Annotated in this window: 75 protein-coding genes and 1 tRNA gene; 66 read left to right on the forward strand and 10 right to left on the reverse strand. The window is 46.1% G+C overall.

Annotated features, from left to right (window positions below; genetic code table 11):
- Nucleotides 1–206: 206 nt before the first annotated feature.
- Entirely contained in the window at nt 207–617 is a 411-nt protein-coding gene (locus K9N75_RS05800) for a hypothetical protein (protein ID WP_224452320.1), read from the forward strand.
- A gap of 604 nt (nt 618–1,221) precedes the next feature.
- Complete coding sequence (locus K9N75_RS05805) at nt 1,222–1,413, forward strand: hypothetical protein (protein ID WP_224452321.1); 192 nt, start codon at nt 1,222–1,224, stop codon at nt 1,411–1,413.
- A gap of 41 nt (nt 1,414–1,454) precedes the next feature.
- On the opposite strand, the gene K9N75_RS05810 is transcribed toward K9N75_RS05805, so the two are convergent.
- The 4 genes from K9N75_RS05810 to K9N75_RS05825 all read right to left on the reverse strand — a co-directional run bounded on the left by K9N75_RS05810 (nt 1,455) and on the right by K9N75_RS05825 (nt 3,627).
- Complete coding sequence (locus tag K9N75_RS05810) at nt 1,455–1,844, reverse strand: protein-export chaperone SecB (protein ID WP_061553967.1); 390 nt, start codon at nt 1,842–1,844, stop codon at nt 1,455–1,457.
- 2 nt (nt 1,845–1,846) lie between these two features.
- A complete protein-coding gene (locus K9N75_RS05815) occupies nt 1,847–2,533 on the reverse strand; it encodes a helix-turn-helix domain-containing protein (RefSeq protein WP_224452322.1) in 687 nt (228 codons plus the stop codon).
- The gene (locus K9N75_RS05820) at nt 2,530–2,835 is read right to left on the reverse strand and encodes a type II toxin-antitoxin system HigB family toxin (protein ID WP_224452323.1); all 306 of its coding nucleotides are present in this window, start codon (nt 2,833–2,835) and stop codon (nt 2,530–2,532) included. The genes K9N75_RS05815 and K9N75_RS05820 overlap by 4 nt, the downstream gene beginning before the upstream one ends.
- Before the next feature lie 126 nt (nt 2,836–2,961).
- A complete protein-coding gene (locus K9N75_RS05825; protein ID WP_224452324.1) occupies nt 2,962–3,627 on the reverse strand; it encodes a LexA family protein in 666 nt (221 codons plus the stop codon).
- Between the two features lie 116 nt (nt 3,628–3,743).
- On the opposite strand from K9N75_RS05825, the gene K9N75_RS05830 reads away from it, so the two are divergent.
- From K9N75_RS05830 to K9N75_RS06055, 46 genes are all read left to right on the forward strand, one after another.
- A complete protein-coding gene (locus K9N75_RS05830) occupies nt 3,744–3,962 on the forward strand; it encodes a helix-turn-helix transcriptional regulator (RefSeq protein ID WP_224452325.1) in 219 nt (72 codons plus the stop codon).
- Nucleotides 3,963–4,092: 130 nt separating this feature from the next.
- Nucleotides 4,093–4,386 (forward strand): CII family transcriptional regulator, encoded by a 294-nt coding sequence (locus K9N75_RS05835; RefSeq protein WP_072307697.1) that lies wholly within the window; start codon nt 4,093–4,095, stop codon nt 4,384–4,386.
- A gap of 28 nt (nt 4,387–4,414) precedes the next feature.
- Nucleotides 4,415–4,576: a hypothetical protein gene (locus K9N75_RS05840; protein WP_187989795.1), complete on the forward strand. Its 162-nt coding sequence runs from the start codon at nt 4,415–4,417 to the stop codon at nt 4,574–4,576.
- The gene (locus K9N75_RS05845; protein ID WP_224452326.1) at nt 4,560–5,465 is read left to right on the forward strand and encodes a replication protein; all 906 of its coding nucleotides are present in this window, start codon (nt 4,560–4,562) and stop codon (nt 5,463–5,465) included. Before K9N75_RS05840 ends, K9N75_RS05845 begins: the two co-directional genes overlap by 17 nt.
- Entirely contained in the window at nt 5,465–6,802 is a 1,338-nt protein-coding gene (locus K9N75_RS05850) for a replicative DNA helicase (protein ID WP_224452327.1), read from the forward strand. The genes K9N75_RS05845 and K9N75_RS05850 overlap by 1 nt, the downstream gene beginning before the upstream one ends.
- 2 nt (nt 6,803–6,804) lie before the next feature.
- On the forward strand, nt 6,805–7,065 hold the full coding sequence (locus tag K9N75_RS05855; protein WP_224452328.1) for a phiTE_015 family protein: 261 nt from the start codon (nt 6,805–6,807) through the stop codon (nt 7,063–7,065).
- On the forward strand, nt 7,058–7,342 hold the full coding sequence (locus K9N75_RS05860) for a hypothetical protein (RefSeq protein ID WP_224452329.1): 285 nt from the start codon (nt 7,058–7,060) through the stop codon (nt 7,340–7,342). The genes K9N75_RS05855 and K9N75_RS05860 overlap by 8 nt, the downstream gene beginning before the upstream one ends.
- Entirely contained in the window at nt 7,342–7,596 is a 255-nt protein-coding gene (locus K9N75_RS05865) for a DUF4752 family protein (RefSeq protein WP_224452330.1), read from the forward strand. Before K9N75_RS05860 ends, K9N75_RS05865 begins: the two co-directional genes overlap by 1 nt.
- 3 nt (nt 7,597–7,599) lie before the next feature.
- Nucleotides 7,600–8,049, forward strand: coding sequence for a DUF1367 family protein (locus K9N75_RS05870; RefSeq protein ID WP_008813107.1), 450 nt, complete (start codon nt 7,600–7,602; stop codon nt 8,047–8,049).
- Nucleotides 8,050–8,068: 19 nt separating this feature from the next.
- Nucleotides 8,069–8,284: a hypothetical protein gene (locus K9N75_RS05875; protein ID WP_224452331.1), complete on the forward strand. Its 216-nt coding sequence runs from the start codon at nt 8,069–8,071 to the stop codon at nt 8,282–8,284.
- Nucleotides 8,281–8,511 (forward strand): hypothetical protein, encoded by a 231-nt coding sequence (locus K9N75_RS05880; RefSeq protein WP_224452332.1) that lies wholly within the window; start codon nt 8,281–8,283, stop codon nt 8,509–8,511. Before K9N75_RS05875 ends, K9N75_RS05880 begins: the two co-directional genes overlap by 4 nt.
- On the forward strand, nt 8,508–8,675 hold the full coding sequence (locus K9N75_RS05885; RefSeq protein ID WP_224452333.1) for a NinE family protein: 168 nt from the start codon (nt 8,508–8,510) through the stop codon (nt 8,673–8,675). Before K9N75_RS05880 ends, K9N75_RS05885 begins: the two co-directional genes overlap by 4 nt.
- Nucleotides 8,668–8,958, forward strand: coding sequence for a DUF1364 domain-containing protein (locus tag K9N75_RS05890; protein WP_025796672.1), 291 nt, complete (start codon nt 8,668–8,670; stop codon nt 8,956–8,958). The genes K9N75_RS05885 and K9N75_RS05890 overlap by 8 nt, the downstream gene beginning before the upstream one ends.
- Complete coding sequence (locus tag K9N75_RS05895; RefSeq protein ID WP_224452334.1) at nt 8,955–9,317, forward strand: RusA family crossover junction endodeoxyribonuclease; 363 nt, start codon at nt 8,955–8,957, stop codon at nt 9,315–9,317. The genes K9N75_RS05890 and K9N75_RS05895 overlap by 4 nt, the downstream gene beginning before the upstream one ends.
- A complete protein-coding gene (locus tag K9N75_RS05900; RefSeq protein ID WP_131020075.1) occupies nt 9,314–9,517 on the forward strand; it encodes a protein ninH in 204 nt (67 codons plus the stop codon). Before K9N75_RS05895 ends, K9N75_RS05900 begins: the two co-directional genes overlap by 4 nt.
- Nucleotides 9,514–10,284: an antitermination protein gene (locus K9N75_RS05905; protein ID WP_224452335.1), complete on the forward strand. Its 771-nt coding sequence runs from the start codon at nt 9,514–9,516 to the stop codon at nt 10,282–10,284. Before K9N75_RS05900 ends, K9N75_RS05905 begins: the two co-directional genes overlap by 4 nt.
- A gap of 397 nt (nt 10,285–10,681) precedes the next feature.
- Nucleotides 10,682–10,897, forward strand: coding sequence for a class II holin family protein (locus tag K9N75_RS05910; protein WP_004094663.1), 216 nt, complete (start codon nt 10,682–10,684; stop codon nt 10,895–10,897).
- Nucleotides 10,897–11,385, forward strand: coding sequence for a lysozyme (locus K9N75_RS05915; protein WP_224452336.1), 489 nt, complete (start codon nt 10,897–10,899; stop codon nt 11,383–11,385). The genes K9N75_RS05910 and K9N75_RS05915 overlap by 1 nt, the downstream gene beginning before the upstream one ends.
- Nucleotides 11,382–11,747 carry a DUF2570 family protein gene (locus K9N75_RS05920; protein WP_224452337.1) on the forward strand — a complete coding sequence of 122 codons (366 nt, stop codon included), beginning with the start codon at nt 11,382–11,384 and terminating at the stop codon, nt 11,745–11,747. The genes K9N75_RS05915 and K9N75_RS05920 overlap by 4 nt, the downstream gene beginning before the upstream one ends.
- Nucleotides 11,638–11,958 (forward strand): Rz1-like lysis system protein LysC, encoded by a 321-nt coding sequence (gene lysC / locus K9N75_RS22870; RefSeq protein ID WP_224452590.1) that lies wholly within the window; start codon nt 11,638–11,640, stop codon nt 11,956–11,958. Before K9N75_RS05920 ends, lysC begins: the two co-directional genes overlap by 110 nt.
- 320 nt (nt 11,959–12,278) lie before the next feature.
- Complete coding sequence (locus tag K9N75_RS05930; RefSeq protein ID WP_130994445.1) at nt 12,279–12,980, forward strand: phage antirepressor KilAC domain-containing protein; 702 nt, start codon at nt 12,279–12,281, stop codon at nt 12,978–12,980.
- A 14-nt stretch (nt 12,981–12,994) separates the two neighbouring features.
- Nucleotides 12,995–13,399 (forward strand): hypothetical protein, encoded by a 405-nt coding sequence (locus tag K9N75_RS05935; protein ID WP_130994444.1) that lies wholly within the window; start codon nt 12,995–12,997, stop codon nt 13,397–13,399.
- Nucleotides 13,400–13,779: 380 nt separating this feature from the next.
- Entirely contained in the window at nt 13,780–13,974 is a 195-nt protein-coding gene (locus K9N75_RS05940; RefSeq protein ID WP_224452338.1) for a hypothetical protein, read from the forward strand.
- A gap of 2 nt (nt 13,975–13,976) precedes the next feature.
- A complete protein-coding gene (locus tag K9N75_RS05945) occupies nt 13,977–14,513 on the forward strand; it encodes a terminase small subunit (protein WP_004090844.1) in 537 nt (178 codons plus the stop codon).
- On the forward strand, nt 14,497–15,816 hold the full coding sequence (locus tag K9N75_RS05950) for a PBSX family phage terminase large subunit (protein WP_004090845.1): 1,320 nt from the start codon (nt 14,497–14,499) through the stop codon (nt 15,814–15,816). Before K9N75_RS05945 ends, K9N75_RS05950 begins: the two co-directional genes overlap by 17 nt.
- 27 nt (nt 15,817–15,843) lie before the next feature.
- Complete coding sequence (locus K9N75_RS05955; protein WP_224452339.1) at nt 15,844–17,196, forward strand: anti-CBASS protein Acb1 family protein; 1,353 nt, start codon at nt 15,844–15,846, stop codon at nt 17,194–17,196.
- Nucleotides 17,159–18,088, forward strand: a complete 930-nt coding sequence (locus K9N75_RS05960; RefSeq protein ID WP_224452340.1) for a phage minor head protein — start codon at nt 17,159–17,161, stop codon at nt 18,086–18,088. Before K9N75_RS05955 ends, K9N75_RS05960 begins: the two co-directional genes overlap by 38 nt.
- Complete coding sequence (locus K9N75_RS05965) at nt 18,072–19,340, forward strand: hypothetical protein (RefSeq protein ID WP_224452341.1); 1,269 nt, start codon at nt 18,072–18,074, stop codon at nt 19,338–19,340. The genes K9N75_RS05960 and K9N75_RS05965 overlap by 17 nt, the downstream gene beginning before the upstream one ends.
- Nucleotides 19,341–19,352: 12 nt before the next feature.
- Nucleotides 19,353–19,808 carry a gp53 minor capsid family protein gene (locus K9N75_RS05970; protein ID WP_224452342.1) on the forward strand — a complete coding sequence of 152 codons (456 nt, stop codon included), beginning with the start codon at nt 19,353–19,355 and terminating at the stop codon, nt 19,806–19,808.
- Between the two features lie 15 nt (nt 19,809–19,823).
- Nucleotides 19,824–20,900, forward strand: coding sequence for a major capsid protein (locus K9N75_RS05975; RefSeq protein WP_224452343.1), 1,077 nt, complete (start codon nt 19,824–19,826; stop codon nt 20,898–20,900).
- 9 nt (nt 20,901–20,909) lie between these two features.
- Nucleotides 20,910–21,095 (forward strand): glycoprotein, encoded by a 186-nt coding sequence (locus tag K9N75_RS05980; protein WP_224452344.1) that lies wholly within the window; start codon nt 20,910–20,912, stop codon nt 21,093–21,095.
- A gap of 62 nt (nt 21,096–21,157) precedes the next feature.
- Complete coding sequence (locus K9N75_RS05985) at nt 21,158–21,556, forward strand: DUF7370 family protein (protein WP_130994435.1); 399 nt, start codon at nt 21,158–21,160, stop codon at nt 21,554–21,556.
- Complete coding sequence (locus K9N75_RS05990; RefSeq protein WP_130994434.1) at nt 21,556–21,831, forward strand: hypothetical protein; 276 nt, start codon at nt 21,556–21,558, stop codon at nt 21,829–21,831. Before K9N75_RS05985 ends, K9N75_RS05990 begins: the two co-directional genes overlap by 1 nt.
- The gene (locus K9N75_RS05995) at nt 21,831–21,998 is read left to right on the forward strand and encodes a hypothetical protein (protein WP_224452345.1); all 168 of its coding nucleotides are present in this window, start codon (nt 21,831–21,833) and stop codon (nt 21,996–21,998) included. Before K9N75_RS05990 ends, K9N75_RS05995 begins: the two co-directional genes overlap by 1 nt.
- 159 nt (nt 21,999–22,157) lie before the next feature.
- Nucleotides 22,158–22,397, forward strand: a complete 240-nt coding sequence (locus K9N75_RS06000; protein WP_224452346.1) for a hypothetical protein — start codon at nt 22,158–22,160, stop codon at nt 22,395–22,397.
- Between the two features lie 3 nt (nt 22,398–22,400).
- Nucleotides 22,401–22,745 carry a hypothetical protein gene (locus K9N75_RS06005; protein ID WP_224452347.1) on the forward strand — a complete coding sequence of 115 codons (345 nt, stop codon included), beginning with the start codon at nt 22,401–22,403 and terminating at the stop codon, nt 22,743–22,745.
- 1 nt (nt 22,746) lies between these two features.
- On the forward strand, nt 22,747–23,115 hold the full coding sequence (locus K9N75_RS06010) for an HK97 gp10 family phage protein (protein ID WP_224452348.1): 369 nt from the start codon (nt 22,747–22,749) through the stop codon (nt 23,113–23,115).
- Nucleotides 23,112–23,492, forward strand: a complete 381-nt coding sequence (locus tag K9N75_RS06015) for a phage tail termination protein (protein ID WP_224452349.1) — start codon at nt 23,112–23,114, stop codon at nt 23,490–23,492. Before K9N75_RS06010 ends, K9N75_RS06015 begins: the two co-directional genes overlap by 4 nt.
- 68 nt (nt 23,493–23,560) lie before the next feature.
- Nucleotides 23,561–24,313 carry an Ig-like domain-containing protein gene (locus tag K9N75_RS06020; protein ID WP_061553716.1) on the forward strand — a complete coding sequence of 251 codons (753 nt, stop codon included), beginning with the start codon at nt 23,561–23,563 and terminating at the stop codon, nt 24,311–24,313.
- 55 nt (nt 24,314–24,368) lie between these two features.
- Nucleotides 24,369–25,076, forward strand: coding sequence for a DUF6246 family protein (locus K9N75_RS06025; RefSeq protein ID WP_224452350.1), 708 nt, complete (start codon nt 24,369–24,371; stop codon nt 25,074–25,076).
- Between the two features lie 45 nt (nt 25,077–25,121).
- Nucleotides 25,122–28,502, forward strand: coding sequence for a tape measure protein (locus tag K9N75_RS06030; protein ID WP_224452351.1), 3,381 nt, complete (start codon nt 25,122–25,124; stop codon nt 28,500–28,502).
- Nucleotide 28,503: 1 nt separating this feature from the next.
- Complete coding sequence (locus tag K9N75_RS06035) at nt 28,504–28,998, forward strand: hypothetical protein (RefSeq protein ID WP_224452352.1); 495 nt, start codon at nt 28,504–28,506, stop codon at nt 28,996–28,998.
- 2 nt (nt 28,999–29,000) lie between these two features.
- The gene (locus tag K9N75_RS06040) at nt 29,001–29,471 is read left to right on the forward strand and encodes a DUF1833 family protein (RefSeq protein ID WP_224452353.1); all 471 of its coding nucleotides are present in this window, start codon (nt 29,001–29,003) and stop codon (nt 29,469–29,471) included.
- 3 nt (nt 29,472–29,474) lie between these two features.
- Entirely contained in the window at nt 29,475–29,906 is a 432-nt protein-coding gene (locus tag K9N75_RS06045; protein WP_224452354.1) for an NlpC/P60 family protein, read from the forward strand.
- Entirely contained in the window at nt 29,854–32,319 is a 2,466-nt protein-coding gene (locus K9N75_RS06050; RefSeq protein WP_224452355.1) for a host specificity factor TipJ family phage tail protein, read from the forward strand. Before K9N75_RS06045 ends, K9N75_RS06050 begins: the two co-directional genes overlap by 53 nt.
- A 56-nt stretch (nt 32,320–32,375) precedes the next feature.
- Complete coding sequence (locus K9N75_RS06055; protein WP_224452356.1) at nt 32,376–34,220, forward strand: tail fiber/spike domain-containing protein; 1,845 nt, start codon at nt 32,376–32,378, stop codon at nt 34,218–34,220.
- A 56-nt stretch (nt 34,221–34,276) separates the two neighbouring features.
- Here K9N75_RS06055 and K9N75_RS06060 read toward each other — a convergent pair whose 3' ends face one another.
- The 4 genes from K9N75_RS06060 to K9N75_RS06075 all read right to left on the reverse strand — a co-directional run bounded on the left by K9N75_RS06060 (nt 34,277) and on the right by K9N75_RS06075 (nt 37,793).
- On the reverse strand, nt 34,277–35,737 hold the full coding sequence (locus K9N75_RS06060) for a glucosyltransferase domain-containing protein (RefSeq protein ID WP_224452357.1): 1,461 nt from the start codon (nt 35,735–35,737) through the stop codon (nt 34,277–34,279).
- On the reverse strand, nt 35,727–36,653 hold the full coding sequence (locus K9N75_RS06065; RefSeq protein ID WP_224452358.1) for a glycosyltransferase family 2 protein: 927 nt from the start codon (nt 36,651–36,653) through the stop codon (nt 35,727–35,729). Before K9N75_RS06065 ends, K9N75_RS06060 begins: the two co-directional genes overlap by 11 nt.
- Nucleotides 36,650–37,015: a GtrA family protein gene (locus K9N75_RS06070; protein WP_224452359.1), complete on the reverse strand. Its 366-nt coding sequence runs from the start codon at nt 37,013–37,015 to the stop codon at nt 36,650–36,652. The genes K9N75_RS06065 and K9N75_RS06070 overlap by 4 nt, the downstream gene beginning before the upstream one ends.
- A gap of 109 nt (nt 37,016–37,124) precedes the next feature.
- Nucleotides 37,125–37,793 (reverse strand): P22AR C-terminal domain-containing protein, encoded by a 669-nt coding sequence (locus K9N75_RS06075; protein ID WP_224452360.1) that lies wholly within the window; start codon nt 37,791–37,793, stop codon nt 37,125–37,127.
- 457 nt (nt 37,794–38,250) lie between these two features.
- Between K9N75_RS06075 and K9N75_RS06080 the strand changes: the two genes are divergently transcribed.
- The 6 genes from K9N75_RS06080 to K9N75_RS06105 all read left to right on the forward strand — a co-directional run bounded on the left by K9N75_RS06080 (nt 38,251) and on the right by K9N75_RS06105 (nt 43,196).
- Nucleotides 38,251–38,700 (forward strand): hypothetical protein, encoded by a 450-nt coding sequence (locus K9N75_RS06080; protein WP_035504276.1) that lies wholly within the window; start codon nt 38,251–38,253, stop codon nt 38,698–38,700.
- 417 nt (nt 38,701–39,117) lie between these two features.
- Nucleotides 39,118–40,317, forward strand: coding sequence for a tyrosine-type recombinase/integrase (locus K9N75_RS06085; protein ID WP_130933516.1), 1,200 nt, complete (start codon nt 39,118–39,120; stop codon nt 40,315–40,317).
- A gap of 356 nt (nt 40,318–40,673) precedes the next feature.
- A complete protein-coding gene (locus K9N75_RS06090) occupies nt 40,674–41,645 on the forward strand; it encodes a DUF6387 family protein (protein ID WP_130933515.1) in 972 nt (323 codons plus the stop codon).
- 109 nt (nt 41,646–41,754) lie between these two features.
- Nucleotides 41,755–41,961, forward strand: a complete 207-nt coding sequence (locus tag K9N75_RS06095) for a helix-turn-helix transcriptional regulator (RefSeq protein ID WP_130933514.1) — start codon at nt 41,755–41,757, stop codon at nt 41,959–41,961.
- A gap of 99 nt (nt 41,962–42,060) precedes the next feature.
- A complete protein-coding gene (locus tag K9N75_RS06100; protein ID WP_130933513.1) occupies nt 42,061–42,576 on the forward strand; it encodes a hypothetical protein in 516 nt (171 codons plus the stop codon).
- Nucleotides 42,573–43,196, forward strand: coding sequence for an ORF6N domain-containing protein (locus K9N75_RS06105; RefSeq protein ID WP_130933512.1), 624 nt, complete (start codon nt 42,573–42,575; stop codon nt 43,194–43,196). The genes K9N75_RS06100 and K9N75_RS06105 overlap by 4 nt, the downstream gene beginning before the upstream one ends.
- A gap of 633 nt (nt 43,197–43,829) precedes the next feature.
- Here the strand turns inward: K9N75_RS06105 and K9N75_RS06110 are convergent.
- A complete protein-coding gene (locus K9N75_RS06110; RefSeq protein WP_224452361.1) occupies nt 43,830–44,012 on the reverse strand; it encodes a YlcI/YnfO family protein in 183 nt (60 codons plus the stop codon).
- 193 nt (nt 44,013–44,205) lie between these two features.
- On the opposite strand from K9N75_RS06110, the gene K9N75_RS06115 reads away from it, so the two are divergent.
- From K9N75_RS06115 to K9N75_RS06170, 12 genes are all read left to right on the forward strand, one after another.
- On the forward strand, nt 44,206–44,469 hold the full coding sequence (locus K9N75_RS06115; protein ID WP_193764132.1) for a host cell division inhibitor Icd-like protein: 264 nt from the start codon (nt 44,206–44,208) through the stop codon (nt 44,467–44,469).
- Entirely contained in the window at nt 44,462–44,632 is a 171-nt protein-coding gene (locus tag K9N75_RS06120) for a hypothetical protein (RefSeq protein ID WP_193764127.1), read from the forward strand. Before K9N75_RS06115 ends, K9N75_RS06120 begins: the two co-directional genes overlap by 8 nt.
- A complete protein-coding gene (locus K9N75_RS06125) occupies nt 44,625–44,858 on the forward strand; it encodes a hypothetical protein (protein ID WP_130933510.1) in 234 nt (77 codons plus the stop codon). The genes K9N75_RS06120 and K9N75_RS06125 overlap by 8 nt, the downstream gene beginning before the upstream one ends.
- Nucleotides 44,851–45,642 carry an ORF6N domain-containing protein gene (locus K9N75_RS06130; RefSeq protein ID WP_130933509.1) on the forward strand — a complete coding sequence of 264 codons (792 nt, stop codon included), beginning with the start codon at nt 44,851–44,853 and terminating at the stop codon, nt 45,640–45,642. Before K9N75_RS06125 ends, K9N75_RS06130 begins: the two co-directional genes overlap by 8 nt.
- Nucleotides 45,639–45,944, forward strand: a complete 306-nt coding sequence (locus K9N75_RS06135) for a hypothetical protein (protein WP_004092362.1) — start codon at nt 45,639–45,641, stop codon at nt 45,942–45,944. The genes K9N75_RS06130 and K9N75_RS06135 overlap by 4 nt, the downstream gene beginning before the upstream one ends.
- Nucleotides 45,945–46,023: 79 nt before the next feature.
- Nucleotides 46,024–46,392, forward strand: coding sequence for a hypothetical protein (locus K9N75_RS06140; RefSeq protein ID WP_130933508.1), 369 nt, complete (start codon nt 46,024–46,026; stop codon nt 46,390–46,392).
- Nucleotides 46,392–47,012: a hypothetical protein gene (locus K9N75_RS06145; RefSeq protein WP_130933507.1), complete on the forward strand. Its 621-nt coding sequence runs from the start codon at nt 46,392–46,394 to the stop codon at nt 47,010–47,012. Before K9N75_RS06140 ends, K9N75_RS06145 begins: the two co-directional genes overlap by 1 nt.
- Nucleotides 47,013–47,021: 9 nt before the next feature.
- Nucleotides 47,022–47,378, forward strand: coding sequence for a hypothetical protein (locus K9N75_RS06150; protein WP_004092356.1), 357 nt, complete (start codon nt 47,022–47,024; stop codon nt 47,376–47,378).
- A complete protein-coding gene (locus K9N75_RS06155) occupies nt 47,371–50,073 on the forward strand; it encodes a TOPRIM and DUF927 domain-containing protein (RefSeq protein WP_224452362.1) in 2,703 nt (900 codons plus the stop codon). Before K9N75_RS06150 ends, K9N75_RS06155 begins: the two co-directional genes overlap by 8 nt.
- Complete coding sequence (locus K9N75_RS06160) at nt 50,073–50,414, forward strand: single-stranded DNA-binding protein (protein WP_004092354.1); 342 nt, start codon at nt 50,073–50,075, stop codon at nt 50,412–50,414. Before K9N75_RS06155 ends, K9N75_RS06160 begins: the two co-directional genes overlap by 1 nt.
- 148 nt (nt 50,415–50,562) lie before the next feature.
- A complete protein-coding gene (locus K9N75_RS06165; RefSeq protein ID WP_004092353.1) occupies nt 50,563–51,342 on the forward strand; it encodes an antitermination protein Q in 780 nt (259 codons plus the stop codon).
- A 303-nt stretch (nt 51,343–51,645) separates the two neighbouring features.
- Nucleotides 51,646–51,723, forward strand: a tRNA-Ile gene (locus K9N75_RS06170).
- A gap of 59 nt (nt 51,724–51,782) precedes the next feature.
- Here K9N75_RS06170 and K9N75_RS06175 read toward each other — a convergent pair.
- A complete protein-coding gene (locus tag K9N75_RS06175) occupies nt 51,783–52,076 on the reverse strand; it encodes a DUF1883 domain-containing protein (protein WP_025797666.1) in 294 nt (97 codons plus the stop codon).
- Nucleotides 52,077–52,895 lie beyond the last annotated feature (819 nt).

Consider the following 52,895-nt stretch of genomic DNA (forward strand, 5'->3'; position numbering starts at 1 on the left):
ACCAGTTCATCACGTTCATTCTCCATACCTACCTCTCTAAATTAAGGGGATGCTCTTCCCGCGAATCTTCTGGCGCCCGTTTATCTGCGCCAATAATGAGTGCCTGTACTGTCTTAACCACCTCAGGCGGCAGTGGTTCCTTCGTTCCCCAACGTAAGGAATTCGAATATAATTTATCCACCCCAACGTTTTAGGATGAATTATTCATGGATTTTGGATTGGTTATCACGTCGATTCAAAGCGCTATCGATTCCGTTTCGGCTGTGCAAAGTAACGCTGTCCTTCGGGAGCGTCTCGCCTTCATTTACGAGCAAATGGACGTACTTCAAAAAGCCCATGCTGCGACCGAGAAAGAATTGGCCGAGGCAAATATAAAGATTGCAGAGCTTTCTAAGGAAGTAGCGGCTAACAGGGCAAAGGATGAGTTTGTCTTTCACCACACTGCGGCCTTTCGAAAAGAACCCTCTGGTGGGTATGTGAGGGCGGTTTATTGTCCCAACTGTTTTAAACAAGTCGGGAGTGACTTTGGGGACATGCCTTACCATTGTGCCTCCTGTGGCTGGCTTGCAGAGTTCGGCGGGAGAGAGCTCTGCCACGTTATGGAATCCCTTCCTTAATTGAATCTGCGGGGTAGGAGACTACCTCGCTGTCACACTTTCGCTCTTACGGTGTCCTGCTGCGTATAGCGAGGCAGGCAATGAAGTTCGGTAGTTGTTGCTGCCAGTAGCTGCTGCAATCATCCGTTCATTCTGTCGGCGCTCATGTCTCCATGCTCGTCGTCTTTGTCTGGAATTCATAAAAGCCTCCATTTTGTCCGGCACAGGCCGCTTTGCTAAACGACCTGTAACTGACATTTCGCGCTTATCCCATTCAGCTCTGCCAGTGCTGCCCATTCACGCCCGTTATCACTCTCGTGCGGGGCTAACCTTCCCACCAACCGGATCGCGCTTGGTGGTACATCGCATTTATGCGTAGGGGGCTGACAGATATCCTGTGAACTTCCGACTTTCCATTTTTTTAAAGAGCTGGCTGCTTCCGGTGATCTGGTGTGCTGCCGTGTTGATGAAGTAGATAATACATAATGTACTAAATTCTATCAATACAAAATGTACTTAAAGTCACTAAAAAAGTACAAAGTGTATGATTTATATGTGTATTTATTTTTAATATGCGTGCCGTAGACATTTCCTTGGTGTTAAAGTGAGCAAAACAGGAGGGAATATGGATAAGAACGCGATCGGCTATAACGACCTATGCGAAGCGGTGGGAAAGGCAACGCTGAATCTGGTGTCTTACGAGCAAGGGGTGAAGAAGGAATACATCATTTCAATGTTGGAATCTTTCGCTCAGATAGAGTATGACGAGAAGAGAAGGGCGACGTACATAATGGCAGCGGAGGCGATGAAGGAGTGAGGGCAATAAAACCCCCGCGCGGCGGCGGGGTGAGTGACTGTTTAGTCAATATCTGCTGGTTCTTCAACAAAATCAAAATATGGCAAGTTAACATTTCCATATCCAGAAAGTTGTAAAACTGATTCAATATAGGTTTTTATGTAAGGAAACGCTAAATGTGGTGCATCAGACCTAACTGACAGCGACTTTGTAAATTCATCATCAACTTTGCAGTCTGATTTGAAATCGAAGTCATAAATAACTTCAACTTCTGCGGTGTTTTCAGCCAAAACAGTAACATTAAATCTAGCCCTAAATATCGTTTCATCTTTGATATTATTGAATATTTCATTTGTTATTTTAATTTTTATTTTAGGTTTCTTCTTGTCTTTTGCTTCGTGCCTTTTGAGAGACATTCCCTGTACTTTCTTATTAAATAATTTGATGTTCATGATTAATGCACCATCTCTCTAAAGTCTTTGTTGTTTGGGTGGAGGCTATTCTGTTTCATATCAAATGTTACTTCGGTAGTACTGGATGATATTTTATGCAGTTCTTCTGCTTCCTGTGGCCAATAATTCTTCCAATTAGCAGTTTTTTCGGGTATCTCGAACATGATATTCTGTAAGTCTACACTTTCGTCTTTGTCGAATGGAGGTATTGAGCTTATAAGCCGCATCGTTTCATTTAGTGATAGCTTTATAATTTTTCCACTAATTGATCCAATAGCCTCCCAATCATCGAGTTCATGCTGATGTTCCATGTCAGTAGCATCACTCTGAATCAGAACATCTAGAGATATCCCTAATCCATTATGAATCCTTCTTATCATGGAAAGACTTAAAGGACGCTTTCTATTCAATACCTCTGAAACCTTAGATGCAGACCCAATATATTGTCTCATATCAGCTTGAGTTAAGCCTTGCTGATCCATTCTAAATTTTATTGCTTCAATTGGATCTGGCTTATCAATAGGGTAGTTCTGCTCTTCATATTTTTGAACTAGGAGGTTCAACAACTCAAACCTGTCGAACTCATCAGTCCCTGGCGTTAGGCCTGATTCTAGCAATTGCATGATTTCATTCATGTATTGATCATATTGTTCTTCAGATTTTATGATGCTTACTAAAGACTTACTCATAATTTAAACCCACCTTTTCGGTTCTTTTTATCGTACTCAGCGTGAGTCCCGATCCATTTAACTACAACATATTTACCCACATACTGAACCTCGACTACTAATCTGTGGTTGTTTCCGTTGATGTTAAAAATTACTAAACCATCAACATAATCAGCATGTCGATAAGACGCCCTTATGTCATGAAAATTAGACCAGTTAGCTCTTTTTGTTTCATCAAGCCATGATCGCAATGCACCTGACGCTTGATTGTGCTTTTTGGAATATTCAGCTATGAGCTTTGTATTCGTTACCATCATGGCCATACTTAACGATGTCCTTATCACTTACTATATATGAAGTTCCCAAAAAGGGAAATACACCTAACTACTGTACAATTAAACACCTTATTCCCCTAAAACGTATCCTCAGGCCACTGGGCTAAACCAGCATCACGGAAGGTTGGCTATCTTAGCGTCAACGACGACCCCAACAATCCTGCAGTTACCATTGATCGGTATCATGCTGTACTGCGGGTTAAGCGGCTTCAGATATCTATGCCCCGCATCAACGACGTACTTTTTAAACGTCGCCTCATTCTCACTCTCAAGCTTGGCAACTACTAACTTTCCGCTCACGGCTTCCACTTCTGGATCGACAAGTATCACTGTTCCTTCTGGGATGCTAAGCCCTGAAGGGGCTGTCATAGAATCGCCTTTTACCTCAAGCCAGAACGAACCTTCTGAACAATCAACGGTTGTTTCATACCAGCGATCTATCCCGCCTCGATGATATGGCTCTACAGCCTCACACCACATCCCCGCGCTTACCCAACTGATAAGTGGGTAGTCTCCCTTTGGTTTATGCTCTCCAAGATAAGAGACGTTTGCATCAAACCCATTAGGAGAAGATGCCTCGCCAGATGAATGGATTTTTATTTCATCAAGGCCAAGCTCTCTCATTATTGACGCAATATCATCGATGCTTGGCTCTCTCCTTCCGTTAAGCCAATGACCTATTCCCCCCTGAGTTTTCCCCAGCCTTTCAGCCAGTTTCTCTTGGGTCATTCCGATCTCTTTCATTCTGGACTTAGCCAGATCCTGCCATGTCTGTTTCATAGTTAAAATTATTACGTAACGTACTAACTGCTACAACGTACAACATGTATTAATTCGTTGCTTGCATTTAGTACATAATGTATTATTGTGATTATCACGATACAAAGGAGGTAAGCATGACCAATTTGCGCAAGGTTAGAGAGTCTTTAAAGATTTCTCAGACAGTTCTAGCTGCAATGGTTGGCTGCACTCAAAGCGCAATAGGCCATTACGAATCAGGACGAAGAACTCCAAGCCTGAACATGTGCCGAGAACTAGTAAAAGCGCTGAATGATTTGGGGGCATCTGTACAGGTTGATGATGTTTTCCCACCTCAATTGAGCAACGCAGCTTAACCGATATACATAGCAACACCGCTCTTTAAACAATCTGATCTCTCACTCTTTTGGCCGGAAAGGCACTGAGTGAAACCCCAACCACCTAACCGGTGGTGTAACTATTTATTCAACAAAGGAAGTATCACAAATGGAACATGCAAGTTATAGCAAGCGCATCAACGAAGTGGAGACAGAACTCCGCTGCCGGATGATGCAGAAGACTAACCGAGAGTTAGCAAAGCAAGCAGGGTGGCACGAATCGAAAGTAAGCCGCCTCAATATCCGCGACATGGCAACGATGTTCGTACTGCTAGAGAAGGTATGGGAAACCAGTTTGATTCGTGAGGTAGCGCGTCAGGCTGTGGAATCGGTATTGCCACAAAAGAAAAAGTCGCCAACTGCGGGAACAGCTGACGACTCTCAGATCACTATGACTTTCTAGTACTGGATCAATTAACAGGAGTAATTCTATGTCAAAACGTAGAAAAAGCAATAGAGAAGAGGAACGGCGTCAACCTGATAGCCCCGACGGGTTAATCGTAGCTGCTGCCAATAACAAGCCGTTTGCTGAGCGGTTAATTGGCGTTTACAGATTGGCTAAGGCGGGAGTGAAGAATGATGGGCGTCGTTAAGCAGTTATCTGATTACAGGCCACCACAGGAGGCCGTGGAGCAGAGAGTGGCGAGTCTTGATGATGGTTATATGCGTGTCGCCACAAGCATTGCAAAGCTTAAGCAAAAATTGAAGCTTGCTGGTCGTGAGCATCAGGTTTTTGATGCCGTTATTTTCTGCACTTTCGGTTGGAACAAGTCAGAGGACAAAGTAACAAATACCTATCTTGCAGATGCTACCGATCTGGATGATTCAGATGTAGCGGCGGCACTAAAGGTTTTGTCTGAAAGGCGCATTATAAACCTAAGAAAAGTGGGAGGATTTAAGCTAGTTAGCGTCAACGTTAACATCAAGGAATGGCAGCTAAATAAGATTAAAAAATCACCACCTAAAAAGTTGGGCAAAACCACCCAAAATGTTGGGCAAAAAAAGGTTTCAAGTTGGGCGGAATCACCCGACACCCTAAACAGTCTTACCAAAGACAATATAAAACATACCCAAACCCACGATGTGGGATTGCTGGATGTGAGCAAAAAAATACCCCGTCAAGCAGGAACCAATCCTCGATCATTGGGAACAAATCCACGCTCAAAATCACCGGTATTCGATCGCGAACGTTTCAAGAACACTTGGAATTGCAAAGCGGAGAAACACGGATTGCCAAAAATGCGTAGTTTCACCGTTACCGTGGAGAGCGGCCTTAAGCGCCTATGGGCTTCCTACCTCAAGCAGTGCAAAGAACTTGGCAAAGAGCCAGCCGATATCGACACGTTCATCAACGGGTACATCGAGTTTGGTTACAAGCCAAGTGCATGGGCATGTGGAGAGAATCCAAGTGGCAAAAAATACGGGATCGAAACGGCGTTAACTCAACGAATTATCGATGAAGTTTTGGGTAGGGAGGACTGATGGACAGTTACGATTTTGAAGAGCAGTTGATTGGCTCAATGATTATCAAAGGCGACCACGTTGATTGCATTGAAATCGCTGGGAAGCTGCCTGCCGAGGCCTTTGCAAACTTCCACTTGCAGAACATGTACCGCGTTATCGTTGCGCTGCTGAACAAGTGCGAACCGATTGACCCGTTTACGGTTCAGGAGGGGGTGGCTGGTGAAACTCGGGATCTGGTTTTGTCGGTATCTGCCCGCTGCAAGTCTGCTGCAAACATCAAGGCGTGGGCTAAGCGTGTTCGCCAGTGCTGGATGTTGCGAAAGGGGGAGGCTGAGTTAACCAAGGCGGCTTCGTTGCTTCGTGAAGCTGGCACTCATGACCTAAACGAGCGGATCGCCGAAGTCAGCGGTATTTTGTCGAACCTGCAATTCGAAACCAATGACCGGCTGCCGCGCAAGATTGGTGACCTACTGCCGGACTACATGGATGTTCTGGAGAAACGCATGAAAGGCGCTGAGTCAGGCTTGTATCTCAAAACCGGTATTGAGCCGATGGATAACGAGTACGGGGGATTCGATCGCACTGACCTGATAATCATCGCTGGGCGACCGGGTATGGGAAAAACGGAGCTGGCGATCAACATCGGCAACTCAATTGGTCACCAGAAAGGCCGCGGCCTAATGATTTCCATGGAGATGTCAGAGATGCAGGTCGTCGAACGCCACGTTGCCGATCGCTCTGGTCTAGCTATCGGCGCACTGCGTAACCCTCTCGATATGATCCCCGAGCAGTTCACTCGACTAACAGCCGCTACCGGCATGCTTCAGGGCGAAGAAAACTATGTGCTTGATGAGGCGATGAGCGTTGATGAAATAATCTCACATGCCGAACGGTTGAACATGGACGGCGGCCTCAGCTTTGTTTCTATCGACTACCTCGGCCTGATGAAAAAGCCAAAGGCAGAGCGTAACGACATAGCGATCGGAGAGATTACACGGAAGCTCAAGCAGTTCAGCCTGCGCAGCAAAGTACCCGTTATCTTGCTCTCACAGCTTAATCGTGGTGTTGAGACTCGACCTGACAAGCGCCCAACTCTGGCAGACCTGAAGGACTCAGGGGCGATCGAGCAGGATGCAGACGTGATTATCTTCCCGTACCGCGATGAGGTTTATCACGACAACAGCAACATGAAAGGGATCGCCGAAATCATCGTTGGGAAATATCGTTCTGGCCAGCCAAAGACTTTTTACATGGGATGGAAGAACGGGCACTTCGTCAACATTGAACAGGATGAGGCCGCGCGCCGGTACGCTGCCAATCAGAATGACAATAAGCAAGCATCAGAGTGGAGATAGTCATGACAAGTCGTGAACAGTTTGAAGCGTGGTTTAAGTACGATTATCACCCTGATAAAACAGGTCCTTACATCAAAGATATTATGTTTGTAGCATGGCAAGCAAGCCGCGAGGCGGTGGAGGTTCAACTCCCAGACCATCGTGACTACGAAGAAACTCTGTCCGATCACGAGCTTGGATTCAACACTGGGCTGGAGCAATGCGCCGAGGCGATCCGTTCCGCTGGCATCAAGGTTATCGAAGGAGAAAAAAAGAATGGCTAAATCATCAGACGTACACGATCTGTTAACCGCGTATCAAAAACAGGCTCGAAAAATACCTGCAAAGGGTGTTTATGCCTCAAAACAGCGTCAGTTTGAAGTGCTGGAGGCTCACACACGCAAAGTGCTGCGCAAGCGCCGTCGGTCAGTCGGCAAGTCAAATAAGTTCGGCTGTCGCTTAACTGCGGAAATGCGCGTAGCAATGATTTGCGAGATGAATTTTATTGCATCGTTCTACCGCTCTAACCGCCAGAATGGCATCAAGGTTAAGGGGGGGTGATGTCTAATTTATCAACTTACCTAAACACCGGATTAGCTCTGATAGGCTGGACATACATCATGTGGAAGTCTGGCGAATGGCTGATGGGTATAACCCTTAAGCAATGGGATAAGCGTCGCAAGATTTCCCGAAAGCAGAAGGCGGTCAATGAGCTCTACGATGCTTTTGAGCTAGACACTATCAAGGATGGAGACCAAATGAAGATCACCACGGCTAAAGGTCTTGTAATTATGATGTATCGACAGGAGAAATAGCCTTTGCAAATCGACATGGTTAAAAATGCCGGTGGCGTTTTTGTACCAATGTTCGAACACGATTTACCCCGCCTAACCAAGTTCAAAAACGGTGAAGTCTACACCGCTGATTTCAAGCTAACCCGCAATCCGATATTTCACAAAAAGATGTTCGTCTTCTTCAAATTCTGCTTTCAGCACTGGTGTGCAAACAAGGCAGGTCTTGAGCATATGGATGAGCACAGCCAGTTTGATCGGTTCCGCAAAGACCTAACGATACTCGCAGGTTTTTACGAGCAGACGGTACGGCTAAACGGTGAGATACGAACTGAGGCCAAGAGCTTGGCATACGCGAACATGGAAGCGGATGAGTTCGAACGTTGCTATAACGCAATGATTAACGCAGCCATCAAACATATTTTCGCTGGAACGAGAGACGAAAATATTCTCAATCAACTACAGAGCTTCTTCTGAAATCGCAGGAAAATAAATTATGACGTGGAAAGAAACAGCCGCCATGTGCGTGGTCATGACCTTGGTATGTGTAATGGTATCGGCTCTACTTGTTCTTGCTGCATGGAAACTTCCTGATAGCAAATTTTATTGGGGTTTTTTCCGCTACAACCTTGGTCTTTGGATTTTAGCTTTTCTATCTTGCGGAGTATTCAAAGCTTATCAGCGATTTAAAAGCAAGAGAGGTGCAGCATGAGCAAACTACCACGTAACTTCGGATGGGACAGGCACAAGCTAGCCACACTCACATACGAAGAATTAGAAAGACTTGAAGCAAATGTGAAAGAGAACCATGAGTGCAGGAATGGGATTTATATCTACGATGCCGCGGGGAGGAAGAAACTGGATGCACTCAGTTGGGCTGTTTACTACAAGAACAAGGCTGACCGAGCTACCGACCCCGAGCCACCGGAGGCAGCATGAAGCGACAGCGAAGTCCGACACAAATAGCGATAGACAATTTAATCTTCAACAAATCCACTCCACGCAGTAAACCCCAGCCCATATCAACAGTAACTTTCAACTACAGCACCCACTTGCATGATGTGCGTTGGCTGAGAGTGCGAGCGAGGAATAGACATGGCTAACCTTCGTAAAGAAGCCCAAGGCCGAGAATGCCAAGTGCGGTTGCCCGGCATATGTAACGGCAATAGCGAAACGGTAGTACTAGCTCATTTTCGAATGGCTGGATTGTGCGGCGTAGGGATGAAGCCTAACGACTTATTCGGTGCTTGGGCATGCTCAGCATGTCACGACGAAATAGACCGCAGGACAAGGCGCACAGACGCTGGTGAAGCTCACATGGCACACCTTGAGGGCGTCATACGAACTCAGGCCGCGCTGATTGCAGAGGGAAAGCTAAAACTATGAGGGAATACCGGCTAACGCTGCCGTACCCGCCCAGCCTAAACACATACTGGCGACACGCAAGGCAACGGCACTACATCAGCGAGAAAGGCACAAAATACCGACAAAACATTATCACCATCATCCAGCAACAAAACCTCGATATTCACACCACCTCCAGACTCAAATTCTCAATCACTGCCCACGTACCAGACAAACGCCGTCGCGACTTAGACAACCTTCAAAAGGCCGTCTTTGATTCGCTTGTGCATGCTGGATTCATGGAAGACGACGAGCAGATTGATGATTTCAGGGTACGGCGTGGCGAGCTGGTGAAGGGCGGAAAGCTGGAAGTAGTCATCACCGAACTGGAGGGGATATGAATGCCGAAATCCGAACAATACCCGACATGCTAGTCGATACATACGGCAATCAGAGCGAGCTAGCACGACGCCTACACATCAACAGAGAAACCATATCCAAATACATTCACGACAAAGAGGCCAAGCACCACGCAATAGTGAATGGCGTATTCATGACAGCTCGCGGTGATAGTGGGAAGAACAGGTGGGGTAAGCGATGAATATCGAAAGCACAGTCAAATTTCATTCACCGAAATCTACTCAGATCAGCGACTCCCCTCGCGCAACAGCATCAGACGCTTTAACCAACACTGATGTCATGTGCGCTTTGGGGATGGTGCAGAGTAGAGCACCACTCGGATTTGCTGCCTTCAATGGGAAAATGAACATCAGCGAAAACGATAAAAAACGCTCGGTACAGTTACTCACTCAATACGGACTCAAGCACTGCGATAAGGTTGCCGCCTTACGCAAGCTTGATATGAATATTAAGGTGAAGGTCGTGCAAACGCTCGCAAAGTTTGCATACAAAGACTATTGCCGCTCAGCAGCCGGAACCGAACTGTGCGAATGCTGCAAAGGTGCAGGTGTTATCAGGTCGAAGGCCATGGTCATGAAACACGCCGGATGTGGAAAGACACCTCCGAAGTATGCGGAGGAGGTTACCAATACGATGTGCCCGAAGTGCAACGGAAAGGGTGAGGTATCCGTGGCATGTTGTAAGTGCAACGGGCGCGGTGAAGCAGTTAATCGCGAAGAAACAGAGCGGCAGGGAGTGCCCGTAAAACATACCTGTAAGCAATGCTCAGGCCGAGGATATGAGCGCATACCAGCACAAAAGGCATTTAGGGCTATATGCTCTCACACTGATGCAATATCAGCGACAGTATGGGATAAGGCAATAAAGCCATTCTATGAGCAACTCATCACAGAACTGCGTTCATCCGAAGAGGGGGCGAATCTCGAACTTGCGAAAGTTACCAACTAAATTGAAGAAAGTTTCAATCCGGTAACGATTGCTGCTTGCAAAATGCAGAAAACTAGAATAATCTAGCTCTAACACTAGAAATCCGTGAAGATGTTTAACGTGGGTTTCAAGAGAGGCTGGCTTAATCGCTGGCCTTTTTGCTTTCTGGATCACCGGTGCGACGCCAGAAAAATAATCGCACAGTGGGTAAGTTCGTCTCATTGACTGCTATCCCCACCTAACCGGCTGGAAGGTCGGTATCAATTTCAAGCCCTGAGTTAATAGCTCGGGGCTTTTTGCATTTAGCGTCATCCAACACCAACCAACCGCACTCACACATTCCTTGTCTGGCATGGATACGGGTGACGCTATTCCCTAATTAATTACACAGCGCCTAACCCTACGGGGAGGTGAGACGATGCTACGTATGGACAAAATCACAACAGGTATTTCCTACGGAGCGTCAGGCGGTAGCGCCTTATTCTGGCTTAAACAACTCCTTGATGGCTTCTCACCTGAACAGTGGGCAGCGTTTGGCGTTCTTGGAAGCCTGCTATTTGGCCTCCTGACGTTTCTAACGAATCTCTACTTCAAGGTAAAAGAAGACCGGCGCAAAGCCTCAAGGGGTGAGTAATGAACCCATCCCTGAGACATAAAATCGCCTCGGCTATCGGTGGCGGTGCCATTGCAATCGCAACGGTAATGCTAAGCGGTAAAGGTGGATTGGAGGGGAGAGAGTATGTTCCCTACAAAGATGTGGTTGGAGTAATCACTGTCTGTGATGGACATACCGGTAAAGACATCATACTCAACAAACGATATTCAGATGCTGAATGTGATGCGCTGACCAAGGTTGACTTGGAGCTAATAGCCAAGCAGGTCAATCCGAGCATTAAAGTTAAAACCACCGAAACCCAGCTCGCCGCCATCTACTCATTCTCATATAACGTTGGGGCCAACGCCTTTATCAATTCCACCATGCTTAAAAAGCTCAACGCCGGTGACTACGCCGGAGCATGTGATGAGCTCAAACGCTGGGTATATGCCGGTGGCAAGAAGTGGAAAGGCTTGATGAATCGACGCGACGTTGAATATGAGGTTTGCACCTGGAGTCAGAGATGAGCAAGTTAACCACTGTATTGCTGACCCTGCTGGTATTGCTTGCTGTAGGGATTGGTGTCCTCTGGCACAACAACGGAAAGTTGAACCAGACAGTTAGCGATATGGACGCCAGCCAGAAGAGCGCAGAGACCATCACTAAAAACGCCCTAAACACTGTCACTCTATTCAACCAAATCTCCGAGGCTAACCAGAATGCAAAAGCTCAGGACGCACTGGAGTCACAGAGAGCCGAGAATGACATCAAGGCTGCTATTGCGAATGATGATTGCGCTAATCGGCTTATTCCTGCTGATGCAGTTAAGCGGCTGCGGGAATACGCGGACGGTATACGTTCAAGCGCCGATAATCCCGCTACCTTCTAACCTGACTGCTGAAACGCCGAAACCTAAAGTCCCGAACTCAATGTCATGGTCAGATAGCCTTCTGTTGAACGCGCGACTTTATTCAGCATTAGAGCAGTGCAATATAGACAAAGCAGATATTAGGAAGGCAGAGGAAGGGCGAGCGCTGATTAGTTTAGAGGGAACTTGTACTGCACAAGGTGGTACGCGATTTTGCACAAAATCAGAATGACCGGTGCATAGGCTAAGGCTAATTTGTAAGTAATAAGCATGTTTATCTCCTCATCAAGTTAAAGCGTCACATATCTGAGTAATTCGTTATATGTGTACTAGGGTGCACATTCAGCGCCCTATAGTGTGGGTAATTAACTTGACGACTGGCCTCAGCAACCGCTGGGGCTTTTTTACATCTGCATTTCACCGCGCTTTCACCGCGTATCGTAAAACCCGAAACCATTCACAAAAGCGACCTCTGAGAACTCCATCGAAGCATGGTGAGATCGGGTATGGACGTTCTGGTGAACAGAGGTTTCTTTTTTGAAGGTATTCACCATGCAATATCCAGTAAATGATCACCCAGCAATTATGACCAGTCTTGAAATCTCAGAACTGGTAGAGAAGCGACACGATAACGTCAAACGAACCATTGAAACGCTCATTGAAAGAGGCACGATAGCTTCTCCTCAAATTGAGGAAAAGCAAACAGCAGGCAGGCCGGTAGCTGTTTATGTGTTTGAGGGTGAAAGAGGTAAGCGTGACAGCATCATCGTAGTCGCTCAGCTTTCACCTGAATTTACTGCCAGACTTGTCGATCGCTGGCAGGAACTGGAGCAGAGCTTAAGCCATCCGGTAAAAATTCCGCAGACACTGCCGGAGGCACTTCGTCTTGCTGCTGACCTCGCGGAACAAAACGCAGCTCTCGAAAATAAGTTAGCGGTAGCAGCGCCAAAGGCTGAATTTGTTGATCAGTACGTTGAAGCATCCGGGCTGATGGGATTTAGAGAGACAGCAAAACTTCTGAAGATAAAAGAAAACGATTTCCGCCTGTTCCTGATTGATAACGGGATCATGTACAAGCTGGCTGGAAAGCTAACACCATACTCACAGCACCTTGATGCAGGCCGATTCGCAGTCAAAACAGGCGAGAACCAGCATAACGGACACGCATTCACTCAAGTGAAGTTCACACCAAAAGGCATTCAGTGGATAGCTGGGCTTTGGGCTTCATCTCAACTAATTAACCAAGCGGCCTGATAGGAACAATCATCATGAAAACAGTTATCGCATACACAGTTTCACTGCTACTTCTAATTTCCATGTCAGCAGGTGTCTTCTATCAGATTGAAGGGCTTGTCACTCTCGCTGTCGCTATCAACTGGATGCTCTGCATACTCGCTATTCCCATTGCGGTAATTATCGTAGTGGCGAGTGCCATGTATGAGAAATCAGGTGAAGAAACCAAGGTTAAGCTTGCAAAGCTTCTAGTGGATGCTGCAAAGAAAAAAACAGGGATTGCTCGCTTTATTGGCTGGGTGACTTTCATTGCAATGACATGCTTATACGCTTGGTCTGGATGGATAGTGACAGCCATTGTTTATGTGATGGCATCACTCATCATTAAGTTCGCTAGTTCGTTCGCAAGAGATGAAGTGGTGAAACATAACCTCGCATAGCCACTACAAAGCGTCTCAAGTAGGCGCTTGATAGTGTCACTGCTAAAGGGGTGATCCGATCTTGCTGACGGGTAAGCCGTAAGTCAGTTAGCACCTCTGCGAAGCGGGGCGAGTCTGGCTAACCAAATCAAATTGCGTAGGGTTGTCGCAGCATCTCTGTATTAGCCACAACCAGTTTCTCTCCTGACTGATAGCGTACAGAGACATCAATAACGACCAATGCCTAGCGATTACCACTCGCTCTCATGGCGGTAACATGAACCGTGGCAGAAGAATCATGGAGCAATACAGTGTGTTTTCACTGAGAGCACACGATATTGCAGCATAAGTTCACATAGCGCCCGAGGGCGGATACTCATAAATTAGAGGAATGTTCGCTTATGACTGATAAGTACAACGTCAAAGCAACAAAGAAAGACGGAACCACATACGAAGGCGTCATGACAACCAAAGAACCAAGACTGGTTAACGGTCTATTCGCGATTGCAGAACATGACGGCTCATGGACATATATTCAGCCGGATGAGTTGAGTGAAATCACATTCAAGCCGGTAGTGGAAGAAACTCAGGAGTAATTATGGCGCTCAACGACAAACAAGAAATGTTTTGTCGCGAGTACCTCGTTGATTTGAACGCAACACAAGCGGCCATTCGTGCGGGGTACAGTGAGAAAACTGCCCGAGCAACTGGTTGTGAAAACCTAACAAAACCAAACATTGCCGAACGTATTATACAGCTTAAGCAGGAGCGTAACGAACAGGTTGGCATTGATGCTGCTTACGTTCTAAAGCGCCTTGCTGAAATTGATCAGATGGACGTAGCTGACATTCTGCTTGAAAACGGTGAGCTAAAGCCGATTAAAGATTGGCCCAAGGTATGGAGAACCACGCTTTCAGGGATTGACGTGGTTGAGTCATCCGGCGATGTGCCTTCTCTGCTTAAGAAAATCAAATGGCCTGACAAGGTGAAGAATCTTGAGTTGCTAGGTAAGCACATTGACGTCAGCGCCTTCAAAGAGATGGTTGATCACAAATCATCAGATGGTTCTATGACACCGAAGCCAACAACCATTCGTCTGGTAGGAGTTGACCCAGCCAATGGAAAATCAAGTTGACCTACAAATACCCGCCAAGTTAGTCCCAGTCTTTGCTAAGGAAGGCGTCAGATATCGCGGCTCCTATGGTGGTCGAGGTTCTGCAAAAACGCGAACCTTTGCTCTGATGAGTGCGGTTAAGGCATATCAGGCAGCTGAGAGCGGAATAAGCGGTGTAATTCTTTGCGCTAGAGAGTTCATGAACTCCCTTGAAGAATCATCGATGGAAGAGATCAAGCAAGCTATCCGCTCTGTTCCATGGCTCGATGATTATTTCGATATAGGCGAAAAGTACATCAGGACTAAAAACAAACGTGTTAGCTACGTGTTTTGTGGTCTGCGGCATAACCTCGACAGCATCAAATCAAAGGCTCGAATACTGATTGCATGGGTAGATGAAGCTGAATCAGTATCATCGACGGCATGGAAGAAGCTACGTCCTACGGTTCGTGAAAAAGGCTCTGAGATTTGGGTTACATGGAACCCAGAAAAAGACGGCAGCGCGACAGATAAGCTGTTTAGAAAGAATCCTCCCAAAAACTCCATGTTTGCCGAGATGAACTACGGAGACAATCCATGGTTCCCTGAGGTCCTCGAGGAAGAAAGGCTAGAGGACTTAGAAAACCTTGATTACGCTGATTATGCGTGGATCTGGGAAGGTGCCTATCTCGAAAATTCAGATAAGCAGGTACTGGCCAACAAGTACGTTGTCCAGAGTTTTGCTGATGATCTTTGGCAGAAGGCTGAACGCTTGTTGTTTGGTGCTGACTTCGGTTTCGCGAAAGACCCGAACACACTTATCCGAATGTTCATTCTTGATAGCAATCTCTATATCGAATATGAAGCCTATGGCAATGGCGTAGAGCTTGATGACATGTGGAAGTTCTACGCTGGTAAGGACGGGGCTAAGCCAAAGCAACTGGAAGAGTGGAAAGTTACAGATGAAGCAAAATTCCCTGGTATTCCAGAGGCGAGAAAGTGGCCTATTAAGGCTGATAACTCGCGACCAGAGACAATAAGCCACATTAAAGGGCAGGGGTTCAATATTTCTGCTGCGCAAAAATGGCAGGGCAGTGTTGAGGATGGCATTACATGTCTGCGTGGATTCAAGCAGATAATCATTCACCCACGCTGCAAAGAAACTGCAAAAGAAGCCCGTCTTTACTCGTACAAAACAGACCGGATCACCGGCGAAGTTTTGCCAGTCATCGAAGACAAAAACAACCACTGCTGGGATGGCGTTCGTTATGGCTTAGATGGCTATATCAAACGCAAAACTCAGTCAGCAGGAATGATGATCCCAAAAAGGCTTCTAGGCAGATAGCGATAATAAATCTTCTACGGACACTCCATGAACGACAAACTACAGCTAGCCGTCAATCACGCCATGACGGATGTAAGGATGGCGCGTGCCCGTATGGGGCTACTAAATCCAACTATGGGACTTGATGCAAAGCGAAGCTCAGCGTGGTGTGAGTATGGCTTCAAAGAGGACTTAACCTTTAATGACCTCTATAAGCTCTACCGGCGCGGCGGCATTGCATTTGGCGCAGTCAACAAGATCATATCCCACTGTTGGAAGTCTAACCCGCAAATCATCGAAGGCGATAAATTCGATAAAGCGAAGAAAGCTACTGCTTGGGAAGGGAAAATTAAACCGGTATTCACTAACAGACTCTGGAATAGCTTTGCTGATGCTGATAAGCGTCGATTGGTTGGCCGGTGGTCAGGCATATTGCTACATATCCGTGATGGAAATGCTTGGAATCAGTCTGTAACGAAAGGGAAGGGGCTAAAAAAGGTCACCCCTGTATGGGCTGGGGCTTTAAAGCCTTACTCGCTGGATACTGATATCAACTCAATCACATACGGCCTACCCACTATGTGGGAATACACCGAATATCTATCGAATGGTGGGAGTCGTAGGGTCCAAATTCACCCTGACCGTGTGTTTATTTTGGGGGACTATTCAGACGATGCCATTGGATTCTTAGAGCCTTCATACAACGCTTTTGTCAGCCTTGAGAAAGTTGAAGGTGGGTCTGGTGAATCTTTCCTCAAGAACGCCGCTAGGCAGTTGAATGTTAACTTTGAGAAAGAAATTGATTTCAACAATCTCGCCTCTCTCTATGGGGTTAGTGTTGATGACCTACAAGAGAAGTTCAATGAAGCTGCTAAAGAAGTAAACCGTGGAAACGATGTGATGCTCACCACACAGGGCGCAAGCGTAACGCCGCTGGTGACCTCAGTAGCTGACCCATCACCAACCTATGACGTAAACCTCCAGACGGCAGCGGCAGGTGTTGATATCCCTGCCAAGGTTCTTGTCGGTATGCAAACTGGCGAGCGAGCAAGCACTGAAGACCAGAAGTATATGAATGCTCGCTGCCAGTCACGCAGAGAGCGAGAGCTTTCATACGACATTGAAGATTTCACTGACAAGCTAATCGAACTGCAAATTATCGATCCGGTGTCAGAGAAAACCGTCATCTGGGACGACCTCAACGAACAGTCATCGTCTGACAAGCTTGATAGCGCGACCAAAATGAGCGAAATCAACCAGAAGGCGGTATCCACTGGAGAGCCAGTTTTCTCTCGAGACGAGATTAGAGAGGCCGCTGGGTATGAATCAGATGAAAATGACCCACTAGGTGAGGAGATCGACGATGGCGAAGAAAGCAAAGTCGGCGATCCTACCCAGTAATAAACAGGATCCGACCGGAGTTGATAGGCTAGAACGTGGATCCATGCGAGATTTTTCAAAGCGCATGAAGCTAATCACCAAAGGCTATATACAGATACTGAACCGAATCCCCGCATCACCCGCAGTTAACCAACGATACGCATTCCAACTAGACCAAGGCCTTCTATCCATGCTTCTACAGAATGGAGAGAGGATGGTGGATGAAATATTGCTTCAGGGTGGAGAGCTAAACCTGTGGTTCTTCGATCAGTATGTCGAGGTGGCATATCAGCGCGGTACCGCTCAAGAGTTTGCAAACCTATCCCAGCAATCACCGGCCTATGCCGCTGGGCAAAATAGCGTTCAAAGCATTCTGATGAGCGAGCCATACCAACTACGTCTTGTATTGGTTCGGGCTCGCGAATTTGAAGAAATGAAGAACCTAAGCGCTCAAGTTAAAGCTGACATGGCTCGGATACTGACTGATGGCATCGGGCGTGGCCTTAATCCGAAAGAGGTTGCACGAAACCTAACAGATCAAACCGGCATTGAGTCTCGTAGAGCCAATCGCATCGCCAGAACAGAAATCACTACGGCTTTAAGAAGAGCCCGTATGGATGAGGATGATGACGCCAAGGCCAACTACGGCATCCAAACAATGCAGCTTCATATCTCAGCGCTGAGCCCCACAACTCGCAGCACTCACGCAGCTAGACATGGAAAACTCTACACAACGGATGAGCAGCGAGACTGGTGGTCTAGAGATGCAAACTCAATTAACTGCAAGTGCTCAACTGTAGCCGTGCTGGTAGACGACAAGGGTGAGCCATTATCAAACACCGTAATCGAACGAACGAGGAAGGAATACACCTCAATGAAGGCAAGAGGATTAACCGATGACAATGCAGGTTAACGTCACAACTAAGGTAAACAGTCAGTCTATCAGGCGTGAGAATTACAACGGCCGCGACCACCTGATCCTCCCCAGTTATACGCTGCCAGCAAACGTGGTTATGAATGGCGGACTATATCCAGAAAACGAAATTGATGCTCACTACACCGGCCTTGAGGGGACGCTGGCACCACTAGGACACCCAATGGTTAATGGGCAGTTTGTATCAGCATTCTCTCCTGAAGGGCTAAACATCGGCTACGTAGGGGCTTGGAACCGTAATGTTAAGAAGTCCGGCAACCGTATTTACTTAGAAAAGTGGGTAGATATCGGTAAGGCCGAGGAGTCAGAGGGTGGGCGAGAGCTTTTAGAGCGCATAGCTGCGATTGAACGCGGGGAAGATGTTCCACCCATCCACACAAGTGTTGCTGTATTCCTCGATCAGGTTGAAGCAAACGAAGAACAAAAAGCGCTAGGTGCTGATTGGGTCGCCAAGATTAAAGCCATGGATCATGACGCAATCTTACTCCATGAGGTTGGCGCCACAACGCCTGAACAGGGCGTTGGGCTAATGGTTAACGCTGACCTAGCGACGCCAATCAAGGCTAATTCTGGTGCGTTGGTTGGTGAATCATATCGCGAACGAGAAAACCGAATAGACCGCGCAGTAAGAGACAAATTTGCATCTGGCCCAGATGAATATGCGTGGGTTGCTGACTTCACTGACTCGCAAGTTGTGGTCGTCAGAAACGGCGGTAAGGCCGAGGTCTTCGGATATAAAAGCGATGGTGGAAAAATCACCTTTGATGAAACCGGCTCACCGGTAGTCCGGCAAGAGTCTTGGGTAGCTATTGCTGTCAATAAATTCAAATCATTCCTCAACCAGCAGGATAAACCTGCAACAAATACAAACCAAACGGAGGGCGACATGCCTTTAACCAAAGAAGAACTAGAGACAATCGGCAACATGATTGGTGAGGCAGTGGCGACTAATACCGAAAAGGCTATCAAGCCTCTTGCGGAAAAGGTTGATGCTCTGCAAGCTAATCAAAAAGAGCTATCAGACTCTCTCACCGCAAACGCTCGAGCAGAAGAGGCGACCAAGCGAGCAGCAGTGGCTAAAGTCCATGGCGAGATCGTAGCAAACGCACTGTCTGGTGAAGCATTGGACAGCATGTTTAAAAACTTGGGTGAGGCGGCACCGCTGGCCGGAAACTCAGCCAACAACCCAGCAGAAACCGGCGCACCAGTTGCCGATCAATACTTCAAGTAAGAGGGGATTCAAATGGCTTCTCGCTATCGCCGTGTAAACATTGACGGCAAGTCTCTGTACAAAACCGAGACACGAACCACTGCCGCGGCATTATTGCCGGGTACCGCTGCAATTATCAATAGCTCTGGTAAGTTTGCTCAGGCAACAGCTTTAACCGGTCGAATCTACATTATCGACTGCGCCTATCACCAAGGTTTAGGCATTCGTGATGCTGTCCCATCAGGTGATTCTGCCGTAGGAAACTACGTAGAAGAAGTCCGCGAACTTGCACTCCTGTGTGTTGCAGGAGCCTATAAAAAAGACTCTCCGATCAAGCTTGGCTCTAATGGTCAATTTACTCTGGCAACCGCTGACACTGATTCAGTGATCGGCTACAGCCAAGATGAAGCAACTATTGCTGCAAGCTCTACTGATTTCATTCGCGTTCGTATGCGCGTTGGCACTGTTGCAGCTGCGCCTGCGCCTTAATAAGGATAAAAGAATATGTATTTCTCTAAAGAGACACTGGCTGCAAACAGCCGTCTTGGTGGTCATTGGAATGAGCTTTGGGCTAACCGAAACATCTGGAACCAGCAGCAGAAAGGAATGATTGCAGCTAACCGCTCGGTAATGACTCCTGAGATGCTGGCATGCAATGCGGTAAGCGGTTTTGCCCGAGAGTTCTGGGCTGAAATTGATAACCAGATTCTGCAAATGCGTGACCAAGAAGATGGTATGGAGATCATCAACGACCTAATGGGCGTTCAGACAATCTTACCGGTTGGTAAAACTGCGAAGCTTTACAATATGGTCGGTGAAATTGCTGATGACGTGTCAGTTAGTATTGATGGTCAAGCTCCGTTCTCCTTCGACCATACAGAATATAACAGTGACGGCGACCCGATCCCTGTGTTCACTGCCGGTTATGGTGTGAACTGGCGTCATGCGGCTGGCATGAACTCGGTAGGCATTGATCTGGTTCTTGACTCACAGCAGGCCAAGCTTCGCAAAGTTAATAAACGCCGTGTTGCCTATTATCTTTCTGGTGATGCAAACATTCAGGTGCAGGGATACCCAGCGCAGGGCATGAAGAACCACCGCCATACGCAGAAAATTAATCTCGGTTCTGGTTCTGGTGGTGCCAATATCGACCTAACATCAGCAACTCAGGACCAACTGATTGAGTTCTATGGAAATGGGGCATTTGGTTCAACTGCTCGCAAAAACAAAGTTGCTCAGTATGATATCCAGTGGGTTAGTCCTGAAATTTGGGCTAACTACGCACAACCATATGTAGTGAATGGCGTCATTACTGGTACTGTTTTGCAAGCTATTTTGCCGTTTGCACCAGTGAAAGAAGTACGACCAACCTTTGCGTTATCTGGCAACGAGTTTATTGCATACCAACGTCGCGGCGACGTGATTTCTCCGCTGGTAGGCATGGCTCAGGGGGTAGTTCCTCTGCCGCGTCCGCTTCCAAACGTTAACTACAACTTCCAGATCATGTCCGCAGAAGGTCTGCAAATTACCGCAGATGATCAAGGTCTTTCTGGCGTAGTCTACGGCGCTAATCTGGCATAAGGGGTAATCATGGCTAAGTATGAAGTGATTCGCCCTTGGTATGGCGTGAATGTTGGTGACGTAGTCGAGCTAGATAAGTTACACCCAGCATTGAAGTCAAATGTCAGAATGATGCGCGGTGAAGCTGGCGGGGAATTAACCCCAGCAACGCCTGAGGCAACATCAGGCAAGGGCAAAAAGGCCAAAGAAGACTAAACGCCGCGAAAGCGGTTTTTTTATGCCCTGCATCTGCGGGGCTTTTTCATTCTGGAGCCAACATGGTAACCATCGAACAAGCCAAAGAGTATTTGGATTCGGTCGGGATTACACTTCCAGACTTCATCCTACAAGCGCTTGTTGATCAAGCTAACAGCATTCAAGACTGCTTAGACTCCCACTATCCAGCATCTACGGCTCTGCTGATTCAGTTGTATTTGATTGGGCTGATGGGGCTTGCTCAGGGGGATAAATACATTAGCTCTCAGACAGCGCCAAGCGGTGCATCTCGTTCTTTCAGATATCAGTCATTCGCTGACCGCTGGAAAGGCTCGCTATCGCTTCTCACTGGGCTTGATAAGTTTGGTTGCACCAACGGTGTTCTTCCTCCTGATCCAACCGTATCAGCTTATGCTGGCATCTGGATTGGTAAGGGTGGCTGTATGTGTGGGAGCAAGTAATGATAGAAGCCAAAGAAATTGCAGATCTACTGAATAAGCTATTCATTCTCGATGCCGATGCAGCAGCCAAGTTAGTTGCACATCGCGTGGAGTGCAGCGAAGCACTTGCGGGTGATGACGTGCCATTTGTCTGCTCACGGTCGCGTGAAGGTGTTATTAATATGGGCGTTGTTGGATTCATGAATGCAATGGCTAAGCCTGGTACAGGTTATGCCGCTGCTGTTTATGACGATGACAAAAAGTTAACCGGCTTCAAGGTTGTTGGCGGTGGCTGATGTGGAAGCTCATAACCGAAAGCCTGCCGAAGCCATTCGCTCGAGTCTGGGTGAAAACGGATACCGGGCGGGAAACCACAGGTTATGTGAATAGCTCAGGTGAGTGGGTGATTAACTGCAAGCGCATTCGTGATAGCGGAGCGAAGGTCGAGAGGTGGCGAGAATGACAAGAACTGGCGGCCTCTTAAAATATGACTCTCAATACGTTATGGGTGAGTCACTAAACGGCTACTTAATGCCAGCAAGACACACTAAACACCATGATGAAGGCTATCGCATGAGTGGTACGGTTAATGTGTCAATGGCTTTATCAATTGGAGTTTGTGATGAGCGTATGCGTTATGGGGTTACTTGTTGCACTGAATGTCACTGTGATGTACCGAGTTGATGGTGATATGCGCGTTTTCAGTGAAACTATTACCTCATCCATGGTGATTGAGCGATACCTTAAGCTTGAGTGTGGTGACACGATCGGGCTATTCGTACCGGTTGGTAAAGGAAAGCAGGTTAACGCCCAATGTATTGAGTGGTTTGAAATTGAGCGCGTTAAAGCGCCAAAGGAGTGAGCATTGTCAGCGACAGCCAACTGGAGCTATACAGCAGAGGCCACAATCTGGCGAAGCCTCGGTACTGATGAATGGAATAAGCCATCATTCTCAGCACCTATCACTATTGCATGCGACTATGGCGGCGACTCTAAGCGCGGTAACGCTGATGTTGGCCGTGAGTTCGTGGTGAAAGATACCGTCTGGACTGAGTACGCTGAAGCCAAAGAGGGTGACTACCTGCTGATCGGAGTATCGACCGAGGCCAACCCCATCGACGCCGGTGCCGATGAGATTAAGCGCATCATTCGCTATGCGGATACATTTGATCGCGTTGCTGATGATTATGCATTGATAACCGGAGTCTGATATGGGCGTTAAGGTGAAGGGGCTTAAACAGGCTAAAGCTAACTTTGACCATTTGATTGATGACGTAGTCGGGAAAAAGGCTGTAAGGGCTACATATCGGGTCCTGTTTATCATAGGGACTCAGGCATCTATCTATACTCCGATCGACACATCGACCCTCATAAATTCACAGTTCAGAGAAGTGAAATCAGGCAATAAAATCATTACTGGTCGAGTTGGTTATTCTGCTAACTACGCGGTGTATGTTCACGACCCGAACGTGAAGCAGAACTTCAGGCGCTCTACCGCTAAAAAAGAATTTCTTAAACTTGGTGCTGATGATTCCAAGGGGCAAATCGATAGGGCAGTTGCTGAGGAGATGAGCCTATGAGTACGCCAGTATTCATTAAGTTTCGTGAGTGGCTAGAGGGAGCTGGGCTAGTTGACGGATACAAAGTGCAGATGGTGCAGTGGGTAGAGCAGAAGAGTGACTCTGGGAACATGAAATACATTGTATTTCAGCCAAATGGCGGCACCCCACGTGTTAAAGACCTGAGTGCTGATGATAATGTTCAGGTTGTTCTCGTTAGCGCTAAGAATGACGCTCAGACTGTAGTTCAGCGTGCACAGGACATTCTAGATCATGTGACAGATAACCCTGAGGACTCTTGCCTAAATTCAGTCTTCAATCTAGGCGGGATGCAAACGCCAATACCTACGGAAGAGGGAAGAACGGTAATCAGGCTTCTATTCCGCTGCACTGCATAACAACATTCAAAACTAACAGGCTGCCTTATGGCGGCCTTTTTTATTTCCAACAAAAGAGGTAAGTCACCATGGCAGATTGCCAGAATGATTACGGGAAGTTAATTGGCCGCGTCGCTATTCTGCGTCTTGCCGAAGGCTGCCCAGATACAGTCCCAGAACAATCAGAGTTCGTGCGTATGGGCGCTCTGACTACCAAGTCAATCGACTATTCAATGAACACTGTTACTTCTGAGGCTGATGACACCAAAGGTCTGGTTGAGAACCTTGTTACTAACATGGACCTGACGATCAGCTTTGATGGTGAGTGGCGTAAGCGCGATAAGCCAACTGACTTTGGCCCAATCAAACTATCCAAAGAGCTATTGGCAGAAACCAAATCTGGCCGCCAGCCTACTTACTGGGTTCAGTTTGATTTCACCGGTGAAGATGCTGTAGTTCTCCAAGGCTATATGGCTGCGACTTCATGGTCTGGCGAGTTCGGGGCATCTGACATCGCAACTTACTCCGGCGAGTTCAAGGTGGCTGACGCTGATACTGTCGAATATCTGGAAGAGGAAGTTCCTGTTACGGGTGTAACTGTCACTCCGACCAGTGGAAGTGTTGCCGTTGGCGCAACGACCACATTTACGGTAGATGTAGCCCCTGCTGGCGCAACCAACAAAGCCTACACGGTAACGTCATCAGCTCCATCAAAGGCGACGGCAACACTGTCTGGCACCACGGTAACGGTAACTGGCGTGGCGGCTGGTACGGCAAACATCACTGTCACCACAACCGACGGCGCAAAGTCTGCGGTTTACGCTGCAACAGTAACTGCTTAGTAAGCACTACAGAGGGTATCGGTGATGCCCTCGATACTGCTCACAAGGAATTCACATGACCCCGATCACCGACATTGGCGAAATGCTTATCTCAGACCGTGAGAGAGACTATTTCTTTCGGCCTTCTCTCGTTGCTATGACAAGAATCGGATCTCCGTCTGAAATAGTCGCTGCACACGCAACCATGAATGGATTTGAGGTTTTTAGGCTAATCTCGCAAGCCTCTGATGCATGGGGAAAGGTCCCTGAATGGCTGTTAAAAACAATCAAGACTCCCGTATATGGCCGCCCCGTCTTGGCTACAGCAATGAGCATAATGCAGGCGTGCTGTGATGATGATTTAACCTCGCTGATTGGAGAGTGGAGACCAGGTAAAAAAGGTGTCGTCTACCGCAAAGGTAAGATGGGGGTCGGGGAGATAATCATCATTGCGCGTGAGCTAATCGAGCATGGTGTTATCGGTAAGGCCAAGCTTAGAAAGCTACAAAAGCATGAAAGCAAAGATGAGTATTCCTCAGAGTTTCGAGTGGTCGATTATATAAACGCGGCGCGGGCTCATTTCAACATGCCTAGAAGCGAAGCTGAACAGCTAACCATGACAGAGTTCCAGCTCATGCTTAAAGCTAAATACCCAGAAGAGAAAGGATTCACGAAGGAAGAGTATGACGCGGTGATCGACGCGGATGATAAACGAACGGCTGAATTGCTCTCTGGTCGCAGAAGGCTGGTCAAGTCTAAGAAGTTACCGGCTAAGGCCGATTAATGTCACAACCTGCTCCGGCAGGTTTTTTTATGTCTGGAGATCGTAATGGCAAGCGAGCAGGAAGTCGGGAATATCGTCTACACCGTACAAATGGATGTTGCAAAGCTCATTAGCGAGCAACAGAAAGTTAACGATCGCCTGGATAAGATGAACAGCCAGTTTGAGAAGACTGGCAAGACGGTAGACAACACAAGTAAATCATTCGCGTCGCTTACAAAGATAGCTGGCGCATTAACTGCCGCACTTTCAGTTTCAGCAGTGGCTCAATATGCAGATGCATGGACGTCCTTAAATAACAAACTAGCTAACTCAGTTAGAGCAGGGGAAAGCCTCGTAGGGGTCACTGAGCGAGTATTCAACATAACTCAAGCTACGAGGTCTAGCCTTGATGCGACTGCATCACTGTATGCAAGGCTAGAAAGGGCGACCCGAGAATATGGAACCAGTGCGGGCGATCTTGCTAAGTTAACCACAATCATAAATCAGGGATTTGTTGTTTCAGGCGCAACAGCACAAGAGGCTGAAAACGCAATTATTCAGTTATCTCAGGGCTTAGCCTCCGGCGCATTACGCGGAGAAGAGTTCAACTCTGTTAACGAGCAAGGCAATAGGCTAATAGTTGCTTTAGCGGATTCTTTAGGCGTTACAACCGGTGAGATGCGTAGTCTAGCTGCTCAGGGCAAATTAACCACTGATGTTGTTGTTAATGGCTTACTGTCTCAGGGCAATAAAATTGGTAGCGAATTTGCACAAACAACAACGACTATCTCTCAGGCTCTTCAGGTCGCAGGAAACAATATCACCAAGTTTTTTGGGGAGTCATCTTCAGTAAAAACTGGTGTGTCTATATTCAATGATGTCGTAATTACGTTAAGTCAGAATATAGATGTTTTGTCAGGCGCGTTAACTATCGCGGCAGGCGTTATGGGCTCTCGCTACGTTGGTGCTCTTTACTTGGCCACTAAGGCAAAAGTTACTGACGCCGCCGCTACCGTTAATCAGCAGGTTCAAGAATACAAAGCCGCAAAAGCTGTTATGGCTTCCGCTCAAGCTGAAATAGCTAACGCTCAGGCTATAAAAGCCTCGGAACAAGCTAAGGCTAGAGCATTAGCAACACAATCTGCAGTTAATCGCCAGCTCGGACTGAATGTTAGTTACCAGCAAGAATATGCAGCAATCCAATCAAAAATCATTGCTGCTGACAATGCAGAGGCTGCTGCTAAAACTAGGTTGGCCGCGGCAACAACGCAAGCATCAGTAGCCACTAGAACTTATGCAAGTGCAGTCTCTCTTGTGAAAGGTGTTCTTGGGCTAATTGGTGGGCCGGCAGGGTTTGCCATGCTAGCTGGGGCGGCTATTTTCTATTATTACCAGCAGGCACAACAAGCCAAGCAAGAGAGCATTGCGTTCGCCGATTCTCTCGACTCGGTCATTTCAAAAATGAAGGAGATGAACAGCACTCAGCTAGCTGCCGAGATAGCAAAGGCAGAAACATCGATTATCAACCAGAAGGATGCCATCGTTGATTTGCAAGCTGAAATGGACAACCTCCAACAGAAGAAGGCTTTCATTGAACAAGCTGCCAATATCCGAGGTGCAGAGTCGGTTGCAGAGGATTACGCAAGTATTCAGCGCGATATCGATATTCAAGCCGGTAAGGTGGATGCCGCAGAAACAAAACTAAGTCAGACCATCAGTAAAACAGGCATTCTGCGCGCTCAATTAAATGGGACACTTCAAAGCGGCATTGAGCTTCTAAAGCGAGACGGCGAAGAGGCCGGTATTGCTGCGGGAATGATGAATCATTTGGGTAATTCTTTAGATTTCGCTAGCCGAGCTAAAGATAAATTCAATTCATCAAGTATTCAAATCCCCGTAAGCAAAGAGGCTGATAAATTTAATTCTCAGCTAGAACAGCAAAATGAGTTGCTATCGATTACGGATAAAAGACTTAGGGCAGTAACCAAGGCAAGAATGGAAGCAGAGAGCCGAGGTGGCAACGTTAATCAGGTTAACACCGCAGGCGATCTTGCAGGAAAACAATACGATCTGGAAAAAGCAGAGTCTGAGAGAGGGCAGACAACGAAGAATACTGCTAAAGCAGAATCTCAAGCAGAGCAGGCCGAGAAGAAAAGAGTCAAAACACTTCAAGACCTCTCCAGTGAGATAGAAGTTGCAGCATTGAAGTCGAAGGGATTGAACAGGGAGGCTGCGCAATTAGCAGCAGTTCAGGAACTTGGCGCCGGAGCTACTCAGGCTCAAATCCAGCAAGCTCAACAGCAAGCAGGACAAATATTCGATATTCAGCAGCAAGCAGCAGATAAGAAAGCCGCTATAGATGCTGACTCGGCAGCAAAAGCCAAACAACAGCGTGACTTGGATAATGCTCAACTTGATCGGCAGCTTAAAGCCGGTGACGTCACGTTTGAGCAATCTCAACAACGCCGCGCTCAAATTGCTGCGGATTACTCCAAGGCGATTGCCGATGCCAGCTCTCAAGCGGTAGTCACACCTCAGCAGCAACTCGCCGGACAGGTTGATCCGGTGCAGCAGCTCGCAAATGAGAATGCGCAAAAGCTTGCTCTTATTAAAGAGTACACAGCTCAGCGTGTAATCACAGAGGAGCAGGGACTGGCGCTGATGAATGCTGCTAACACTGAGTATGAAGCTCAAAGAACGGCAGCGCAGTGGCAGTTGCTGAGTCAGCAAGGATTGGGCTATGACATGTTGACCAGCGCCGTAGATGCCTTTGCTGGTAATGCATCAAACGCAATCACAGGGCTTCTCACAGGAACAATGTCAGTCTCTGACGCTATGCGCTCGCTTGGTAGCACGATACTGAATAGCGTTATCAACTCGCTGGTTCAGGTCGGTGTTGAAGCGCTTAAAAACTTCATTATTGGTCAGACGATGGGCGCGGCTGCTGTAGCTGCTGGTGTTGGTCAGGCCGCAGCACTGGCTTCAGCTTGGGCCGCACCAGCAGCGTTAGCATCACTAGCATCATTCGGTGCAAACGCAGCTCCAGCCGCTGCAGGCATTACATCAACGATGGGGATAGCTCAGGGTCTGGCGTTGGCCGGAGCTTGTAAAAATGGTGGCCCAGTATCAGCAGGCTCTATGTATCGCGTGGGCGAAGGTGGAGCACCAGAGCTCCTGCAATCAGGCGGCAAGAACTACATGATCCCCGGTGACGGCGGGAAAGTGATTAGCAATGCTGACCTACAGACCGGTGGAGGCGGCAACATTCAGGTATCAGTCGTATTCAACGATTACACATCTGGAAGCCACTCATTCGATGCTCAAACCTCACAGGATGGAAACAATCTCACCATTCAAGCTTTCATCACGGACATGGACCAGAAGGGGCCTATGCTTTCCGCCATAGCACGTAACACCACAGCAACACCACGCGCATCAGGGGGCTAAGATGGCTATTCCATACCCAGATTGGCTGCCACTGGCGCAGAAGTCTGACAAAAGTCCGGCGACGGATACCGGATTCAGAACAGATCAGCCTCTTGTCGGTGCGCCAATCTTCCAGAAATTAACCGACGATTTAAAAACGTCGTTCTCTCTCAAGTGGATATTCACGTTCACACAACACCGCGCATTCATGCAGTGGCTGCGCAGTCCAAACTATCTCGATAACTGTAACCAGTGGTTCTCTATGCGCCTTAACAACGGTACCGGAGACACTGGCATTGAGGTTCAGGAGCTGCATTTCACGGCATGGCCAACATGGAACCAGACGGGAAATATTTTCACATGGTCGGGGAATGTCATCTGCCGGAAGCTGAATAACGCTGATGATGAGTTTGACGACATCATTGTTGAGCTGCCACCGCCGTGGGATAGCTGGCTGGATATTATCGTCACTGGCTATCCTGATGACCGCGATCCGGAATCACTACCGAGGGTGTAATAATGCCAACACTGCGAGAGTATCGGGCCCAGCGCCCGAACCGGATAATTTATGAGGCTATTGAGTTTCATCATGTGTCTTTTGGCAGCTTCTATCTAGTCAACAACCAAGTCTTCCCGAAAACGCTCGGCGGCGTGGAGTATAAGCCATGCCGATTTGAGCTTTCGGAAAGTCAGCAAAGCAGCACACCAATCATCGATTCAACGATTAAGTTCAGTCGTTTGGCGCAGGACTTTAAGCAACAGTTGAAGGTCTGGCGTTCGTATAGTCGCATTGAACCGATCACCGTTACCTATCGGCTGTTTGACTCTAAAGACATGACAATAGCGATCAAGGAGTGGCAGTTGTACGTCAAAGACTGCTCCCTTGATGCTGATAACGTCAACGTCTCTTTATCAATGACAAATCCGCTCAATACTAACGTGGCGTTGCTGTATGACCCAGCCGATTGGCCCGGTCTCGAAATCGGATAAACCATGAATAAATCTGACTTTATCAAACGGATGATCGGCGTTCCGTGGGCTAACCGCGCCTGTTCGATGGAGGCTTGTGACTGCTGGGGACTTGTCGCGCTGTATTACAGGCATGTTCTCGGCAAAGAAGTGCATCACAAGGCTGGGTATGAAAGTAACCGTGATTTCCTGACCTGCTACAGAGAAGAGGTGGTGTTTTGGCAACGGGAGAAAGTACCCGTAGAGGATGGCATTTTTGTTGGCTACATGGGGCGTAGAGCGGAGCACGTAGGTTTAGTGCTCAGTGGGATGGCATTACATAGCCGCGGCCTCAATGGCTCGGTTAGGCTCGATAAGCTGCGCGTAATTGAAAAGGTATTCACTAAAGTGGAGTTTTATTCGTATGGCACTTCTAGAAATCCAGCACTTGCCCGGGGTGCCGAAGGAGAGAATTGAGCTGGCAAACGGCTCTAACTTTTATAATTGGTTGGTGCAGCAAGCGTTTGATAGAGATATTGCAATCGTCATCAATGGCGTATTGGCAGACGAGGAAACCGAGCTTTCGTTTGAACTCACAGAGTTGCATCGCATCCAGATATTCAATCAGCCGCGCAGCATAGTCAGCGATATCCTGAGTCCGGTCTTCAAACTCGTCACCAAAGTATTTTCGTTCTTAGCGCCTAAACCTTCATTCTCGACGTCTGCGGATAATAACGCAAAAGAAAGCCCAAATAATAAGCTGACCGGTCAAACAAATATCGCCCGCACATATCAAGCTAGGCCTGATATTTATGGGCAGGTTCGCTCATTCCCAGACTTAATCCAGCAGTCTATGTTCGAGTTTACTGACAACATCAAGTACGTTACTGAATGGATGAATTTTGGGATCGGGCAATATACGGTTGAGAGTGTGCGCTACTCAGAGTCAAGTCTGGGTTCGATTGCTGGCGCTAGCTACCAGTTCTATCCGCCCGGCACCGTCATCCCAGAAATCATTCAGGGATTCGAGTTTGATGACGTTGACGGGCAGGAGGTGCTGGGGCCGAACGAAGACAATAGCGAGCAAGTAGCAACCGCAACCACTAATGATGTTGTATCAGGTACGATAACTGGCACATCAGCGGCAGTTAAAATCGTTCAGTCACCAGATTTCGACTATTTCTTTGACATCCCAAAGCCGCTGCCAGTGCAGGTTACCGTTAATGTTACGCGCCATCTGGCGTCCGGCGATGTGACTGAAGATGTAACGTTTTCAGCGTCTCTAGATTCCGCTACTGAATCTGATGATGGCGCAGTTATCGACCCCGTTAACTACTTCACCTTCCAACTTTCATCAATCAACAGTCCTGTCGAGATTCCTGCGGGTTCGACAATCAATAACACGATATTCACGCTGACTGAAAACAAGGGGAATATCTCTGGGCCATACTTCGCGGCGATTGAGGGAGATGAGCTGTGGGTGCATCTGCAGGCTCAACTTGGAAAGCGAGAGGGCGCTGACTTTTTGCTTGAATACTGGGCTGTTGATGATGATAACAACATAATATCTCCAACCTATAGCTACTCTGGCTATGTTTTCAACGCTAGCGATAGTCGCGCCGATTACATATACGGCACATTCAAGTTTACTCCGCCTTACGGCAACGCACGATATGCGTTCCAACTGCGAAAGACCAACAACAGCTCTGATAGTAATCTTCTGCAAATAGCCGAGGCACACTCAGTCACGCGACGCAAGAATGTGACCTATCCAAATGACACTCTTGTGAAAGTCACGGTGCGCGCAACTGAACAGGCCACCGGCTCACGTGATCGCAAATACAACGCACTCGTTACACGTCACACAATCAGCTATGACATCAATACTCGCACTGTTGACTATACGCTCAGGCCGTCGCGCAGCTTTGCTGATGCGGTCGCGCATGAGTGGCTGGTCATAGGTAAGCAACCAGAAGACACGATAGACCTTTACGAGTTGTACAGCATCTATCAGTCATTGCCGGATCCGTTGTTGGGATACTTCGACTATACGTTTGACGATGAAGACATCTCACTAGGTAACCGTGTAGAGACCATCTGCAATGCGGCTAGGGTGATCGCGTACTGGGACGACGGCGTTCTGACCTTCGCACGGGATGAGCGCAAAGAGTTTCCATCTGCTGTATTCAACAGAGCAAACATCGTCGCTGATGAGTACAAGATCAGTTACGACATGACGATGCCGGGTGGCTACGACGGTGTAGAAATCGAGTATGTCAGTCCGAAGACAAACAAGAAAACCTACATCCGGTACCGCATTAGTGACACGGGAATTGTTGAGCAAGCGGCATCATCGCCGCTCAAGATATCGTTGAGTGGTTGCCGCAACGAGTACCAAGCAAGGGATAGGGCGCTTCTGGAAGTTAACCGGTTGGTCAGCTCACGCATGAAGATGAACATGAAGACACTGGCCGATGGGGAATATGTTTCACCGGGCGAGATGATTGTTGTTGCTGACACTTACGACACAAACCAGCAAGCTGGCTATATTGTTGCGCGGAACGGAAATGACTTTGATACAAGCGAACAGATTAACTTTGCGGGCGACATGTACGTCAGGGTGACTGACTCGATCGGCAACTCTACGGACAAAATCAGAGCTTATCCACGTACCGATACCAAGTTTGGATTCACCGCAGCAGTACCGAATATCACGCTCAACATTTTCGACGGCTACAACGTTCAATCACCATCTCGCTATGTCATCGCCACCACGGAAGAAATGGAGGCTATGCGCTGGCGAGTATCAGATAAGAAACCCAACTCTGACGGTACGTTTTCATTGACGTGTGACGAGTATTTCGACGCTAACCCAGACTATAACGTCTAACCAACATCTACCTTCAATAGCCCAGCCATAGCGCTGGTTTTTTTTATGGAAAAATTATGGCCACTACACCGACACAAGATGCAGTTCCAAGTGAATCACCACGCGACTTAAAATTTAACGCTGGGAAAATTGACGAGTTCGTAACATCTTCAGGATGGACTTACACCGATCGCTTTGGCAATAAACACTACACCATTGAAGGCATTAATTACCTAGCCCAACAGGTAATGAACTCGTTTGGGTATGTCACCCTTACAGGTGTGTCATTCACTACTGGCGCGACAGTAACAAAACCAAATGAAGTTTTATTCAACGAGGCGAATAACGAATATTACAAATGGACTGGCTCTTTTTCCTCGGGGCCTAAAGTCGTTCCCGCCAACTCAACGCCAGAATCAACCGGTGGCATCGGTGCTGGAAAGTGGCTGAGTGTTGGTGATTCTACTTTGCGCGGTGAGCTGGCTGCGGAAGGTGGTGCGGAGATGGTGGGTTATGGTCAAACTACCGTTAAAGGCGCTTTGGATGAGTTAAACCAAGCTAACTCCGGCCTATATGATAAAGATGGCTTTAACCTTGTTGGTCGATTCCTAAATCTGTCTGAGTTGAGATCAAAGGTTCCGGCAGCGGCGGGGCAGATTGTCTATGTAGCTTCAGCGGCAAGCGCTACAGCAACAGAGAAGCACTATGGCGGTGGTTACTTCCAGTCTTTCGACAATAGCACCTCACCGATTGCTGATGATGGTGGGATAGTGATTGTGCCGACAACTGGAGCGTTGGCGTGGCGGAGGATTGTGGAAGGTAATGTTTGGGTTGAGTTTTTTGGTGCAAAGCCTATAAATGGCTTCGATAACGCTTCTGCAATAGCTAAGGCCATGTCATATGGATATGACCATAGCACGCCAATTCATTTCATGGCAGGAAAGTATCAAACATCTCAGAGTCCAGTAGCAAAGACATGGTCTGGAATTATTGGGCAAGGTCAGAATAAAACAATTATATCTAAAACAACAAATAACCCATACATAATAATATCAGGTCTATCTGTAGATGCTCTATTGATTCTACTTCCTAAGACATTTGTAGTTGACGGGCTTGATGGAGACAACTATGCAAATGGAATTGAGATTCAAGGAATAACTTTACAACGAGAAGGAATTGCTGACCGAACCAATCAGCCAACATATGGTATCTATGCTCCTTATATGGCATCAAGCCTTTTAAGAGATCTTAGGGTTGAATGTGGTTATTATGGATTTTGGGGAGAGGATTGCTTCTCAAATATTTTTGAAAGATGTGGGTTCTTAGGGCTAGCTATAGGACAATTCATTGGATTCTATTTAGGTAAAGTAAGAAATGGAGTCTACAATCTTTCTGGAACAAGTAATCTTTTAGATCAGGTAGGAGTAGTTAACTATCAGATTGGCTTTGAAATTGATTCACAGCAATATACAACAATGAATTGCTGTACTGCTGATTCTATATTCCCTATGACAGGAACATCAGAGACGATATCTAGAGCTTATTTTTTCCATAATCCGCATGGTATAACTATGAATGGTTGTGGTAGCGAGGGAGTAAAAGGAGAGAGACTAACTGTAGTGCAGGCTGCTACATCTATATATGATGGGACAATGGTAATAAATGGTTGTCAATTTCAAGTTGTCCCTTCAAACCCACCAATTTCATTTCCAATATTTAGATTTGAGAACCAAGGTACAAATTCATTCAATCTCTACATAACTGTTAACTCATCAAACTTTCGCCGTGATTCAACGACAACTCCAAATTTAACTAAAGGCTATGTTTATGGAGGGACAGGAGCTGTAACAGTAGTAAGGTTCATAGCATCTGTTCTTGAGGAACCTATAACGTCAGGAAATGTTGATGTTAAGTTAATTTAGGTATAAGAAAGCCGTTAACATTTTGATGGTTAACGGCCTTAATTTAATTGTGTAATTTATTTACATAATGAATTATCAAAACTCACCATTACATTATCATCATCACGATAAATATTTATATCATTAGATGAATAAATCAATGTTGACTTACAATAGTTCTTCATAAACATAGATACTTTTTGACTGGAAAAGTCAGGATATTTTTGATTTACACCTCTAATCTTGAGGTATACATGAGAACCGTACCAGTTATAGAAGTAGTCGAGCACTATTGTTTTGAATAGTGGATAATTTAATTGTGAATTAAGTAGTATAGGGGATTTTGGAGAACTACCATCAAACATAACATTAACACTATTTTCGGGGGTGTTTTTTAACGCTAACCCAATTATTTCAGCGACGTACTTATTTTTATCATCCTGTGCTCGTAAAGCATTTCCATAGGAGTAGAATAGAGTAAATATATAAAAAATAAATATTAAAAGTATAACATTAACAGCTTTTGTGTTATTTATGGACAGATATAAAATGGTAAAGACAAATAGAAAAAGACCGTTAAAACCAATGTAAACCCTTGCAAAAGTCGTTAGAGGCGTTTCAAGGAAAAGTAATGAAATCATTGATGATATGAAAGTCAACGGTAATGATAGCACTACCATTAACGCCAAAAAAACAGAAGCTTTACACTTGTTTTTTTTAAAGTATACAAAAAATAATTTAATAGCAAGTGCAAATGATACAATGAAACTACCAATTAATAACTCTCTTCCATATTCAGGGGTTAAATTGTTAGTGTAGAAATCATAATAAATAGTGAAATTTTTGTGAATGATCTCTATGATATTTGTAGCAATCCCAGGATGGTTTTGGCTGTTGTCATTAACATGAGTTAACGGCAATACAAATTTCATATATATAATAGCACCAACTAATACTTCAATAACTCGAAATGCTATTGATTGTATTATGTTTATTGGGGTTTCATTGTTTTTTATTTTTACAAACATCTCTATAGAAATTAATATTAATACTATATTGATAGATGCTTGATAAAATGAAAATACAATGGTTATAAAGGCAGAGTGTAAAATAAATGAAAGTGCCTTATTATTATAGTTTATGCAAATAAATGAAAAGGCAAAAAATATCGAAGCCGATATGGTTAAACTATCAAATCTGTATGATAGGGGTTCAATTAAAAATGGACTTAATAAAAATGATAATGGTAAAAATAGATAATGCCTTTCTGAATTAAAAACTTTAATATGAAATAGATAAAATGAAATAGATAATAGCAAACATGCTATTATTAGAGGCAGTGGTGCCAAGTCAGTTAGATGATTGTTAAAATTAAGGATAATCATTAATCTATCTGATAATGGCCGGCCATCAATACCCCAATAAGTTACTCCGCTCATTGCTCTGCTCATATCATCGCTGTAGTAAACATTTGCAAGTATTAATGGTAGCGCAAGTAAGAATATGCTTAATAAGTAAATCTTAATGTTATTTTTCATTTTTTAAGCTCTTTAAGAGATATTTTGGTCTTTGTTTTGTCTCAATGTAAATTCTTCCAATGTACTCACCAAGAACACCTATCCCAATGAGTTGGACGCCACCAAGGAAAAGAATCGCAGTCATTAATGATGGGTAGCCGGGCACAGGGTTTCCCCAAATAAGCTTATCTACTACCATCCATGCTGCATATAGAAAAGCAAAGGCGGAAACGCCAAGACCTATGTACGTCCAAATACGAAGTGGGAATGTTGAGAAGCTAGTTATTCCCTCAAGCGCTAGATTCCATAGTTTCCACCCATTAAATTTAGATTCACCAGCGCAGCGCTCGGCACGTGAATATTCAACGACCTCAGTTTTACCGCCAACCCATGACAAGATACCTTTCATGAATAGGTTGCGTTCTGGAAGTTGTTTAATATTCTCAACTGTTTCTCGCGACATTAAGCGGAAGTCGCCGACATTCTCTTCGATTTTTGGTGTGCTGATTTTATTGTGAAGTTTGTAGAACATTTCAGCAGACTTGCGTTTCAGATGCCCGTCAGTAGATCGGTCTGTTCGCTTGGCTAGAACCATATCTGCGCCATCTTTCCACTTCTCAATCAGAAAGGGGATAACCTCAATCGGGTCTTGCAGGTCAACATCGATAGGGATGACGGCTTCGCCAGTGGCATGGTCTAGTCCAGCAAATAATGCGGGCTCTTTGCCAAAGTTTCGAGTGAAGCTTAACGGTTTAACTAATTCATCGGAAATAGCTAGCGCATTAATAATATTTTCAGTTGAGTCTTTGCTACCGTCATTGATGAATACAATCTCAACCTCATATTCTTTTAGAGGGTGATATTCACGAACTGCTTTATAAAAAATAGGTATCGTGTCCTCTTCATTGAAGACTGGAACAACCAACGAGATTTTCACTGTTTTTCACTCCGGAAAACTATGAACTTAGAATAGAAGAATCCGCAAACTAGGCTAATCGCTGAGAAGGAAACAAGAGTAAAGATTGGTGGTAAACCACATGTTTCCGAAGCCCAGCCGGTGGCAACACTAAGCACCCCCATAAAACCAATGTAAAGCATATACCTCATGGTTGTTGTTTGGGCTTTGAATGTGAAGCGTGCATTTGCGAAGAAAGAGAAGGTCACAGCAACACAGAACGCAGCAAAGTTGCTGAGGGCTTGATCATCCTTAACACCATAGAAAATTATGGCAAAAACCATCCAATGAATGGCCGTGTTCACAACACCCACAGATATGTATCTGGAAAAAAGCTTAAGCATTTGTCAATAAGAGTAATTTTAAGTGATGGCAGAGTTTAGCATTTGAGAAGCTTCTGATCAGCTATTGATCGCATGTCACCCTCACTTATGAGGGTTACATCGGGTGGGGTTAGTGCTTAAAATCCCTAATGTATGGAAGTATGCGTTGCCAGTTATGCGAGATACGCTGCTGATTTTCAATATGCATAGATTCACGCGCTAAAGCTTTCTGCGCATTGTTTAGCGTGTAGTTGAACTCGCATCCAATATCGTAAAAGCGACCAGCATACTTTGATCCAAGGTCTACCAGTATGGGGTATAGCTTCCTAGCATCGGTTCGCATTTTGTCTGCCGTGCTCCACAGGTAACACAGGGAGCAGAATTCTTCGTCTGACAGGGTGATCGTGTGAGTTTGTGGTTTTACTGTGGCTACTTCTTGGCTATTTGCTTTCTGGCTGAAATAGCAATCTTCCAGCTTCTCGAACACTTCCCACGCCTGATCTGTTTCCAGCATCTTTGCATGTCTCGCTGCGCCGCGTTCTGTCCAAAGTATTAGGTGCTTAGCTCTGGATGCGACTAAGTTACTTTGAGTAACCTTGTCCTTAAACTCCCTTAGAGCAGCGCCCTCCAGCTTGAAGTAGTGTTTACCACAAATGAATCTATCGGCGTTCCGAGTGTAATTTACTTTGATGTTATTGGTGTCAGTGCCATACAGTTTTGCTAATAGCTCAGTAGTTATAACAGGAGTGTTTTTATATGTTACTGGGGATAGGGTTTCAGCAGAAATGTGAGTGGTCATGACGACCTCCGGTGGTAGATTTTATTTTTATCACCACCGTAAGGTGCAAATCATATGGTGGTGAGACGTACAGGGTTTGCACTACCGGAATCTACCGACCGGCGAGCCTTTCGGCTCCCCCGTACGCCCCACCATTGTTCAGATATGCGGGGGCACTACGACATAAAAAAACACGCTCGCGGCGTGTCATTTGGTCGCGGTAGAATTCTAGGTGGGGTGCAAATCCCGACACCTGATTTTGCAGGTGCATCGAGAATATAGCCCACAGTGAATACCGCGTCAAATGTTGGGCACACCTACACAAAAAGTGTAGGTGTGGTTTTACACTAAAGGTGCAAAACCTAAAATGTGGAAATATAGGTAATTACTAATCACCAAGAACGTTGCTTTTGCATTACCTTGCCTACAACCTCTGCTACCATATGACAACTTGTTGCTTGTCTATGGAATGGGATATATGAATAAGATTGCGGTTATTGGGATTGCCATTGCCACGCTAATTCTCTCTGGCTGTGAGTCACAGCAAATGGCTGATGCAAAGAGAAAAGATGCAGAGTTTGCCAATGCGGTGAAAAACATAAATCTTGAATCTGCTGATGTTGGCTCTATGCCTAGCAATTATAAGGACCTTGTTGAATCATCTATTAAAGCTCAACTAAAGGATCCTGAATCGGCTAAATTTTACGATATGACCAATCCACGCAAAGAGGTGATGGTTGAAAATAGGAATTTTGTTTATGGGTATTCAACATGCGTATATGTTAACGCTAAAAACTCGTATGGCGGATACGCAGGGAAGCAATTGTACTGGGCGTTCTTGAAAAATAATCAGGTATTGCGCATCAAAAATACAAGTGAACCATTTGGTAATATAATCTTTGTAGGAAGACCTATTAACTGCAACTGATTTTGTGCAACCAACCCGCTCCGGCGGGTTTTTCTTTTAGAGCACTATCGCAGATCACCCATGAGTGGCCTGCGGTAATTCTCTGGGACGGATTTGGGACTGGTGACCAAAGGTTGCCTTCAGTCAGTTACCGTAACTTTCCGTGTATTGGGACGTGTGAGCGCCGAGTGGTGCGGTAAGTTACTGGTTTATAAAGTGGATCTATGAACTTCTAAGCCGTAGGTCACAGGTTCGAATCCTGTAGGGCGTACCATCTAAACCTCTCTCAACGTCTTCTAAAGTCTACTAAATCCAGCAACAACAAGCCTTTCATTCGTTTTCTTGTCTCTCAATGTCTACTCACATCTATTGCAATCAACACCAATGTGGGGGTATTAATGGGGGTATTCTAGGTACAATGGAAACTGATACCCCCAAATGAAACTCAATGCCCGCCAGATAGAGACTTCCAAACCTAAAGAAAAACCATACAAGCTTGCCGATGGTGGTGGGCTTTTTCTGTTGGTTAAGCCAAACAACTCGAAGTTATGGCAGATGAAATATCGAATAGCTGGACGAGAAAAACTTTTATCAATTGGTCCTTATCCTGACGTGTCCCTTGCTGATGCTCGCCAAAAGCGACAGGAGGCTAAAAGCATTATTGCTGCTGGTGGTGATCCTAGTCAGGAGAAGAAAGCAGATAAAATTGCAAAGCAGACGGCTATCAATAACAGCTTTGAAGCTCTAGCCAGAGAATGGCATGAATACAAAAGACCGAACTGGTCTGAGGGATATGCAGCCGACATCCTAGAGGGGTTACAGAACGATGTATTTCCAGCTGTAGGTAAGAGGCCTATAGCAGAGATAAAACCTTTGGAGATGCTTGAAGCGCTTAGAAAGATGGAAAAGCGTGGTGTTCTCGATAAATTAAAAAAGCTACGGCAAGCCTGCAATCAAATTTTTAGATATGCCATTGTTACTGGCAGGGCTGAGGTTAATCCAGCAGCTGAGCTTACTGGTGCATTATCTTCGCCAAAAGCTAAACACTTCCCACATCTGCTCGCAGACGAGCTACCAGCCTTCCTACAGGCACTTTCACAATATAGCGGCAGCAGCATTACCAGAATAGCTACAAAGCTCCTGATGCTTACTGGAGTGCGCACGATTGAGCTTAGAGCTGCAATGTGGAGTGAGTTCGATCTTGATAAGGCTGTGTGGGAGGTTCCCATTGTGCGTATGAAGATGAAACGCCCTCACTTAGTGCCACTTTCTAGTCAGGCTCTAGCTCTAATCCAAGAGCTACAGCAGATCACTGGTCGGTTTCAGTTTGTTTTTCCCGGACGTAATGATTCCAGAAAGCCAATTAGTGAAGCGAGCATTAATCAGGTGATTAAACGTATTGGGTATGATGGAAAAGCTACAGGGCATGGTTTCCGGCACACAATGAGCACGATATTACATGAGCAGGGCTTTAACTCTGCTTGGATCGAGACTCAGTTGGCCCATGTGGACAAGAACAGCATACGAGGTACGTACAACCATGCTCAGTATCTTGATGGGCGCAGAGAAATGCTGCAGTGGTATGCCGATTACATAGATAGCCTTGAGTTAGGACTGCCAGCCAGAAAGAAGGCTTAATAGTTCAATTTACTCACGTGCGTAGAAAGTAGGTCGGTTAGGTTGGTTAAGTCGGTTAATGGTTATGTTTTATAGATATATTAATTAGTTACGCTCTAGTATTTAACCGACCATTACCCGACTTTAGCCTCATTTAACCGACCTTATGCATTGTGGCTGGCTATACATACAGTTTTGATAACTTAATTTGAACTATTCGACTCAATTTTGTGATCCCAAACAATAACTGTGATTTTATACAGTGTTTATTGTTGGTAGCCTATGGTGGACTACGGTAGACTTATATCCATAAAGCTATGTATCGGTTGCTCCCGAGAACATAGCCGCTTCAACAAATTAGAGGGCTGGATAGAATTATGGTTAGAGTAAAAGCACAAGAAATTTTGTCGTGGTTTGATACGTCAAGATATGGTGAGTTATTGGGGTATACAACAGATCAAATTTTAGATGATATTGAGTTTAGAATCTTTTTACTTTACGAAGGGGATGATAGTGATACACCGATGGGTGTTCAAAATATGAATGAATCTAGATTACGTTTTATTGAAGGTTTAAAAAAAGGTCACGTGGGATCAACATTAGCATATTTACATAGCCTTGATGGAGAGCATATTGAAGTAAATCCTATGTCTGAAGAGGAGAATATGAAAGACATTACCGTGCAGTACAATGGATATCACATAGTTTCACGCGATTACTTTAACGTTTCTCATAGCGATTCATTTACTACTGGCTTAGCATGCATTCCATTTAGTATGGGGGATTTGATTTCATATTATAAAGCGTTGGCAAGACATGGTTATATTGTGGATAACAAAAATGGTACTGTAGAAGTACAGAGCACACATGTAGGTAGAGAAATAACTAACGTAGACTATTTAGGTGAAAGCTTTAGTGGAGAGATAGTCATTAAATTTAATCTTGAAGAATACTCAGATGAGGAGTTAGTAACTGAGTTCAGGGAGATGATTAAGGAGTGGAGAGTAGAGTCCGGAATCAATGAGCCTGACAGGGCTGTTAATAGAATAGGATTGTCTACATTGAAAAAACTAATAACTTATAAAGTCATTCCATTTATGGACTTATTGATCTGGGAGATGGCTTATAAGAAGAAAATTAGTAATGAGATGTATGCAAGGATATTGTTTCCATTGTCTGACTATGATTATGATGTAATGAGTGGGGCTCAAATAAAGGATACAGTAAAACCATTCATTGAAAAAATAATAAACAATGATTTATTACGAGAGATAATTTTTTTCGTAAAGAAAAATGAGTACCTTAAAGATATGCGATTTTTAGATGTACTGAAACTCGCTGAAAATTGATAGGTATGAAATACATTGAAAACTATTTTTTGTGTATATACCTATCAAGAAAGTAAAATAGAACGGAAAATCCCCCTGTTAACTTTAATAGACAAGTACAGGGGGCTACATGTCACAAGCATCACAATCATTAATCCGCATTACAGAAGTGCGGCGCCGTACCGGATTCGGTAAGGCGTGGATCTACCGCCTCATGTCTCAAGGAAAATTCCCCGCATCAGTAAAAATTGGTTCGCGCTCTATTGCCTTCGTTGAAAGCGAAATTGACGAATGGATTAATCAGCGCATTGAAGAATCCCGCAAGGAGGTCGCATAAACACCCTAAGTACATTATTTGCGAGAGTTTGCGGCTGTTTTCATTCATCCTTCGATTGCCGTCGCGACAGCTAACCAAAGCTAAAACGGAGAATAACCAATGAAACTGAAAAAAAGTCCCTTTGTTGGGGAGGGACAGACTCACTCTAAATTCGTCACGAGCGGTATTTTGGTTAATGGCTTACCTATCGAATTAGTTCGCCAGTGGACCGAATATCCAACAAAGCAAAGTTTTGCCGTATCGGTATCTACCGAAGTGCGTCGTCAGCATTACCCGAATGATGCCGTTTTCAGTGAGGCTATGCGTGAGGCGGGATATTTACCGGTTCGTACGAGAAAACTGACTGGAAAGGATGGCCGCTTTTGGTTGTACCGTGTTACAGGCAAAGACAAGGGGGTTGTCGCAGAGAAACCCGCACCGCACAAGGCTTGTAGCGTTTTTGTGCAGGTGTCTGAGCAACCTAGAAAGGCGTTTAAACGTGTCGCGGTCGATGGTAAATGGCTGAATGTCTATGCTGACCACATCCGCTTTCTGACCAAAAAACGTGTGCGTGTTGAAGGTAAGCAGGTAATGGGTTACACGGCTAAAGGCTTGCTGGTGGTGGTATTGGCATGAGTGATTATTTAAATCTGGAAGCTGGCCAGAATGAAATCCTTATTCAGCTTAAACAACTTCCTACCTTGGAATTTAATAGCCAACGCTTAGTGACATTCTCAATGATTGATACTGCTCACCAGCGTCCGAAAGGTACGGCAAAAGCCGCTTTTGGTCGTCATCGCTCGCGGTTCGTTCTGGGGCGCCACTTTTTTGAGCTAACTGGGGACGTAATACGTACTCAGTTGCTTTCAGAATTTTTCCCGAAGCATACCCGCAAGGGGATTGTAATTACTGAAATGGGCTACCTGTTGTTAGTTAAGCCCTTTCAGGACGATCTATCTTGGCTGGTTCAGGAGGAATTGGTGAATGCTTATTTCCGCTGTCAGGAGGCAGTCACTTTCCATCATGTGGAACTACCATCACTGCAAGAGCTGGCTGCCATGCCGGTTGCTGATGCGCAAAGTACTGTAACTCGCGCAGACAAGCATTCTAAGCAACTTCATGGTTCACAGGGCAGTAATGGCATGAACCTGCGGAAGAAGGAACTCAAAGCCCTGCGTCCGGCTGAAAAGTTAGTACATGCGATGGGGCAGATTGGTTTCGATAAGTACAAGTGGGAGGTTCAGCATAATGGCTAATATCTATGGGGTGTGTCCAGAAAGAGCCTTGCAGCACAAAGGCTACAGCGATTTTGTGCAGCATACTAACCCTCTTAAAGAGGGGCTATTGCGACTAGTTTTAAACGAGCCTCAAACCTTGCAGGTAACTATCGGTTACTTACAAAACCAAGCTGCAAATATGCCGCTTGCCTATAGCTCATTGAAAAGTTTTCAAAACCCTAATTCGGGCTTTGCTACTAACTTATTGAAAAAGTTCCAGACTGTGAACTTGCAGTCTGCTCAAACTTTGTGCAACTCTTTTAGAGGTGTGCAAATCACAATCGGTGAAACGCCGAGTTTGAAACTGAAAGCAGATAACTCGTTGATTGGCCTTATCTCTGTTAGAGAACCAGAGTTAGTCAATCCGTTGCTCCAGCTTAATTATCGCGAATCGCGAGAATTGGCTAACTCGTTGATCCAGCTTAATTCCGTCGATTCAACGGAATCGGCTAACTCATCGATTATGTCTAAAACCTGCATTGCAGGGACTTCACCTGGTGTATTGGTGAAGTTTGATTCGGACAATTTTCCTAGCAGGGATGACACGCAGAAGGCGCAAAAAGAAAAAGGCAGCACTGCGAATGCCGCCTTTTTGCATAACGTTGATGGGGATCAGTCGTTATCTTGCTTGGTTTTCTTACGCTGGCGTCGTTTGATTTCGCCCCTAGCAGCAGTAACTAAAAAGCCAGCAGTACTCTCACCATCTTCCTTAACTTGTTCGATTAACTCAAGGTCATCAAGTGGCAGCCTTACAGAAACTTGTAAGGACTTATTGTTCTTTCTTCCCGTTGCCATTACTGGATCTCACTGTGGTAGGTGGTGTTCAGTATGCACGAAAAATTATTCAATACAATCGTTGACGTGGTGTTCACCTGAGAATATATTGGTGGTGTTCACCTTGTTGTTATCATGGTGCATCATCAGCGAAGCCCAGCTGGACGGCAATCCAGTCTGGGCCTCTATCCACAATGTTATCGGAGCTAACACTATGGCATTTACTCATAGTACCCAAACTCGCCCTAAATTTACATACCTGTTCTTGGGCACCCCAAGTGATTTACCTACCTGCACACCCACTGTTCTTCGCGCTGAAGCGGACACGGAAGCAGAAGCACGTGCCAAATTTATTGATTGGGACCTGATCTTTGCAGCACAGATCCGCACGGCTGCACCTTCTCGTCTGCAATTGTTCTCTACTGACGACGGTTTCATGTGGATCTACGAACAACGTCAGGAGGCCAGCCATGCGTAAAGCCAATCGAACTGAACCCGTTGATGCCTTGGGCAAAATCCAAGCATTGGCAGCCGCGGCCGGATACCTCATTTCTACTGAACGAGAAACCCAGCTGTGCTTCGAGCTTATTGACCTGATTGAAGGGATCGCTAGCAAAGTGTTGGAGGAAGAAAATGCCTAACACCCATATCTATCACACTGAGTCAAATGTATTGCTTGGCTTGCAGCGCTCCTTAGACCTGATGAATTGCACCCAACTGATCCTCAATAGTGGCGACAAGAAAATGCAAATGTACGTGCAGTCATTAGTTGATGTTGCTCAGGAGTTGACCCAGCAGGCAGTGAACGCACTGGATTTTGGTGAACAGCCACAGAACAAAGGTGAACAGGGGGTGTGCAATGGCTAAGAAAACCGAGCTGGTGGCTGTTGAAGCCAAAGATCTGCAAGTTATCGAATATCGTGGGAAGCGTGTGGCAACCACAGAGCAGCTAGCGGCGGGGTATGGCACAACGGTGATCCGCATTCAGCAGAACCACACCCGTAATGCAAACCGCTTTGTTGAAGGTAAGCACTTTTTCAAAATCAGCGGAAATGAACTGAAGTCATTCCGACTATCTTTGAGCGAGTCGGTTAATAAACATACAACCTCATTGATTCTCTGGACTGAACGCGGCGCCGCCAACCACGCCAAGATGCTGGAAACCGATCAGGCTTGGGAATACTACAACGACCTGACCGAGTTCTACTTTACTCAGCGTGATGCCAAGTCATTACCTGCACCAGTGGAGCTATCCACGCTGGAAATCATCCAGCTTGCGTTGGAATCTGAAAAAGGCCGATTGGCGGAGAAAGAACGCGCTGATCATGCTGAGCGTACCAAAGGCCAGATTAGCCGCAAGCGTGAGGCATCTGCACTCGGCAAACTGAGTGCCAAGAGTCGCCGCTGTAAGGAGTTGGAAGAAATACTCGGTGAGGGTGTTAAACACGCGACCATCAAGAAAGTCGAGAAGGCTACGGGTGTAAAGGAGACCTACAAGTTTGTTCCGCTGCGTAAGTGGTGTCGTGATAACGGTATGTATGCAAAGGATGTCGTTGATGATCGTTGGGGAAGCGTGAAGGCTTGGCCTGCACAAGCATGGTTGGCAGTTTATAACATCGACCTCAACGTATTATTTGGGGGTAACCTATGAGCCACATCGAAAATGTTTTATCTCGAACTGACTTAGATAAAAAGAACATAGAGTCCCTGAAATATATTCGCCAGCATTCTGAAGCGGCTTACGATGGATTAATCTCGGGGCTTGGTGCTATGGGTAATGCCATATTTTGGGCTTGCGATAATGAAAATTATACCGAGTCGGAAGCAAAAGAGGACTTACGCGGTATTGGTGAAATGATGATTTATATACCCGGCATTATTGCAGCATTGAAATTCAATGCGGATGAAGCGGACTTTAATATTAAGGAACGCGATAAAACACCGAAACGCTAACGCCTATTTTCTTTTAACTATTTTCATTACGGACTCAGTCCGGGGTATCGCTCGGCCTGAATCCGGAGAGGTTCATATTATGAATAAAAACATTGAATCAAATCGTAAGCACATTGCTAATGCTTTTGTGGATTATTGCAAGCGCCGTAATTGCGGCCATTCCGTCTGTGTCGTTACGGTCGGGCGCAAGCAGATTATCTTGGGTGACCTGACGGCTGACGGGGTGCATCGCTGCCTGAAGGACTGCTTTGAGGTTGAGTGCATCAAAAAATACGGAAGGGCAAGTAGCCAGAGTTTATTGGAGTCGACCTATCCGGGAATGTTGAATAAGGACAATACAAAGCTGACGCCAGAAGGGATTGAATTTATGTCATCGCTTATGGCTAACGCCGTCGAAATTGCATTAAAGGACCCGAAAGGCAATCACTTTGGATTGGAGATGTACTAATGAACAATATTATTCATGCCGAATTTGGAAAAAATAAAGATGTCGGTAAATACCGTGTAGAGGCTACTACGGATGGCGTCAATATTATGCGCTCCAACCATGAGGGTATATTTGAACGCGTCGATTTAGTGCCATTTCCCGATGTAATGCGCCGACTGGATGCTGGCGAATGGGAAGAAGAGATCACGTTGTCATTCGATATTATCAAAGCATGGGGCAGTAGCCGAAAAAGCGCAACGGACAGTGATTTATTACTGCTGTGGCGCTGGCTGATTGCTACCGCATTTATACGTGAGCAGCGCGAGGAAAACGGCACTGAGCGAGTTGAATGGCGATCGGGCGAATTCAAGGACTGTGCAATTTATGTCGGCGAACAGGGCAGCATGAATCTCTATCCCCTAGCCGAACGCTTGGCGATGGCGAATAACATCGAAGGGGCACTGATTGAGCGTTTTGGCCCCGAGCAGGGTGTCAAAAATGCCATCGATTTTTACACGATGATGGTTGGTAACGATCGTGGGCTATCGAAGGTCGGGCGTGAAATATTGGCGGATTTGCACGATAGCTTCATTGAACAACTGAACCGTGAAGGTTTACCTACTGCGCCGACGGCTCATTAAGGAGGAAATATGAAACTCATTACCAAGAATTTTCGCCTGAATGCGCTGGCAAACCAGTTCTCAACAGCCATCTTCGACCTTATCCGGCAGCAGAGCGGCGGAGACTGGTTCATTGTCAATGTAGACGGACAGGAGATACGCGTGGAGGTTATTGGTGGCGTTAGCGGAATACGTGATCTGGTGGATGCGTGTTTTCTCGCGGCTCTGAAAGATATTGGCCCTCAGTGGGAGGGGATCGCTATCAAATGGCTGTCGCAGTGCGTTGTTGATGGTGAATTGTCCGAACGGGGCATTGAACTTTGGACATCCATGCGGGCGGATATGGGTGATTCAGTCGCCAGACGTGGAGGAACATTCCATGCGTAATATTGACCTGATCCGTGAAGTGACGGCAGCAGCCACTAATCGTTGGCCAGAGATCCTCGATTTTATCGGCGTAAATGTCCCTGCGTCACCGCGTACACATACGGCTTGCCCTGCGTGCGGCGGTAAAGACCGTTTCCGTTTTGATGATAACGGGCGTGGCTCTCACTTCTGCAACCAGTGCGGGGCGGGGGATGGCTTAGACCTGATAGCCAAGGTCAGGTGTTGTGATATCACAACAGCCGCGCAGCTTGCAGCCGATGCGTTGGGTATTGATTACCGGACAGCCAAAATGCAGGAAGTCACTAGCCAGAGAAAGAGCTTGTCCGCAACCAAGGGGCAAAAAAGCGCTTTGGATCAAGAGCAGCACACCAAGTTTGCCGACCGCTATCGTAAGCTGGGGCAAAAGGTCACGTTCGGCGAAAGCCCGTATTTACAGAGCAAGGGGCTGGAGGGTTTTACTTTCTCTATTCTGCCTGATGGCGGTTTATTACTGCCATTGCGTGATGAGTCAGGCGAAGTTGTTGCAGCACAGACGATTAGCCCATCGGGTGAAAAACGATTAATAGCGGGATCGGCTAAAAAGGGGAGCTTCTACACCATTAATGCCGTGGAAACCCCGCCGTATATTTTGATCGCTGAGGGGCTGGCGACAGCGCTAAGTGTGCATCTCATGCGCCCTGACGCCCTTACTGTGGCGGCTATTGATGCAGGTAACCTGCTACCCGTCGCGCAGGTTTTGAGAGTCAGCCATCCTGATGCACAAATTATTATCGCCGCTGATAATGATTTAGCCGAAGGTGCCAAGAACGTCGGGATCGAACACGCAGAAAAAGCGGCTCTTGCCGTGGCTGGCTGGGTATCGGCACCGCCGACAGACAAAAAGGCGGACTGGGATGACTACCGCCAGCAACATGGTCTAGAAGCAGCCGCAAAAGCTTTTGCATCTGCCCTCTATCAACCTCAGGCGGATATTCAATCCGAACCCACTAAAGGCCACAAAGAGAACGATCTCAAGCCTTACGTGGATAAACGCCGAGAGGGGCTGTACTGGATAGAGCCCAAGCTGGACAACAGTACGAATGAAATCCTCGAAAAGGAATCATGGCTATCGACGTTAGTCAACGTTGTTGGCGTTGGTGAGGATGATGCTGAGCGCTATTTGATACTCGCATGGACACCCGAGGGAACGGACAAAGAGCGTATTGAAGCGATCCCTTTGCGCGATATTGGCGAAAAAGAAGGTTGGGCAAGGATGAAGTCGGGCGGAATGCTGATCACTGCGAAAAGTGGTCTGCGTTCTCTCTTAGCCGATCACCTTCAACGTAGCGGCAACCGCGAGCTGTGGTCTATCGCTAATGCGACCGGTTGGCAGTACGGTGCTTACATTATGCCGGATGCATCCATTATTGGGCGTCCTGAAAGGCCGGTATTGTTCAATGGTCGATCGGCAGTGGCGAAAGGTTACTGCGTAAAAGGTACGGTCGAGAGTTGGAAAGGCAGTGTTGCGAAGCTGGCTTATCGTAATCCATCAATGATGTTGGGCATTGCCTGCGCCTTGTCTGCACCGCTGATCGGTTTAGCGGGGGCTGATGGTTTTGGCGTTCATCTGTTTGGGGGCTCTTCTGCGGGTAAAACGACCACCGCAAATGCAGCCAGTAGTGTTTACGGTGAACCTGATGCATTGAAACTCACATGGTACTCAACGGCACTCGGCCTCGTGAATGAAGCCGCTGCACATAATGATGGTTTTATGCCGTTGGATGAAATCGGTCAGGGTGGCAACCGTCGTGCGGTGGCGGAATCGGCTTATGCACTATTTAACGGAGTAGGGAAAATTCAAGGTGCTAAAGAGGGCGGGAATCGCGACCTTAAACGTTGGCGAGCGATGGCCTTTAGTACTGGGGAAATCGACCTCGAGAGCTACATTCGAGCCGATGGTGGGAAGATCAATGCGGGGCAATTAGTCCGACTCCTTAACGTCCCTATCAGTAAAGCGACAGAGTTTCATGGCTACGCAGATGGTAAGGCGCATGCAGATGCGATGAAGGATGGGTACCAGAATAACTTCGGTGCTATTGGTCGGAAATGGATCGCTTATCTGGCAGAGCACCGCGATCAAGCAGTGAAAGTTGTCAGAGATTCTGAACGTCGCTGGTTGTCATTATTACCCCCTGAAGCGAGTGAGCAAGTTCGACGTGTTGCGAGTCGCTTCGCCATTCTGGATGCCGCATTGTGTCTGTCCTCCGATTTAACGGGGTGGGACGAGTCCGTAAGCCACGATGCATTGCTGCATAGCTTTAATGCGTGGGTTAGTGAGTTTGGCATGGGTAACCGCGAAGCCAAAGCATGGGTTGAGCAGGCCACTGCATTTCTACAGCAGTTTGGTTTGAGTCGGTATTTGCCTTACCCAGACTCTGATCCGCGAGATTTACCCATTAAAAACCTTGCAGGGTATCGTGTCACGAACCGTGTGACGGATGTTATCGCTTTCCACACATGGCCAACGGTATTCAAGGACGAAATAGCGGCGGGTGCTAATTACACGGCCTTTGCCCAAGCGTTGGCAGATGCGGGAATGTTGGACAAACCCAGCAAAGGTATCAGTAAAAAAACACTTAGCCACGGGGGGAAACAATGCCGGTTCGTTGTGTTGAGTTTGCCCATTGATGATTCAGATGATGAGGAGAATGACTAATGACCGCACATATTGCCGCACATGGACGCCTTGTGTCTGACGTGCAATCAAAGGCTACAACCAATGGCAACGCAATGGCATTGGCGCGTATGGCCGTGTCGCTACCTTGCCATGCCGCTGATGATGGGCAGTCCACATTCTGGCTTGCTGTCACCGCTTTTGGAAAACAGGCTGATTTCTTAGCTAAACATGGAAAAGGCGACCTCATTAGCGTTTCCGGTTCAATGAATATCAGCCAATGGACGGGGCAGGATGGGCAAGTGAACACCGGGTATCAGGTACTGGCGGATTCTGTCATTAGCGCCAAAACAGTGCGCAGTGGGGGTAGTCGTCGCCAGTAAGAGACATGGCGGCCTGAGTGCCGCCTTATCTCCTCTGAATATAGAGTGAAGCTACTTAACAATATTTATTGCAATAAATGCAATGATATTAAGTTATGTTGCGGATTGTGGGATAATAAGGCATCAGAAATCCCCATAGGGTATTGCTATGAAAATCGAAAATGCGTTAAAGCACTTTGGGCCTAAAGGGATGAATATTACCGGTATGTCTGGTGGGACATCTCCCGATCGCATTACGGGCACTGACCTGATGGCGGCTATGGGCATGGCGGAAGCAAGAGCCAGCTTTGGTATGGCGGCTTTCCTCGGGAAAAGTGGTATCAGTACCCAAGATAAGATCCGCACCGTTGAAGAGTTGAGCAAGTACGCTTTGCGTCATGCGCCGAAGCTGGTTGTTAAATCTGCAGGTAACCGGTTAGGGCAATGCATGGTCGTTCTTGCGAAACTTGCCTTTGAAGAATACGCACGATCAGCAGCTTCAATGTCAGAATGCGATGAGTGCAAAGGTGATGGTCTCATCTATAGCTACCAAGATGTTGTGAAACATCCCGGCATCACGAACGCCGATGGTGAGGTCGTTTATTCTCCTACCATCAAACGCGAGCGAGTAGGTGTGTTATGCAAGCACTGCAACGGTAAAGGCAAAGTATCTCAACGCTGCCGCTGTCATGGTACAGGGAGAGTGCGGGATTTAGAGAAGTCAGCACTGCTTGGCCGACCAATAGATAAAATATGTGAGCGCTGCTCTGGAAGAGGATATAAACGTACGCCAGCCTCTAAAGCTTACAGAGCCATTGCAGCATGGGTGCCAGAATTGCAGGAAAGGACATGGAATCGTAATTGGAAGCCTTACTTTGAGGCGCTGGTGGCAAAATGTGATATTGAAGAGAGTTATGCGGATAGCGTGTTTAACGAAGTGACTCGTTAGACACTGTTTGGAAACGATAGCGACAAATTAAGACATAAAACTTGCATTTTGTCCGAAGCTGGTTTAATTTGGCTAAATAGTGGGAATTTGTATCGTTTATCCACTCGCAATCATTTGACCCCGCCTAGTGCGGGTTTTTTTATTGTCATTGTCGTACTTATCCGAAAATAACGCTTAGTTATTGTAATGAATTATCTTATATGGTTATTATTCCGCTAGCTGTAGCGAGCTAGCGTAGGGATGAGCGTCGTTATCATTGGTGAAAGCCAATTTATCAGCTCGTTACAGCGCCGCGCGTCCTAACCGCCACTAGCTCAGCAGGATAGAGCCGATGACCATATAAGTTGTAGGTGCGAGGTTCGAGTCCTCGGTGGCGGACCAACTTTGCGATAGATGTTGAACTCCTACTTTGAAAATTGCCTGTAAATAGACTTTCATTACTATTTGATCACGTCTTGTTGCTCTAATAACTCATGATTAGGCAAGATAGTTATGCTCACTGAAGACTCAGTATCTCCATGACTATGAGTATCAATCACGATATTCCAGATCCCATCGTATGGAACTTCAACAATAGCTGGGAAGTTGCAAAAAAAACCTCCATGGTAGTCGGCCCAACTGTCTCGGCAAAATCTGTCGTAATGTTTTTCATTGATCAATAGGATTTTAGCCGGCTCTGAACAAACCACTTTTACATAGCTGTTGGCTACAAGAAATAATCGACTACTTTTCATTCGATGGAACTCCATACGTAATAAAAAAGAAACCTCTCATCCCCGTAAGTTCAGATGAGAGGGGCCATAGGCCAACATCAGGGAAAATCTATGCTAATGTATAATCAAACACAGGTAGTAATTGATAACCTAGGATGAATAGCAACTTATTGATTTAGATCTATTTATTTTTGCTTTTGATATACTCTCTTTCGTTATTTTATAAATAAATCTAATGTATTATGATAAGTAACTGAAAAGTTGAACTTTTTTAAAGGTATTATTTATGTCTTAAGTTTATTGATGTAAGAAGAGTCTTAGCTAATTTATTTTGATAATTTGACATTAAGTAGGTTGGGTTTCTAAAGCTAAATCTTTTTTATTGGAAATTAAAACTAAGCGGTATAAATGCCAAAATCAAAAAAACATGAATAACCATAAGTCATTACTTATCAGGCTAATTAATTATTTGTTGAAAATAAAGCCTGCTAGCAAATGACTATCCTCAAATTTTTCTAACTAAGGTTATTACTGCCGAGCTACTTTACTTTTGGTAATGTCCATTAAAAAGATTATTCCGAAAGTTTCGTTAATGATTGTGTCACTGTAATAAATTAGGTACGTTCAATGGGTCGTGGTGCCTGATCAGTTTGTAAGAAAAGTGTTTGGGAAGAGCCATCACGGCAATCAGCACATCACTCAGCGAAGAAGGGATAACCCAGAGCGTTTGGTGTGCTGCACAACTGCATGAGCCATCTTCATATAGCACCGAATACAGGTGCGCGTCTTTCAACCAGTGGAGATGGCTCAGCCGATTGTGTTGATGTTTTATTTCAGGCA

The organism is Hafnia paralvei (assembly GCF_020150375.1).
Lineage (GTDB): Bacteria > Pseudomonadota > Gammaproteobacteria > Enterobacterales > Enterobacteriaceae > Hafnia > Hafnia paralvei.

Excerpts from the sequence above, each read along its gene's own strand:
- K9N75_RS05800 (WP_224452320.1), top strand. The coding sequence starts at position 207 with ATGGATTTTGGATTGGTTATCACGTCGATTCAAAGCGCTATCGATTCC.
- K9N75_RS05805 (WP_224452321.1), top strand. The coding sequence starts at position 1,222 with ATGGATAAGAACGCGATCGGCTATAACGACCTATGCGAAGCGGTGGGA.
- K9N75_RS05810 (WP_061553967.1), bottom strand. The coding sequence starts at position 1,844 with ATGAACATCAAATTATTTAATAAGAAAGTACAGGGAATGTCTCTCAAA.
- K9N75_RS05815 (WP_224452322.1), bottom strand. The coding sequence starts at position 2,533 with ATGAGTAAGTCTTTAGTAAGCATCATAAAATCTGAAGAACAATATGAT.
- K9N75_RS05820 (WP_224452323.1), bottom strand. The coding sequence starts at position 2,835 with ATGGCCATGATGGTAACGAATACAAAGCTCATAGCTGAATATTCCAAA.
- K9N75_RS05825 (WP_224452324.1), bottom strand. The coding sequence starts at position 3,627 with ATGAAACAGACATGGCAGGATCTGGCTAAGTCCAGAATGAAAGAGATC.
- K9N75_RS05830 (WP_224452325.1), top strand. The coding sequence starts at position 3,744 with ATGACCAATTTGCGCAAGGTTAGAGAGTCTTTAAAGATTTCTCAGACA.
- K9N75_RS05835 (WP_072307697.1), top strand. The coding sequence starts at position 4,093 with ATGGAACATGCAAGTTATAGCAAGCGCATCAACGAAGTGGAGACAGAA.
- K9N75_RS05840 (WP_187989795.1), top strand. The coding sequence starts at position 4,415 with ATGTCAAAACGTAGAAAAAGCAATAGAGAAGAGGAACGGCGTCAACCT.
- K9N75_RS05845 (WP_224452326.1), top strand. The coding sequence starts at position 4,560 with ATGATGGGCGTCGTTAAGCAGTTATCTGATTACAGGCCACCACAGGAG.
- K9N75_RS05850 (WP_224452327.1), top strand. The coding sequence starts at position 5,465 with ATGGACAGTTACGATTTTGAAGAGCAGTTGATTGGCTCAATGATTATC.
- K9N75_RS05855 (WP_224452328.1), top strand. The coding sequence starts at position 6,805 with ATGACAAGTCGTGAACAGTTTGAAGCGTGGTTTAAGTACGATTATCAC.
- K9N75_RS05860 (WP_224452329.1), top strand. The coding sequence starts at position 7,058 with ATGGCTAAATCATCAGACGTACACGATCTGTTAACCGCGTATCAAAAA.
- K9N75_RS05865 (WP_224452330.1), top strand. The coding sequence starts at position 7,342 with ATGTCTAATTTATCAACTTACCTAAACACCGGATTAGCTCTGATAGGC.
- K9N75_RS05875 (WP_224452331.1), top strand. The coding sequence starts at position 8,069 with ATGACGTGGAAAGAAACAGCCGCCATGTGCGTGGTCATGACCTTGGTA.
- K9N75_RS05880 (WP_224452332.1), top strand. The coding sequence starts at position 8,281 with ATGAGCAAACTACCACGTAACTTCGGATGGGACAGGCACAAGCTAGCC.
- K9N75_RS05885 (WP_224452333.1), top strand. The coding sequence starts at position 8,508 with ATGAAGCGACAGCGAAGTCCGACACAAATAGCGATAGACAATTTAATC.
- K9N75_RS05890 (WP_025796672.1), top strand. The coding sequence starts at position 8,668 with ATGGCTAACCTTCGTAAAGAAGCCCAAGGCCGAGAATGCCAAGTGCGG.
- K9N75_RS05895 (WP_224452334.1), top strand. The coding sequence starts at position 8,955 with ATGAGGGAATACCGGCTAACGCTGCCGTACCCGCCCAGCCTAAACACA.
- K9N75_RS05900 (WP_131020075.1), top strand. The coding sequence starts at position 9,314 with ATGAATGCCGAAATCCGAACAATACCCGACATGCTAGTCGATACATAC.
- K9N75_RS05905 (WP_224452335.1), top strand. The coding sequence starts at position 9,514 with ATGAATATCGAAAGCACAGTCAAATTTCATTCACCGAAATCTACTCAG.
- K9N75_RS05910 (WP_004094663.1), top strand. The coding sequence starts at position 10,682 with ATGCTACGTATGGACAAAATCACAACAGGTATTTCCTACGGAGCGTCA.
- K9N75_RS05915 (WP_224452336.1), top strand. The coding sequence starts at position 10,897 with ATGAACCCATCCCTGAGACATAAAATCGCCTCGGCTATCGGTGGCGGT.
- K9N75_RS05920 (WP_224452337.1), top strand. The coding sequence starts at position 11,382 with ATGAGCAAGTTAACCACTGTATTGCTGACCCTGCTGGTATTGCTTGCT.
- K9N75_RS05930 (WP_130994445.1), top strand. The coding sequence starts at position 12,279 with ATGCAATATCCAGTAAATGATCACCCAGCAATTATGACCAGTCTTGAA.
- K9N75_RS05935 (WP_130994444.1), top strand. The coding sequence starts at position 12,995 with ATGAAAACAGTTATCGCATACACAGTTTCACTGCTACTTCTAATTTCC.
- K9N75_RS05940 (WP_224452338.1), top strand. The coding sequence starts at position 13,780 with ATGACTGATAAGTACAACGTCAAAGCAACAAAGAAAGACGGAACCACA.
- K9N75_RS05945 (WP_004090844.1), top strand. The coding sequence starts at position 13,977 with ATGGCGCTCAACGACAAACAAGAAATGTTTTGTCGCGAGTACCTCGTT.
- K9N75_RS05950 (WP_004090845.1), top strand. The coding sequence starts at position 14,497 with ATGGAAAATCAAGTTGACCTACAAATACCCGCCAAGTTAGTCCCAGTC.
- K9N75_RS05955 (WP_224452339.1), top strand. The coding sequence starts at position 15,844 with ATGAACGACAAACTACAGCTAGCCGTCAATCACGCCATGACGGATGTA.
- K9N75_RS05960 (WP_224452340.1), top strand. The coding sequence starts at position 17,159 with ATGGCGAAGAAAGCAAAGTCGGCGATCCTACCCAGTAATAAACAGGAT.
- K9N75_RS05965 (WP_224452341.1), top strand. The coding sequence starts at position 18,072 with ATGACAATGCAGGTTAACGTCACAACTAAGGTAAACAGTCAGTCTATC.
- K9N75_RS05970 (WP_224452342.1), top strand. The coding sequence starts at position 19,353 with ATGGCTTCTCGCTATCGCCGTGTAAACATTGACGGCAAGTCTCTGTAC.
- K9N75_RS05975 (WP_224452343.1), top strand. The coding sequence starts at position 19,824 with ATGTATTTCTCTAAAGAGACACTGGCTGCAAACAGCCGTCTTGGTGGT.
- K9N75_RS05980 (WP_224452344.1), top strand. The coding sequence starts at position 20,910 with ATGGCTAAGTATGAAGTGATTCGCCCTTGGTATGGCGTGAATGTTGGT.
- K9N75_RS05985 (WP_130994435.1), top strand. The coding sequence starts at position 21,158 with ATGGTAACCATCGAACAAGCCAAAGAGTATTTGGATTCGGTCGGGATT.
- K9N75_RS05990 (WP_130994434.1), top strand. The coding sequence starts at position 21,556 with ATGATAGAAGCCAAAGAAATTGCAGATCTACTGAATAAGCTATTCATT.
- K9N75_RS05995 (WP_224452345.1), top strand. The coding sequence starts at position 21,831 with ATGTGGAAGCTCATAACCGAAAGCCTGCCGAAGCCATTCGCTCGAGTC.
- K9N75_RS06000 (WP_224452346.1), top strand. The coding sequence starts at position 22,158 with ATGAGCGTATGCGTTATGGGGTTACTTGTTGCACTGAATGTCACTGTG.
- K9N75_RS06010 (WP_224452348.1), top strand. The coding sequence starts at position 22,747 with ATGGGCGTTAAGGTGAAGGGGCTTAAACAGGCTAAAGCTAACTTTGAC.
- K9N75_RS06015 (WP_224452349.1), top strand. The coding sequence starts at position 23,112 with ATGAGTACGCCAGTATTCATTAAGTTTCGTGAGTGGCTAGAGGGAGCT.
- K9N75_RS06020 (WP_061553716.1), top strand. The coding sequence starts at position 23,561 with ATGGCAGATTGCCAGAATGATTACGGGAAGTTAATTGGCCGCGTCGCT.
- K9N75_RS06025 (WP_224452350.1), top strand. The coding sequence starts at position 24,369 with ATGACCCCGATCACCGACATTGGCGAAATGCTTATCTCAGACCGTGAG.
- K9N75_RS06030 (WP_224452351.1), top strand. The coding sequence starts at position 25,122 with ATGGCAAGCGAGCAGGAAGTCGGGAATATCGTCTACACCGTACAAATG.
- K9N75_RS06035 (WP_224452352.1), top strand. The coding sequence starts at position 28,504 with ATGGCTATTCCATACCCAGATTGGCTGCCACTGGCGCAGAAGTCTGAC.
- K9N75_RS06040 (WP_224452353.1), top strand. The coding sequence starts at position 29,001 with ATGCCAACACTGCGAGAGTATCGGGCCCAGCGCCCGAACCGGATAATT.
- K9N75_RS06045 (WP_224452354.1), top strand. The coding sequence starts at position 29,475 with ATGAATAAATCTGACTTTATCAAACGGATGATCGGCGTTCCGTGGGCT.
- K9N75_RS06050 (WP_224452355.1), top strand. The coding sequence starts at position 29,854 with ATGGCACTTCTAGAAATCCAGCACTTGCCCGGGGTGCCGAAGGAGAGA.
- K9N75_RS06055 (WP_224452356.1), top strand. The coding sequence starts at position 32,376 with ATGGCCACTACACCGACACAAGATGCAGTTCCAAGTGAATCACCACGC.
- K9N75_RS06060 (WP_224452357.1), bottom strand. The coding sequence starts at position 35,737 with ATGAAAAATAACATTAAGATTTACTTATTAAGCATATTCTTACTTGCG.
- K9N75_RS06070 (WP_224452359.1), bottom strand. The coding sequence starts at position 37,015 with ATGCTTAAGCTTTTTTCCAGATACATATCTGTGGGTGTTGTGAACACG.
- K9N75_RS06075 (WP_224452360.1), bottom strand. The coding sequence starts at position 37,793 with ATGACCACTCACATTTCTGCTGAAACCCTATCCCCAGTAACATATAAA.
- K9N75_RS06080 (WP_035504276.1), top strand. The coding sequence starts at position 38,251 with ATGAATAAGATTGCGGTTATTGGGATTGCCATTGCCACGCTAATTCTC.
- K9N75_RS06085 (WP_130933516.1), top strand. The coding sequence starts at position 39,118 with ATGAAACTCAATGCCCGCCAGATAGAGACTTCCAAACCTAAAGAAAAA.
- K9N75_RS06090 (WP_130933515.1), top strand. The coding sequence starts at position 40,674 with ATGGTTAGAGTAAAAGCACAAGAAATTTTGTCGTGGTTTGATACGTCA.
- K9N75_RS06095 (WP_130933514.1), top strand. The coding sequence starts at position 41,755 with ATGTCACAAGCATCACAATCATTAATCCGCATTACAGAAGTGCGGCGC.
- K9N75_RS06100 (WP_130933513.1), top strand. The coding sequence starts at position 42,061 with ATGAAACTGAAAAAAAGTCCCTTTGTTGGGGAGGGACAGACTCACTCT.
- K9N75_RS06105 (WP_130933512.1), top strand. The coding sequence starts at position 42,573 with ATGAGTGATTATTTAAATCTGGAAGCTGGCCAGAATGAAATCCTTATT.
- K9N75_RS06110 (WP_224452361.1), bottom strand. The coding sequence starts at position 44,012 with ATGGCAACGGGAAGAAAGAACAATAAGTCCTTACAAGTTTCTGTAAGG.
- K9N75_RS06115 (WP_193764132.1), top strand. The coding sequence starts at position 44,206 with ATGGCATTTACTCATAGTACCCAAACTCGCCCTAAATTTACATACCTG.
- K9N75_RS06120 (WP_193764127.1), top strand. The coding sequence starts at position 44,462 with ATGCGTAAAGCCAATCGAACTGAACCCGTTGATGCCTTGGGCAAAATC.
- K9N75_RS06125 (WP_130933510.1), top strand. The coding sequence starts at position 44,625 with ATGCCTAACACCCATATCTATCACACTGAGTCAAATGTATTGCTTGGC.
- K9N75_RS06130 (WP_130933509.1), top strand. The coding sequence starts at position 44,851 with ATGGCTAAGAAAACCGAGCTGGTGGCTGTTGAAGCCAAAGATCTGCAA.
- K9N75_RS06135 (WP_004092362.1), top strand. The coding sequence starts at position 45,639 with ATGAGCCACATCGAAAATGTTTTATCTCGAACTGACTTAGATAAAAAG.
- K9N75_RS06140 (WP_130933508.1), top strand. The coding sequence starts at position 46,024 with ATGAATAAAAACATTGAATCAAATCGTAAGCACATTGCTAATGCTTTT.
- K9N75_RS06145 (WP_130933507.1), top strand. The coding sequence starts at position 46,392 with ATGAACAATATTATTCATGCCGAATTTGGAAAAAATAAAGATGTCGGT.
- K9N75_RS06150 (WP_004092356.1), top strand. The coding sequence starts at position 47,022 with ATGAAACTCATTACCAAGAATTTTCGCCTGAATGCGCTGGCAAACCAG.
- K9N75_RS06155 (WP_224452362.1), top strand. The coding sequence starts at position 47,371 with ATGCGTAATATTGACCTGATCCGTGAAGTGACGGCAGCAGCCACTAAT.
- K9N75_RS06160 (WP_004092354.1), top strand. The coding sequence starts at position 50,073 with ATGACCGCACATATTGCCGCACATGGACGCCTTGTGTCTGACGTGCAA.
- K9N75_RS06165 (WP_004092353.1), top strand. The coding sequence starts at position 50,563 with ATGAAAATCGAAAATGCGTTAAAGCACTTTGGGCCTAAAGGGATGAAT.
- K9N75_RS06175 (WP_025797666.1), bottom strand. The coding sequence starts at position 52,076 with ATGAAAAGTAGTCGATTATTTCTTGTAGCCAACAGCTATGTAAAAGTG.